The sequence below is a fragment of the Allobosea sp. 10L422 genome (assembly GCF_056395345.1).
Genome location: NZ_JBFTJI010000011.1, coordinates 1 through 57,671, shown reverse-complemented (window position 1 = coordinate 57,671; position 57,671 = coordinate 1). Strand labels below are relative to the sequence as shown.

Below are 57,671 nucleotides of genomic sequence, written 5' to 3'. Positions count from 1 at the left end.
TCATGGCGATGCCCTGCGCCGCGACGAGGTCGCCGATGGTCTTGCCGGCGAAATCGGCCTGCCCGATCTTCTCCGCGAGGCCCGCGTCGATCTGCGGGCCCTTGCCCTTCACGCCGGTCGTCACGACGGTGAAAAACTTGTCCTTGGGGCCGGCGAGATAGAGCTGCTGCTGCGAATGCTGGTCGACGGGACCGAGCGCGCCGACGGGCTGTGTGCCCTGCCCGTCCTTGCCGAGGCTCTCGGCCCAGAGCTGCATCCACCAGCGGGTGAGCAATGCGAGCTTGTCGGCATAGGGCATGAGCACGGCGATGTTCTTGCCCGAGCGCATGGCGGCCAGATGCAGCGCGGCGCCGATAGCGGCGGGGGTCTCACGGACATCCTTGCCGGCAAAGAGCGGCGCCACCGCGCGGCCGGCGCCGAGCCTCAGCGCCTCGATATCGAGGCCGAGCACGGCGGCCGGCAGCAGGCCGCAATTGGTCAGCACGGAATAGCGCCCGCCGACATCGGTGTGGTGTTCGAGGAAGGGTGTGCCGAAGGGTTCCAGCAGCGCGCGCAGCGGATGGAGCTTGCCGGGCTTGCCCGGCTCGGAAAGCCCCTGGAAATGGTCGCCGATCTGCTGATCGGTGAGATGCGCGCCGCGCAGCGCCTCAATCGCGGCGATCGACTGCAGGAGCGTCTCGCCGGTGCCGCCCGATTTCGAGATGGCCACGAATTTGGTCGTCTTGAGCGGCAGCTTGGCGAGCAGCGCCGCATAGGTCGCCGGGTCGAGATTGTCGATGAAGTGGACGCGCGGGCCGGACGTGAAGTGGGAGAGGCCGGCGATGCCGTAGCCGGTGAGCTGCGCCAGCGTCTGGCCGCCGAGGCTGGAGCCGCCGGTGCCGAGCACCAGCACGTCGGTGGTGCCGCCAGCCTTGAGCCGCTCGGCGGCAACCTTCACGGGCGCCAGATCGGCCGTGTCGCTCGGCAGCTTCAGCAGCGGCAGCGAACCGTCCTTCGCCTGCCCCTGCAGCTTCGCCAGCGCAGGCTTGAGATCGGCCAGCGCCTTCTCGAAGGCCGCGTCGGGAATGCCTCCCTTGCCGACCTTGGATTCGAGCGCGAGATCGAAGCTTTGCTGAAGCATGAAGAGGATCCGTATCGACGAGGAGACGAAGGCTATTTCAGACCAGCCCGACCGGCTTGCCAACCGCCTGAACGAGCAGGTCGGGGTTGCCGAAGAGGCGATGGGCAACGCGCTTGACGTCATCGAGCGTCACAGCCGCGAAGAGACCGTTGCGGCGGGCGAGGAAATCAGGTGTGTCGCCGCGCAGCGCGAGAGCCAGCAATTCCCCGGCGATCTTCGGCGAGGTGTCGAAGCGCAGCGGGTAGGAGCCGATGATGTAGCGCTTCGCTTCCTCGACCTCGTGCTCGCTCGGCCCATCATGGGCGAGCTTCAGCATCTCCTCGCGGATCACCTTCATCGATTCGGCGGCGCGGTCGTTGCGGGTGGCGGTGCCGCCAACGAGCATGGCGCTCTCCCGCAGCGGCATCAGGCTGGAGGATACGCCATAGGCAAGGCCGCGCTTCTCGCGCACTTCCATGAACAGGCGCGAAGTGAAGGCCGAGCCGCCGAGGATGTGGTTCAGCACACTTGCTGGGATGAAGTCCGGATCATGCCACATCAGCCCCGGCCGGACGAAGCGAAGCACGGTCTGCGGGACGTCGAGATCGATGACATGGGTCTGGCCCAGCCCCCGAATCGGCAGCGGCTGAGGCGGGCGCGGACGGGACACGCCCTGTGGCAGCGCCCCGAACAGCAGATCAAGGCGCCCGGCGAGTTCGGCCGCGGTGATGTCGCCGACCACGACAACCTTGAGCCCGCCGCGATCGAGCAATGCCGGCGTCAACGCCTTCAGCGCCGGAGCCGCCAGTTTCGAGACGCTGTCGACATCGCCCTTCTCGGGCCGGCCATAGGCATGGCCGGGGAAGGCCGCGGCGAAAAGCGCGTTGCGGCACATGACTTCGGGGTTCTTCGCCTGGCGCTGCAGCCCGGCGATGATCTGGGCCTGGACACGGCCGACCGCATCGGCATCGAAGCGCGGCTGGTTCAGCGCCAGCGCCAGCAGGTCGAAGGCGGTGTCGCGATGACTCGACAAGGTCTGGACATGTCCGTGGAAATCGTCGCGGCGGGCCTCGAAACCGAGGCTGATCGCATGATCGGCCAGCCGGCCCTGAAAGGCCTCGGCGTCGAGATCGCCGGCACCTTCATCGAGCAGGCCCGAGATCAGATAGGCGCTGCCGGCCGCGTTTTCCGGGTCGCGGCTGGCGCCGCCGTCGAAGGCGAAATCGACCGCGATCAGCGGCAGGCTGTGCTCCTCGACGAGCCAGGCCTCGATGCCGCCCGGCGAGCGGACGCTCTGGACCGCAAGGGCGGGGCCGGCCGTGTTGAGGTCGGGTGTCGGAATCGGCGCGTTCATGTCGCTTCCTGTCGGCGGAGCCTGGCGTCCGCCCGTTCGGTGAGACGGCAAGGATCAGGCGGGCAGCAGCAGGCCGGTGACGCTGCGACCAGGCTTCAGATAGCGGCGCGCCGCTTCGACCACCGCATCGCGGCTGACGGCCTCGATGCGCTGCGGCCAGGCGAGCACGTCCTCGACCGTCTCGCCGACCGCCAGCGCCGAGCCGAAGATGCGCGCCAGCGAAGCCTGGTTGTCGCGGGCGAACACCGTCTCGGCGACGAGCCGCGTGCGGGCGCGCGCCAGCTCCAGCTCGCTTGGCCCGTCGGCCAGGAAGCTGGCAAGCGCGGCATCGAGCCCCGCCTCCATCGCCGCCATCTCGACACCGGGGCGCGGGCTGGCGGAAAGCTGGAAGGCGGCGCGGTCCACCATCGAACCCATGAAATAGGCGCTGGCGCCAGCCGCGAGCTCGTCCTCGACGCAGAGCTTGCGATAGAGCCGCGAGGTCGTCCCGCCGCCGAGGATCTCGGCGACGAGTTCGAGCGCCAGAACCTCTTCGCGCTCTCCAGTCGTGTAGGTCGGGGTCAGCCACCCCCGGCGCAGCGAAGGCTGCTGCACGCGCGGGTCGTTCAGCGCAACCCGGCGCGAGGCGCGCGGCTCGGGCTCGCTCGGGCGGCTGCGGACAGGCGCCGCGCCGCGGGCCGCGATCTTGCCGTAGCTCTCATTGGCGAGACGCCGCACCTCGGCGGCATCGGTATCGCCGGCCACGACGAGGATCGCGTTCTCGGGCGTGTAGAAGCGCTGATAGTAGGCGAAGGCGTCGTCGCGATTCAGACGCTCGATCTCATGCTCCCAGCCGATGATCGGCGTGCCATAGGGATGGTGGAAGAACAGCGAAGCGGAGAATTCCTCGCCGAGCTGGGCAGCCGGATCGGAATCGACGCGCATGCGCCGCTCCTCCAGCACCACGTCGCGCTCGGGTCCGACCACGCTCTCGTCGAAGGAGAGGCCGGTCATCCGGTCGGCCTCGTAATCCATCATCGCGCGCAGATGCTCCTTCGGCACGCGCTGGAAATAGGCGGTGTAGTCGTAGGAGGTGAAGGCGTTCTCCTGTCCGCCGAAGCCTGCGACGATCTTCGAGAACTCGCCGGCGGGCCAGCGTTCGGTGCCCTTGAACATCAGATGCTCGAGGAAATGCGCGATGCCCGATTTGCCGGCCGGATCGTCGGCGGAACCATTGCGATACCAGACCATATGGGTGACGACCGGCGCCCGATGGTCCTTCACGACGACGACGTCGAGGCCATTATCGAGCCGGAAGGCTTCGACGGGCTCAGCCAGACCGGGCTGGCGCGCATGGATGTTCACCTGACGCGATCTCCTGCTGAGACACAAAGGGCGGGCACGATGCGCCCGCCCCGGAAGAGAACTTGGTCAGCTTGTCCCGCTTCGGCAAGAGGCTCGCCTCAGCCGATCTTGCAGATCAAGCCTAGTCAGGCCTGACCAGCATCACCGGTCCCTGGCCGGTCACGAATTCGCGCTGGCCGACAGCCTGCTTGTCCTCGACCGGGCCGCCGCGACCCGGGCCCATCGCGGCCGTGTCAGCCGGGCGGCGATAGCCGGTCGGCGGCTCGGTCAGCAGGCGGCGCTGCGGCTCGGTGCCATAGGCCAGAGACTCTTCGGCCGCCTGGTTGCGGCGGGAAGCGAGGTCGCGGCCGATGCGGATCGGCTGGATCTGGTTGTTGTAGTTACTGTGTTCCTCGATGATCGTCGGCGCCTGTTCCACACGGGACGTGCGGCCGCGGCGCAGCTCTTCCTGCGACAGGACAGGGTTGTTGCGCGCTCTCTCGGAGAGCGCATAGGGCGGACGATTGGCCTCGTCCTTGCGGCGCTGCACATCGGGATCATTCGGCCAGGCGGCACTGCGAGCGCTCGCCGGATCCTGCGGGCGCGGCAGCGCCGAATTCGGCGGCACGACCAGCGGCGCACGCTCGCGATAATCGATGTCGTCGCCGGCCCCCTTGCCGCCGAAGGTGCCTTCGAGCAGGTTCTTGAACAGCATGCCCTCCTGCGCGAAGGCAGGCTGGGCCGCCAGCACGAGCCCGCCGGCGAGCAGCAGATGCGACACGCGGATGCGTTGCGCCATATCAAATCTCCCTTTGGACAATCTCGCACTCGCCTCAAGCATGGACGAGCGGCGAAAGGATGGCGAGACCGTCACTCAGCTGTCTTTTCCCCAGCCGGTCGGAAGGACTCATACAGGAGCCCGGCCACACCGACAACGATCGCGACATCGGCGATGTTGAAGATGTACCAGCTGAAGCTACCCCAATGGAAGTGAACGAAGTCCACCACCGCGCCGTAGACGGCGCGATCGACGCCGTTGCCGAGCGCGCCGCCGATGATCAGCGCAAGGCTCAGCACCGTCAGCGCGCCCTCGCTGCGCCACATCCAGCGCCAGAGCCAGACCGCCGCGACGAAGGAGATGACGACGAGGAACCAGCGCCCGAGATCGGTGCCCTGCTGGAACAGGCCATAGGAAATGCCCCGGTTCCAGGCGAGCACGATCGTCAGGAAGGGCGCGAGATCGAACGGGCCGTTCTCGGCCAGCCCGACGCCGTAGAGCATCCAGCATTTCAGGAGCTGATCCGAGACGAAGACGATCAGGACCGTGACGAGGCCGAGGCGGCGGGCAGGCGTCATCAGGCGGACACCCCCAGCTCCTTCAGCGCCTTGGCATCGCGCGGCGTTACCTCCGGATAGGCGGCGTCGGCCGTCTTGGGGTCGAAATACTTCCAGGACCGCGCGCATTTGATGCCGGCAGCGCGATGCGACACCACCGCGACGCCGGGAATCTCGGCGAGGCGGAAAGCCTCGGCCGGCCCCTCCCCGTTCGTGATGCGGATATCGGAGGTAATGCTGATCTCGGCGAGATCGACGCCCGAGAGTGCTGCATAGAGATCGGCATCGGAAACGAAGACCTGCGGTGCAGCCTCGAGCGAGGAGCCGATCCGCTTGGCGGCACGCTCCAGCTCGAGCGCGCCGGTGACGACGCGGCGCACACGGCGGATCTTGCCCCAGCGCTCCGCCAGCTCGGGATCGAGCCAACTCGCAGGCGCCTCGGCGAAGCGTTCGAGATGCACCGAGCCTTCGCCCGCCTTCTCCGTGGGATAGCGTTCGAGCCAGGCCTCTTCGGCCGTGAAGACCAGGATCGGCGCGAGCCAGGTCGTCAGGCAGCGGAAGAGATGGTCGACCGCCGTCAGCGCGCTGCGGCGGACATGGCTCGACGTCGGATCGCAATACAGCGCGTCCTTGCGCACGTCGAAATAGAAGGCCGAGAGCTCGGTGTTCATGAACTGCGAGAGCAGGAACACGACCTTCTTGTAGTCGTAGGTGCGATAGGCCTCCTCGACCTGCGGCCCAAGCTCGGCGAGGCGATGAAGCATCAGCCGCTCCAGCTCCGGCATGGTCTGCGGCTCCGAGACGCGGATTTCCTCGCTGAAATGGGCGAGCGTGCCGAGCATCCAGCGCATGGTGTTGCGTAGCTTGCGGTAGGTCTCGACGAAGGTCTTCAGGATCTCCTTGCCGATGCGCAGATCGTCGGAATAATCGGCAGCCGCGACCCACAGGCGCAGGATGTCGGCGCCGGAATCCTTGATGATGTCCTGCGGGGCCGTGACGTTGCCCTTCGATTTCGACATCTTCTCGCCCTTCTCGTCCAGGCAGAAGCCATGGGTGAGGACGATGTCATAGGGCGCCCGGCCGCGGGTGCCGCAGCTTTCCAGCAGGCTCGAATGGAACCAGCCGCGATGCTGGTCGGAACCTTCGAGATACATGACGCGGTCATTGCCGCCCTCATCCTTGCGGCGTGCACGCAGATCGGCCCGCTTCTCCAGGGTGAAAGCATGGGTGGACCCTGAGTCGAACCAGACGTCGAGCACGTCGGTGACGCGCTCGTACTTCGCCGGCTCGTAGCCGAAGGGCTTGAGGAAGCGGGCACCGTCCGTGTCGGAGAACCAGGCATCGGCGCCCTCCGCCTCGAAGGCCTGGGCGATGGCGGCGTTGACCTTGGCGTCGACGAGGACCTCCTTGGTCTCCTTCTCGACGAAGACAGTGATCGGCACGCCCCAGGCGCGCTGGCGCGACACGACCCAGTCAGGCCGGTTGGCGATCATGCCGTTGATGCGGTTCTCGCCGGCGGCGGGCACCCACTCGGTTTCCTTGATCGCCCGCAAAGCGCGGTTGCGCAGCGTATCGGTATTGCCGCCAAGCGTCGGCGCGATCTCGCCGATGCCGGTCGGCGAAGGCGCCTCCCCGATCGGCTTGTCCATGGCGATGAACCATTGCGGCGTGTTGCGGAAGATCACCGGCTTCTTCGAGCGCCAGCTATGCGGGTACTGGTGCTTCAGGCGACCGCGCGCGATGATGTTGCCGGCCTCGACCAGCGCCTTGATGACGACGTCGTTGGCGTTACCCTTGTCGCCCTTGTCCGTGATGACCTGCGCGCCCTCGAAACCCGGCGCTTCCTTGGTGAAGCGGCCATCGGCATCGACGGTATAGGGGATGCGGGTCTCGATGCCGCGCCCGGTGAGCTGGCGGCCATTCGCCATCCAGATGTCGAAGTCCTCGCGGCCATGGCTCGGCGCGGTGTGGACGAAGCCGGTACCGGCATCGTCGGTGACGTGATCGCCGTCGAGGAGGGGCACATCGAAGTCGTAGCCGTGGCCGCGCAGCGGGTGGGCTGCGGTGAGCGCCGCAAGCTCATCGGCCGGAACATCGGCGACCAGCTCGAAGGCTTCGACCTTGGCGGCTTTGAAGACGCTTTCGGCGAGGTTCTTGGCGAGGATGTAGGTCGCGCCGACCTTGGCCCAGTTGTTCTCGGGCGCCGCGGTGACGCGGTAAAGGCCATAGGCGATCTTGTTATGGAAGGAGATCGCGCGGTTGCCCGGGATCGTCCAGGGCGTCGTCGTCCAGATGACGATCGCGGCGCCAGCAAGCTTGGCCGGCGCATTCAGCACCGGGAACGGCACGTAGATCGTGTCGCTCGTGTGCTCCTCGTACTCGACCTCGGCCTCGGCCAGAGCGGTCTTCTCGACCACCGACCACATCACGGGCTTGGAGCCGCGATAGAGCTGGCCGGTCTCCGCGAACTTCATGATCTCGCGGGCGATCTGCGCCTCCGCGGGATAGGCCATCGTCAGATAGGGATGGGCCCAGTCGCCCTCGACGCCGAGGCGCTTGAACTCGTTGCGCTGGACGTCGACCCAGTGCTCGGCGAAGGCGCGGCATTCCTTGCGGAACTCGACGACCGGGACATCGTCCTTGTTCAGGCCCTTGGCGCGGTACTGCTCCTCGATCTTCCATTCGATCGGCAGGCCGTGGCAGTCCCAGCCCGGCACATAGTTGGAATCGTAGCCGAGCATCTGCTGCGAGCGCGTGACGAGGTCCTTCAGCACCTTGTTCAGCGCGTGGCCGATATGGATGTTGCCGTTGGCATAGGGCGGCCCGTCGTGGAGCACGAACCTGTCCCGCCCCTGCCCCGCTTCGCGCAGCTTGCGGTAGAGGTCGATCCTGGCCCAGCGGGCGAGCAGCTCCGGCTCGCGCTGCGGCAGGCCCGCGCGCATCGGGAACTCGGTCTGGGGCAGGAACAGCGTCTGCGAATAGTCGACGCCGTCACCTGCGGTCTGGGCGGCCTTGGCGTTGTTGGTCTTGTCGGTCATCTTCCGGCTCGGACAGTCGGGACGGCGGGCCATTCGGCGGGCCCCGGGCGTCCACTCATGAAACGGGAAAAGCGGTCTTCAACCCGGACTGCGCAAGCGCCCGCGCTAAGTCTAGCGCGAGGCGGCAGCCGGGCCCGTAATTCGCCGGGAAAGATCGATCAGCATGGCGCGTTGAGCGGGCATGGAGGGCTTCTAGCAGGCACGGCTCACGGAAGGAAGGGCGGCGCGTCGAAAGCAGGGGTCCTGGCCAGAATGTCGCGGGCACGGGCGCTGTCGGCGTCCATCTGCACGATCAGGGCCTCGAGCGAACCGAATTTTTCCTCGCCGCGCAGCCAGTCGACAAAGGCCACGTCGACGCGCTTGCCGTACAGGTCACCGGAAAAGTCGAAGACGAAGGTCTCCAGCCGCGGCGCGCCGTCGTCGAAGGTCGGGCGGCGGCCGAAGCTCGCGACGCCGTCGCGCCAGACGCCGTCGATGCGCATCCGTACCGCATAGATGCCGTGGCGCAGCTTGCAGTCGCGGGCGAGCTGCATATTGGCGGTGGGATAGCCGAGGTCGCGGCCACGCTTGTCGCCATGGGCAATGAGCCCGTGCACGAACCAGGGCCGCCCAAGGAATTCGGCGGCGCGGGCGACATCGCCCTCTTCAAGCGCCGTGCGGATCAGCGTCGACGACACCGCCTCGCCATGCCAGGCGAAGGGCGGCACCACGCGAACCGGGACGCCGGCCGTCAGGCAGTGAGCCTGCAGCATCTCGGGCGAGCCGGTCCGCCCCTTGCCGAAATGGAAGTCATAGCCGCAGACGAGGCCGGTGGCGCCCAGCCGCCCGACTAGCAGATCGTCGATGAAATGCTCGGCCGTGATCGCCGCGATCTCGCGGTCGAAGGGCAGGACGAAGACCTGAGCAAGGCCGGCATCGGCCAGCAATTCGAGCTTGATCTGTGGCGGTGTCAGCCGGAAGACGGGTTCCTCGGGGCGGAAGACGCTGCGCGGATGCGGCTCGAAGGTGAAGGCGGCCGGCACCGTACCGAGATCGCGCGCCATGGCGCCCGCCACCCGGGCGAGTTCGGCATGCCCCCGGTGGACCCCGTCGAAATTGCCAAGCGCGAGCACGGCGCCGCGCAGGCCATCCGGAATGGGCTTGTCGAGGTCGAGGACCACGGCCGCCGGCTCGGAGCGCGACGGCGCATCGGCTGGGGAAGACATCGATGAGGAACGTCCCTCTGCCCGCGAAAGCCGGGCGATGGTCGTCTTTGCGGCGAAGGCCGGTGAGGCGTCAAGGCCGCCCTGCCCCAAACCTCTCAGGATTTGGGCTTCGGCGGCATCGCCACCCAGGCCTCGCCCTCCATCACCGCCTTGCCGTCGACGAGGCACTCGCAGAAGAAGCGCGCCCGGCGGCGCTCGGCGACGAGTTCGACGACCTCGACGCGCGCCATGACGACATCGCCGATCTTGACCGGGGCCAGGAAGGTCAGCGTCTGCGAGAGATAGACGGCACCGGGGCCGGGCAGCCGCGTGCCGAGCAGCGCCGAAACCAGGCTCGCCGTCAGCATGCCATGAGCGATGCGCTGACCAAACTTGGTGCCGGCCGCGAACTGGTCGCAGAGATGGATGGGGTTGGCGTCGCCCGAAAGCTCGGCAAAGAGCGCGACATCGCGCTCCATCACAGTCCGCATCAGGCTCTCGGACTGGCCGATCGCCAGATCCTCGAAGGCATGAACGGTGTAAAGCGTGCCGGGCATCGGCTGAACAGTCATTGATCTCTCGTCGCTTGCAGGCGCACCCCAGCCCCTGTGCTCGACCGGGTTAATCATCTCGCAACTGCAATATAACGGCAATTGAACTTTGGTGCGGAGCACCACCTGCCCCACGGTCACTTGGCGATCGGATTAACCGCTTCGCAACACGCCGTCGGTATCACCGGATGCGAGTGGAGACCGCCTCTAACGGGCGGCGCGGTGTCGGTATGTTCCGACGCCGCAACTGCCCTGCCTGGAGCATCGCAATGGCTCTCGATCCGTCCATGCCGATCCTCGTGGTCGACGACTACCAAACGATGATCCGCATCATCCGCAACCTGCTGAAACAGCTCGGCTTCGAGAATGTCGACGACGCCTCGGACGGCTCGGCCGCGATCGCGAAGATGCGCGACAAGAAATACGGCCTCGTGATCTCCGACTGGAACATGGAGCCGATGAGCGGCTTCGAGCTGCTGCAGAAGGTGCGGGAGGAGACGACGCTCTCCGAGACGCCCTTCATCATCGTCACAGCTGAGTCGAAGACAGAGAACGTCATCGCGGCCAAGAAGGCCGGCGTCAGCAATTACATCGTGAAGCCGTTCAACGCGCAAACGTTGAAGACCAAGATCGAGGCGGTCTGCCTCGCCGCCTGACGCATCCGGCCGAAAAGTGGCATCCACTTTTCGGAGAAATCAGATGCGACAGTAGAGAGCGAGATCGCCCTCACCAGACCAGATGCGGCATGGCATAGGCCGGCCGGTGCGCCTGCTGGCCGAACCAGCCGTGACGCTCCTCCCATGACGCCTCCATCAAATCCTGTGCATGGATGCCGGCCAGCACCATGATGCCGGCAGCGCCGAAGCCCGAGGCGCCGGCGATATCGGTGCGGATGGCGTCGCCTACGGCGCAGATCCTGTCTCGGGCAATCGCCTCGCCGCGCTTTTCCTCGGCCGCAGCCAGAGCCGCCTCATAGATCGGCCTATGCGGCTTGCCGGCATAAATCACCCGCCCGCCGATCTCCTCATAGGCAAGCGCGACCGCACCTGCGCAGGGAATGATGCGGCCACCGCGCTCGACGACGAGATCGGGATTGGCGCAGATCAGCGGCAACCCGCGTGCGGCGAAGCCGGCCAGCAGGTCGGCATAGGTCGCCGCCGTGTCGTTCTCGTCGTCGAACAGCCCGGTGCAGAGCACATAGGCGGCTTCGGCAGGGCTGGTTTCGCGGACATCAAGACCGGCGATCAGCGGCAAATCCCGGTCGGGCCCGAGCCGGAACATCGGCTCGCCGGCGCGTGCGTGGATCAGCGACCGGCACACATCGCCGGAGGTGACGATCGCGTCCCAGGCTTCGCGCGGGACGCCGAAACCGTCGAGCTGGTCGATGATGACCCCGCCCGGGCGCGGCGCATTGGTCACCAGGACGACACTGATCCCGCGTTCGCGCATGCGCATCAGAGCCACCAGGGCGTCGCGATAGGCCGCGACGCCGTTATGGACCACGCCCCAGACATCGCAGAGGCAGAGATCGAAACGGTCCGCGACCTCGGAGAAGCCCGAAAGCGGGATGGTGGATGCGATCCCCAATGGCGACACTGTCTCGATCTCCGGCGCTAGAGGAGGCATCCATGCCTCGCCGCAGCAGGTCTAGACGGGATTCGCCGGCAGCGGAACCGGATGTTGCGTCGCTTCGCGCGTCAGGCGCTGGCGCGGCGCAGCACCGAGCGGAACGGCAACCGTTCGGGGCGGCCATCCGGCGCAGCGGCGGCGGGGCTGGCAGACGCGCCGTGAGCCAGGACCGGGCGCGCGGCATCATTGGCAGCTCCGGGCGGGCGCACCTGCGCAGCCGGGACGGCGGGAGCAGCGGGCGGCGCAGGAGCCGCCTCCGGTTCCGCAAAGACTTCCGGCTTCACCGGGCGCGGCGGGGAGAACGCCTGGCCCTGCCCCATCGTGACGCCAAGCTCGATCATATCGGCTGCCAGCGGGTTGTCCTCGACATGCTCGGCGACGAGAGTGATCGACGCCCTACCCAACATCGCCGCCAGATCGCCTGCCGCGATATCGCTGACGACCTTGCCTTCGGCATGATCCCGCAGCAGCGTCGCCGGCGCCTTGATGAAGCGCATGCCCCGGTCGAACAAGGCGCGAGGGTCAAGCCGCAGATCGACGACATGATCGAGCGCGAACCGCACGCCGTTCGCCGACATCGCGCCGAGCAGGCCGAGGCTCGTCGGATCGAGGTTCCGGAAGACCGTCTGAGGCATCTCGATGACGAGGTGCCCGGTGTGCTCGCGATATTTGTCGAGAATGCGCGTCAGTGCGGCCAAGGCGCGTGACGAACCCCAGGTTGCTGCGCTGAAATTGCAGGAGACGAAGATACCGCCATCCTTCGAGGCGAGATGGCGGGCAATCGCCAGGGCGCGTGTCAGCACAAGCGCGTCGAGTGTCGGCCCGAAGCCACGGGTTTCGATGGTGTCGAGGAATTCGTGGGGGAGGAGCAGGGTGTTCTCGTCGAGCCGCAGCCGCGCCAGCGCTTCGTAGCCCTGTGTGCGGCGCTGCGGCAGCGACACGATCGGCTGAAGATGGACCTCGATGCGCCCTTCGCTGAGCGCCCGGCCGATGAGCGCGGCGCGCTCGGCCTCGGCCGCTTCCTGCGCCGCCTTGGCCGCGGCGGCACGCTCCGCTGCCTGCTGCTCGGCGCGGGCGCGGCGCACCGCTTCCGGATCGAGAACCACTTCGGGAATAGCGGGAGCGGGGAGCGCCGGCGCCGCAGACGCCGGCTCGGGCAGCCGCGCCAGAACCGTCTCGTGGTCGGCGAGCGTCGTGGCAACCTGATGGATCAAATCGCCGAGCAGTCCAACCTCGGCGGTGAGTTCATGGATTGCGGCACGAGCCGGCGCGGCATCGGCATCCCGCATGGGCATCTGCTCGACACGCTGCGAAAGCGCGTCCAAGCGGATGGCGTTGGTGGCCAGCCTGACCTTGACCTCGCCGAGCCCGGCCAGAGCCTGCTCGTGCCGAGCAAGGCCGCGGCGCTCGAACGTCCGCATCGCGACCATAACGCCGGCGCCGGAGGCAAGCAGCCCCAGCGCGGGCCCCAACCCGCCCGGCAAGATAATCGCCATGACCGCGCCAGCAGAAAGCCCGGTGACTGCGCCGGCGAGAGGAGGCAAGGCTTTCAGGCGCAAAGGAGCCACGGCAGCATTCGCGCTACGAGGGTTGATCGGAAATCGGGAACGAATCACAACGCTAAGCGGCAGATTACCCGCGCGCGCCGCGTTATGCGAGCAGCCTCGTCCGCCGGGCGTCACCATCGTCCGCGCGGGCCGCGAAGCGGGGAGCGCAGCGGTGCGCGAGGGCCTGTCAGGACTTGTCGAGGCCGAGCGGCGCCAGAACCTGGCTCGCCACTTCGTCGGCGAAACCCTTCCGGGCAAGGTATGCGTGCGGGTCCTTCTTGAAGAGCGGAGCCTTGTCCCGAAGCTGCGCAATGGCTTTCGCCTGGGCCGCCGCATCGTCCTCCGACGCCGCGCTCAGGGCCTGGGCCAGCAGGCCGAAGGGGCTCGTATCGGCTGCCAGCATGGCGGCATAGGTCTCCGAAACCTTCTTGGCGCCGATCAGATAGGCTCCGAGAAAAGCGTAGAAGTCATAGCGCGGCGGCCGCCCGACACTGAGCGCAGCCGCGCGCTCGAGTATCGGCAAACCCTCTATCGACCGGCCGCGCCGAACATAGAACGCGCCGAGATCCGCCATGATGTCCGGATCATAGGGATTGCGCGTCAGAGCGTCCCGTCCCTTCTGAAGCGCCTCCTCGGTCGATCCGCGCAGGAACAGGACCTTCATCATGGCCTGATAGGCCCGTGCACCGGACGGCGCCAGGCGGATGGCCGTCAAAGCCGCGGCGAGGGCGCGATCGAGCGGCGGCTTGTCTTTTTGCTCGCCCGCCTTGGGAACGAGGTCGTCCGGATTGAAGCCCGAACCGTATTCTCCAAGCGTCATGATGGCGAGATGGGCCCATGCCGGGTAGAAGCTCGGGTCCTGCTCGATCAGCCTTTCAAGGCAGGACCGGGCAGCGAGATGGTCTTCCGGGACCATGGTGCGACGGGCATCGAAAGCCTGCAGGATGCAACGAACCGCCGATAACGACTGGGATTGGCGTATGTCGGCCGGGATGATGCCGAAGGGCTCCGTCAGCCTGGTCGCCAGGTTGCGCGCCATCTCGGCAAGCTCGGAATCCTGCAGGAGTTCGAGCGACGGCCGGCCGGAGGACGCCGTCCAGACGATGCGCCCGTCCCGGACCGAACGCAGACGCCCCAGCCCCTCGACGCCGCTGTCGACAGCCTGAACGTTCATCTCGAAAACATAATCGACGTCCGCGGGCGCCGCAGTTCCCGGCGGCGGGGCCTTGATCGTCACGAGATCGTCGAAGCGGGCCATGGCATCGACCAGCAGATCGGAAAACCGGTGGAGGATGCCTGCCAGCTTGGGATCCGACGGCACCACCGGGATCGTTATGGCGACGCGGACGAGCTGGAGGGGGGCCGTGATCGCCGGCTGCGCACCCGCGACCTGCTCGTTCCCGTTTAGCTTGGCCGAACTCAGCCCGGCCGGCGTGTCAGCCGGCGCCAGATACCACCAGGCGAGCGTAAGAAGCCCCAGAGCAAGCGCCGCCGCCGTGACGATGGACCAACGCCGCGTGGCGACGCGATCGGCCGCCTTTGCGACCGGAAGTGCCTCCGTCACTGGGGGATCGTCGCGAAGGGCGAGGACCGAGGTCTGTTCCCACGTCATCTCCGTATCCGGATCGACGACCTCGAAGACGGGAACATACCCTCCAACGGGCATCGAGACCACAACCGGATCGCCCTGTCCCTCGCCGGCATAGTACTGCGTCAGCGCACGCCTGAGCCGCCCCGCCTCCACCCGAACGATCGGATCGATCTGCGGGTTGAAATCGGCTGGCCGCCCGAGGCCTTCCACCGCGATGGTATAACCCTTCAGCTCGGCCGCGCGCCCCTCGATCGTGCGCTCGACGATGAAGCTCAGGAAGGCCGAAAGCTGAGGTGCGGCGCGAAAGGCATCGGAAGCGAGGACGCGGGCCAACTCCGCACGAAGGATCGCCGCGGCCCGTTCGTCCAGCCGTCCAGGATCACTATCGCCGTCCGTCATCGGGGTCCGTTCGTCTGTGCCCCAAGCGGGGAGATTACGCCATCGGCGACCTAACGTCACCTGCGGCCTTCGCTCCAGCCGTCATCCGTTCGGCGCAGCCATGGCGTGCCATCATGGCAATTTACAGTCCGCTTTCGCCTGCTAGGTTCAACCAAGGTTAATCCACAGGGGCCTTCGATGACTTCCACATCCTCCGCCATCGGCACGCCGAACGACCTCGAAGCCTATTGGATGCCGTTCACGGCCAACCGGTCGTTCAAAAAGAACCCCCGCATGGTCTCCCGTGCCGAGGGCATGTTCTACTACACGCCCGAGAACAAGCCGGTGATGGACGGCACGGCGGGCCTGTGGTGCTGCAATGCCGGCCATGCCCGCGAGCCGATCATCCAGGCGATCCAGGCGCAGGCGCGCGACCTCGATTACGCCCCGTCCTTCCAGTACGGCCACCCGAAGGTCTTCGCCGCCGCCGCCCGCATCGCGGCGCTGGCACCGGGCGATCTCGACCATGTCTTCTTCGCCGGCTCGGGCTCGGAAGCGGCCGATTCGGCGCTCAAGATCGCGCTGGCCTATTGGAACGTTTCGGGCAAGGCCGCGAAGACCCGGCTGATCGGCCGCGAGCGCGGCTATCACGGCGTCGGCTTCGGCGGCATCTCGGTCGGCGGCATGTCGAACAACCGCAAATTCTTCGGCTCGCTGCTGACCGGCGTCGACCACCTCGCCCATACCTATGACCGCGAGAAGCAGGCCTTCAGCAAGGGCGAGCCGGAATACGGCGCGCATTTCGCCGATGATCTCGAGCGCATCGTCGCGCTGCACGACGCCTCGACCATCGCCGCCGTCATCGTCGAGCCGATGGCGGGCTCGACCGGCGCGCTGCCGCCGCCGAAAGGCTATCTCAAGCGCCTGCGCGAGATCTGCGACAAGCACGGCATCCTGCTGATCTTCGACGAGGTGATCACAGGCTTCGGGCGCCTCGGCTTCGCCTTCGCCGCCGAGCGCTACGGCGTGATCCCGGACATGATCACCTTCGCCAAGGGCGTGACCTCCGGCACGGTGCCGATGGGCGGCGTGATCGTGCGCAAGCACATCTACGACGCCTTCATGGGCGGCCCGGACAACGTCATCGAGCTGTTCCACGGCTACACCTATTCGGGCCACCCGCTGGCGGCAGCCGCCTGCCTGGCGACGCTCGACATCTACCGCGACGAAGGCCTGTTCGAGCGCGCACACGCGATGGAAGGCGCCTGGGCCGACGCGGTGATGAGCCTGAAGGGCGAGCCGAACGTCGTCGACATCCGTACGCTCGGCATCGTCGGCGCCGTCGACCTCGCCCCGCGCGCCGATGGCGTCGGCAAGCGTGCGTTCGAAGCCATGGACCGCCTCTTCCGCGAAGAAGGGCTGATGGTGCGGACCGCCGCCGATACCATCGCCTTCTCGCCGCCGCTGATCATCACGGAATCGCAGGTCGAGGAGTTGATCGGCAAGCTGCGCCGGACGATCCGGTCGGTTGCGAACTGAGGCGCAGACACCGGGCGTCATTCTCGGGCGGAGCGAAGCTCTGACCCGAGAATCTCGGGCAAGACAACGTGCCGGAGCCTCCGCGTCATGAGATGCTCGGGTCAAGCCCGAGCATGACGGCCCGCACCCGAACGGTGCTCTTCCTATCCCCGCCGCAGCTTGTTGTAGCGCGCGATTAGCCTGTCGCGCTTCAGCCGCGACAGGCGGTCGATCCAGAAGATCCCGTCGAGCTGGTCGATCTCGTGCTGATGGCAGACAGCGAGGAGGCCCTCCGCCTCCTCGACATGCTCCGTTCCGTCGAGGTCGCGATAGCGCACCCGGACGCGGGAATGGCGCTCGATCTCATCGGTGACACCCGGCATCGAGACGCTGCCCTCGACATGGCGGATGGTCTCGCGCGACACGCTGTCGAGGACGGGATTAACGTAGGTCCGGACCTCGCCCGGCGCCAGTTCCAGAACGACCAGCCGCGACAGAACGCCGATATGCGGCGCCGTGATGCCGATCCCTGGCGCGGCACGCATGCTGTCGAGCAGATCCGTCGCCAGTTCCCGCAGATCGGCATCGAAGCGCGTGACCGCCAGGGCGGCCACGCGCAGACGCGGATCGGGGAAACGCAAGATCGGGCGGACGGCCATGGCTGGCGGACGCTCAGGCCGCCGCCTTCTTCTCTGCCGTGCCGTAGAAGCTCTCGCCGGTCTTGGCCATGCGTTTCAGCAGGCGGTTCGGCTTGAAGCGTTCGCCATGGGCCTTGGTCAGCTTCTCGCAGAGCTTCACGAAGGCGGCAGCGCCCATATTGTCGATGTACGAGAGCGTGCCGCCGGTGAAAGGAGCAAAGCCGAAACCGATGATCGAGCCGACATCGGCCTCGCGCGGATCGGTGACGACGCCTTCCTCATAGGTCTTCGCGGCTTCCAGCGCCTGCGTCACCAGGAGGCGGTGCTTCAGCTCCTCCATGTCAACGCTTTCGGGGTCGAGCCGCTTGCCGACGAGATCGGCGAGCCCCGGCCAGAGGCGCTTCGGCCCGGCTTCCGGATAATCGTAGAAGCCCTTGCGGTTCTTGCGGCCGAGACGGCCGTGCTTCTCGACCATGTCGGCGAGCAGCTTCTCCTGCGCCGGATCGACCGCGCCCTCTCCGAGCTGAGCCTTGGTCGCCTTCAGCACCTTGTAGGCCAAGTCGACCGCGACCTCGTCATTGAGCGAGAGCGGGCCGACCGGCATGCCGGCCTGCTTGCCGGCCGCCTCGATCATCGCCGGCGGCACGCCCTCCATCAGCATCAGATGGCCTTCGCGGATGTAGTTGCCGACACAGCGATTGGCGTAGAAGCCTCTGACGTCGTTGACGACGATCGGCGTCTTCTTGATCGCGCGGACATAGTCCAGCGCCATGGCGAGCGCCTTCTTGCCGGTCTTCTTGGCCATGATGACCTCGACCAGCAGCATCTTCTCGACCGGCGAGAAGAAATGGATGCCGATGAAGTTCTTCGGGCGCTGACTGGTCTCGGCGAGGCCGGTGATCGGCAGCGTCGAGGTGTTGGAGCCGAAGATCGTGCGCGGACCGACCACGGCCTCGACCTTGGCGATGACCTCGGCCTTGACCTTCGGGTCCTCGAAGACCGCCTCGACGATCAGGTCGCAGCCCTTGAGATCGGCATAATCGGCCGAGGCCTTGATGCGGCCGAGCAGCGCGTCGCGATCGGCGGTCTTGGCGCGGCCCTTCATGATCTGGTCGGAAACCAGCTTGTGCGAATAGGCCTTGCCCTTCTCGGCCGCCTCGATGTCCTTGTCGATCAGCACGACCTCGAGGCCAGCCTGCGCCGTGACATAGGCGATACCCGCGCCCATGAAGCCGGCGCCGACAACGCCGACCTTCTTGAGCTTCGACGGCGGCACGTCGGCCGGGCGGCGGGCGCCCTTGTTCAATTCCTGCATCGAGACGAAGAGTGAGCGGATCATCGAAGCCGCCTCCTTCGTCCGCAGGATCTTGGCGAAGTAGCGGCTTTCGACCTTGAGGCCGAGATCGATCGGCAGCTGCAGCCCTTCATAGACTGCCGAGAGGATGGCGCGGGCGGCCGGATAGTTGTCGTTGGTCTCCCGGCGATAGATCGCGTTGGCTGGCGGCCAGATCTGCATGCCGGCCGGCGAATGCACCTTGTTCGAGGGCAGCTTGAAGCCCTTCTGGTCCCAGGGTTGCGTCGCCTGCGGATTGGCCTTGAGCCAGTCCTTGGCGTTCTGGACGATCTCGGCTCGCGGCAGGACGGCATGGACGAGGCCGGAATTGCGCGCCGGCAAAGCCTTCACCTGCTCGCCCTTGAACATCATCTGCAAGGCGTCGCCGGTCTGCATCAGCCGCGCCACGCGCTGGGTGCCGCCGGCGCCCGGAAACAGCCCGACCTTGATCTCGGGCAGACCGACGCGGGTCGAGGCATCATCGGAGACGACTCGATACTGGCAGGACAGCGAGAGCTCGAAGGCGCCGCCGAGGCAAACGCCGTGGATCGCGGCGGCGAAAGGTTTCCCGCAGGTCTCGAGCTTGCGATAGAGCAGCGAAAGCTTGCGGCTCTCGTCGAAGAAGCTCTGCATCGCGACCGCCTCGCCCTTCTCCTTGGCGAGCTTCCCATAGAGGTCGCGCAGCCCCTGGAGCATGGTGAGGTCGGCGCCACCCGAGAAGCTCTCCTTGCCGGAGGTGATGACGCAGCCCTTGATGGCCTCGTCAGCGGCGACTTTGTCGACGATTTGGTTGAGCTCTTCCATCACCTCGGGGGTGATGACGTTCATCGAGCGGCCCGGCATGTCCCAGGTCGCAACAGCGATGCCGTCGGCGTCGCTCTCGAAGCGGAAATTGGTGAGGTTCATGATCTCTCTCCCTGCCCTTCCGCTCAGACGCGCTCGATGATGGTGGCGACGCCCATGCCCACCGCGACGCAGAGCGTCACCAACGCGGTTTGCTTGTTCGTCCGCTCCAGCTCGTCGAGCACGGTGCCCAGCACCATCGCGCCGGTCGCCCCGAGCGGGTGACCCATGGCGATCGCGCCGCCATTGACGTTCAGGATGGCATCGTCGATGTCGAGCGCCTGCTGGTAGCGCAGCACGACCGAGGAGAAGGCCTCGTTCAGCTCGAAAAGGTCGATGTCCTTCGTGGTCATGCCGGCCTTCTTGAGGACGCGCTCGGTCACATCGATCGGCCCGGTCAGCATCAGCGCGAGGTCGGAGCCGACTGTGGCGAAGGCCTTGATGCGGGCGCGCGGCTTCAGCCCTGCGGCCTTGCCGGCCCGCTTCGAGCCGACGAGCACGGCCGCCGCGCCGTCGACGATGCCGGAGGAATTGCCGGCGTGGTGGACGTGGTTGATGAACTCGACATCCGGATGTGCGGCGGTCGCGACCGCATCGAACCCGCCCATCTCGCCCATTTGTACGAAGGAGGCCTTCAGCGCCGCAAGCGCCTGCATATTGGCGTCCGGCCGGATGGTTTCGTCGTGGTCGAGGATGGTGAGGCCGTTGACGTCGGTCACGGGGATCACCGAGTTCCTGAAGCGCCCTTCCTTCCAAGCCTGGGCGGCGCGCTGGTGCGAGCGGACGGCGAAGGCGTCGACATCGTCGCGCGAGAAGCCGTATTTCGTCGCGATCAGGTCGGCCGAGACGCCCTGCGGCATGAAATAGGTGTCGATCGCGACTGATGGGTCGACCGCGATGCCGAAGCCCGAGGCGCCCATGCCGATACGCGACATCGACTCCACGCCGCCGCCGATCGTCATCTCCTTCTGGCCGGACATGACCTGCGCGGCTGCGAGGTTCACCGCATCGAGGCCGGAGGCACAGAAGCGATTGATCTGCACGCCCGGCACTTCCTTGCCGTAGCCGGCCTTGAGCGCCACGGTGCGGGCGATGTCGGCGCCGGCCTCGCCGACCGGATCGACGCAGCCCATCACCACGTCCTCGACGAGGAGCGGATCGAGGCCATTGCGGTCCTTGATGGCGCGCAGGGTCTGGGTGCCGAGCTCGATCGCGGTCACTTCATGAAGCGAACCGTCCGCCTTGCCCTTGCCGCGCGGCGTGCGGACGTGGTCGTAGATGAATGCGTCTGCCATCGAGGGAACTCCCTGGCCTGCCGCGACCCGGCGGCTTTGTTTCCTGCCGGACGTCATGGTCGGGCTTGCCCCGACCATCTCCTCATCCAGCGAACTCATCAAGAGATGCCCGGGTCGAGCCCGAGCATGACGTGCCCTTGAGCCGCAGCCTCAGAACTGCTCGGGCGCCAGAGCCATGGTCGTGTCGGCCCCTGCGGTGATCCGCGCCAGATGCGCGGCGGTCTCCGGCAAGGTGCGCTCCATGAAGAAGCGGGCGGTGACGAGCTTGGCGCTCATCCGCTCGGTCGCGCCGTCGGCGCCGGCGTTGAGCTTCTCCAACGCCGCCTTGGCGATCTTCGCCCACATATAGCCGAGCGAGACCAGGCCGAGCAGATGCATGAAGTCATTCGCGCCGGCGCCGGCATTGTCCGGCTTGGCGAGCGCGTTGTTCATGAACCACATCGCTGCCTGTTGGAGGTGGCCGAGCGAAACCTGGAGAGGCCCGAGCAGGGGCTTCAGCGCCTCGTTCTCGGCATTCTCCTTGAGGAAGCCGCCGACCTCGTTGAAGAAGGCCATGATGCCGCGGCCGCCGTCGCGGCCGAGCTTGCGGCCGACGAGGTCCATCGCTTGCACGCCGTTGGCGCCCTCGTAGATCATGGCGATACGGGCATCGCGCACGAACTGCTCGACGCCGGTCTCGGCGATGTAGCCGTGGCCGCCGAACATCTGCTGCGCCTTCACCGCGTTGTCGAAGCCGATATCGGTGAGCACCCCCTTGAGCACCGGCGTCATCAGGCCGAGCTGGTCGTCGGCCGCCTGGCGCTCGGCGGCGTCGCCCGAGCGATGGGCGATATCGGATTGCAGCGCATTCCAGAGCACGAAGGCGCGCGCCGCCTCGTTGAAGGCCCTGATCGACATCAGCGTGCGGCGCACGTCGGGGTGGACGATGATCGGATCGGCCGGTCCCGCAATGTTCTTGGGGCCGGTCAGCGAGCGGCCCTGCAGGCGCTCCTTGGCATAGACGACAGCGTTCTGGTAGGCGACCTCGGACTGGGCAAGGCCCTGGATGGCGACGCCGAGGCGGGCCTCGTTCATCATCACGAACATGGCGTTGAGCCCGCGGTTCTCCTCGCCGACCAGCCAGCCCTGCGCGCCATCRTAGTTCATGACGCAGGTYGMRTTGCCGTGGATSCCCATCTTGTGCTCGATCGAGCCGCAGGAGACGTGGTTGTTCTCGCCGACGAAGCCGTCAGCGCTTACCTTGTTGCGCGGCACGACGAAGAGCGAGATGCCCTTCGTGCCGGCCGGTGCGCCCTCGATGCGGGCGAGCACGAGGTGGATGATGTTCTCGGTGATATCCTGCTCGCCGGCCGAGATGAAGATCTTGGTGCCGGAGATGGCATAGGAGCCATCGCCGTTCGGCACGGCTTTGGTCTTGAGCAGCCCCAGATCGGTGCCGCAATGCGGCTCGGTCAGATTCATCGTGCCCGACCATTTGCCCTCGATCATCTTGGGCAGGTAGGCGCGCTTCTGCTCGTCCGAGCCATGAACGTAGAGCGCGGCGATCGCGCCCATGGTCAGGCCCGGATACATGGCGAAGGCCATGTTCGCAGCCGAAGCGTACTCGTTCATCACGGCGCCGAGCGTGTAGGGCAGGCCCTGACCGCCATATTCCGGGTCCATGGCGAGGCCGATCCAGCCGCCGCCGGCATAGGCCTCATAGGCTTCCTTGAAGCCCTTCGGCGTGGTGACGCGACCGTCGGCGTGGCGCGTGCAGCCCTCCTGGTCGCCGGAGTAGTTGATCGGCTGGAGGACCTGCTCACAGAGCTTCGCGCCCTCGCCGAGCACGGCCTCGATCACGTCCGCGCTCGCATCGGCGAAGCCGGGCAGATTGTTGTAGCGCTCGATATTGAAAACGTCGTTGAGCAGGAAAAGCGTATCGTCGACGGGCGCCTTGTAGACCGGCATGTGGTCCTCCCTCTCGTCGCGGGCCGCTCGCCTCCGTTTGGGAGCGCCTCAATATAGTTCACATATAAACAATCTCATTCGACTTGCAACGGGTACACCGACATTTTGTCACTCTGCGGACGGAAACTGTCCATGCGGCAACAAAAAACCCCGGCACAGCCGGGGTTTCATGAAGGCTGATGCGGCAGCGATCAGGCCTTAGGCATACGGGACAGCGAGGCCTCGAGCTCGGTGATCGCGCTCTCGATCTCGGCGCGCTGGCTGCGCAGCAGATCGAGTTGCTCGACGATCTGGTCGCGGCTGAGCTGCAGCCCGCCGACATTGGCGGCCTTGTCGGCAGCACCCTTCTTGTCCTCGTTGGCGAGCATCGCGCGGATCTCGACGAGCGTGAAACCAAGCTGCTTGCCCTTGAGGATTAGCGCGAGGCGGGCGCGATCGCGAGGCGAATAGACACGCGCCATACCGGAGCGCGTCGGCGCGATCAGGCCGCGGGACTCGTAGAAGCGAAGGGTCCGGAGTGTGACGCCGAAATCGCGGGCAAGATCGCTGATGGTGTATTCGCCGGCCTCATCAGCTTGGGTAGGCATCGCGGAGCGGGCTTCGTGACTCGAAGAACCCGCCATAGCCAGATTTTGGCGTGACATGGAGGTTTCGTTCCTTTCGGTGATCGAATCGCTGTCCGTACGGCAGCGTCGATCGGGATACCTCCTCATAGGGAAGGCGCTATCGTTGCGTCAGGTAATACGTCCGTTTGCGGGGTAAGTTACCGTTACATCAGCGCCGGCAAAAGCCTCCCGCGCGCCATTCGCAAAAAATTAACGGTCTCGAAGCCGTTTCTTAACCCGCTGTTTACCATGCCGGCCAAATGTCGGGAACGCGTATCGGCGTCGTCAACGTTGTTTTCACGACTGCCAAGGTTCGCGCGGGGGTGGCGGCATCAGGGGGCCGCGCTCACCGGGAGACAGGGCCCCGTAGGCGAGCGAGAACATGGCCACCAGCTTGCCCTGGAGCGTCAAGGGCGTCGATCCCCGGACGCGCGACGCGGCAAAGGCGGCAGCTCGCCGCGCCGGCATGACGCTTGGCGAATGGCTCGACCACAAGATCCGCGACGAGAGCGAGGCCCCCGCGCCGGCTGACGCGATGCCCGAACAGCTCGACATCGCAGCCTTGTCCGAGCGGCTGGCACGTCTCTCGCTCGCGCAGACGGACACGGCGCCCCGCAAGGTCGACCCGGCGCCGTCGCGCTCGGAACTCAACGCCTTCATCGGCCAGGCCGCGAACATCGAGCGCCTGACGCGCGAAGCCAGCAGCCGGACCGCCGGTGCTCTCGATTCGATCACGCGCTGGATCGAGAAGACCGAGGATCGTCTGTCGTCGAGCGAGCGCGGCGCCGCCGAGCGGCAGGAGCGCGCGACCAACGTCATCGCAGAAGCGATCAAGACGATGGGCGAGCGCATTGCCGAGATCGAGCGCCGCAGCCAAGAGGCTCAGAACCGAGTGGAGCCGTCGCCACGCCTCGCCTTCAGCCGCGACGGACTCGAGGCGGCCGTCACCGACATCCGCACGCGCCAGCGCGTTCTCGACAACGAAGAGATCATTCCTTCGCCTTCGCGGGCGGCCAACGTCACGCCGGAACGCATTTCCGCCCTGCGCGAGGATCTGCGCGAGCTTGGCTCGCGGCTGTCTTCGGAGGGCCGGCGCGCTGGGCAGCGCCCTGCAGCGCCGCAGCCACGCCAGCCTGACACCAGCGCGATCGAGGCCAAGATCGCCGCCCTGGCCGAGCGCCTCGACCACTTCGACCGGCGCGACCAGTTCGAGCCGCTGCTCAAGCCGTTGACACGAATCGAGGCCGAGGTTTCCCGGCTATCGCAGGATCGGGCCGGCGACAGCTACCAGCGCTTCCAGCATGAGATCGCGCATCTGGCCGCCAAGGTCGACGCGCTGGCGGCGCGCGGGAGCGAGACGACCAATCTCGATCCCGTCCTGCGCGACATTGCCGAGTTGCGCAGCCTCATGCCGTCCGGCGGGCAGGATCATCGGCTCGACGATCTCTCCCAGCAGGTCGCTTCGCTGGGCTTCGAGATCGGCCGGCTGCGCGAAACCCAGCCGGACCTGCGGGAGATGCGCAATCTCTCGGCAGCGATCGAGGATGTCCGCAGCGCGGTCCTGACCAGCCGCCCGCAGGATTTCGACACCGCTCCCCTGGCTTCGCTCGCAAGCCAGATCGACCTGCTGTCGCGCAAATTCGACGACGTCACCGCGCAGCGCCATGGCGACCATCTCGACAACCGCATCGACGCGCTGCAGCACCGCATCGAGCTGCTCGCGGAGCAGGGCCCGTCTGCCGTCACCCGCCAGATCGAAGCGCTGGCCGGCCGGATCGAGAGCCTGGCCGCGTCGAGCCAGCTCTCCCGCATGGTCGGGGCCGCCGAGTCCGCTGCGCCGGTCGATCTGAGCCCGATCGAACAGATGCTGCGCCATCTCGCCGACAAGATCGACGAGGCCGGAGCCCCCGGCGCCGGTGCGGAGTCCTTCGAAGCGCTGGAACAGCAGATTTCGGGCATCGCCTCCCGGCTCGACGAGGCGGCGGCGACCCGCTCGGCCGAGAACGGCATCGAGCGCACGCTGCAGGATCTGGTCGTCCATCTGCGCTCGATGCGCGAGGAAACGGCGGCCGAACGCGCGGCCCTCGTCCAGGCGGCCAGCACCTCGGCGCCGGGCAAGAGCATTGCCGAGCTGTCGAGCCTCGTCACCGGCATGCGCGACACCCATGTCTCGTCGGAGCGCCAGACCCAGGACGCGCTGGGCGCCGTCCATCTGTCGCTCGAGGCGATCATGGCGCGGCTCGCCGGCCTCGAAACCGAGCTGCAGGGCGAGCGCCGGAACGCGCCGCCGCTCCAGGCCCCTGCCGCCCGCAGCGACACGCCTGCGGTCCGCGCGCCCGCGTTCGGGGCTCGCGACCATGCCGGCCCCGCAGTCAGCGCGGCGGCGCAGGATCGCTTCGGCGCCTCGGCCGCGCCGGCTCTGGGCGAATCCGGCCCCGCACTGCCAAGCGCGGCCTTCGACTTGCCGCTCGAGCCGGGTTCGGGTCGCCCGCGACCCGAAAGCGCCGCCAGCAGCGGACAGGACGCCCAATCGGTGCGGCAGAGCCTGATCGCTGCCGCCCGGCGCTCGGCCAAGGCCGCCAGCGAAGCCGCCGCCAGCGCTCCCGCAGCCGCCTCCGAACCCGCAGCGAAGAGCTCCGGCAAGCTCAAGGAGATCCTGGAGAAGCGCAAGCGCCCGCTGCTGCTCGGCCTCGCCGCGCTGATCCTGGCGATGGGCACGGCCCATGTCGTCACCGGCGTGATGCGTGGCGACGGCACCAAGACAGCGAGCACCGCGGCGCGTAGCCTGATCGCCCAGCCGGAAGCCTCGCCGGAGGGCGTGCAGACTCCGGCCAAGGATCCCGCTCCGGCCAAGGACCTTCCGCCTGCCAAGGACCAGTCCTCGGCGCTCTCGCCTGCACCGCTGGCAGCGCCGGCCAACCTGATTCCGGGCCAGGCCGTGCCGGATCAACCAGCCGCCGTCCCGCCGCCCCTCGTGACACCGGCGCCGGCCGCGGCACAGACGGAAGCCTCCGCGACCGTCACACCCGAATCCGTTCAGAGCGTCACCGGGGTTGGCGATCTGCCGGCCGGCTTCGGCAGCGCCGGGCTGCGCAAGGCCGCCTTCGACGGCGATGCCCGCGCCGTCTTCGAGCTGGCGAGCAAAGCTGCCGACGGCCCCGCCGCGCAGCGCGACGCAAAGCTGGCGCTGCGCCTGTTCGAGCGCGCCGCCGTCGCGGGACTCGCCCCCGCCCAGTTCCGTGTCGGCAACATGTTCGAGAAGGGCATCGGCACGCAGCGCGATCTCTCGCTCGCCCGGATCTGGTACCAGCGCGCCGCCGAGCGCGGCAACGCCAAGGCGATGCACAACCTCGCCGTGCTGCATGCCGAGGGCGTCTCCGGCAAGCCGGACTATGCCGCCGCGACGGAGTGGTTCCGCCGCGCGGCCGAACTCGGCGTGCGCGACAGCCAATACAACCTCGCGGTTCTGCTCGGCCGCGGCCTCGGGGCGCCGACCGACCTCGCCCAGTCCTTCGTCTGGTTCTCGGTCGCTGCCAATCAGGGCGACGAGGACGCCGCCCGCAAGCGCGACGAGGTTGCCCAGCGCCTGAAGCCGGACGAGCTCGCTGCCGCCAGGACGACCGCCGCGAACTGGAAGCCCAAGACGCTAGATACGATCGCCAACGAGGTGGCTCCGCCGGCCAAGGGCTGGGACGCCGGGCCTACCGCGGCGGCGGCGGCCAAGCCGGCCAAGCCGGCGCGCAGCTGAGTCCAACGCGGCAGCGTCATCCTTTCGACGTGTTGACGCGGCAAGGAAAACGATAATCTTTTACGACGGGCCGATAGCGGCCCGTCTTCCATTTCAGCAACAACTTTTAACCTGGACGGTTCAGTCTGGGACAAATCGGTGCAGGCAAAGGCCATGCACCCGCCTTGCGAGGGGTAGTAGTGCAGATTTACCTGCCGATCGCCGAGCTTCCGATCAGCGTGCTGATGGTGCTCGGCCTGAGCGGCGCGGTCGGCTTCATCTCCGGCCTGTTCGGCGTCGGCGGTGGCTTCCTGCTCACCCCTTTGCTGATCTTTCTCGACATCCCGCCGGCGGTGGCGGTCGCGACCGTGGCGGCGCAGGTCGCCGGCTCCTCGATGACCGGCGTGCTGACCTATTTCCGGCGCAGGGCGCTCGATCTCAAGCTTGGCGGCGTCCTCGTCAGCGGCGGCATCGTCGGCACGGTGCTCGGCGTCCTGTTCTTCAACACGATGCGCCGGCTCGGCCAGCTCGAGCTCGTCATCACGCTCTCCTATGTCACGCTGTTCTCGATCATCGGCGGGCTGATGCTCTACGACGCCCTGCGCGCCATGCTGCGCGTGCGCGCCGGCAAGCCCGCGCGGCTGAAGCGGCGCGGCGGCATGCATCCATGGTGGATGGGCTTGCCCTTCCGCCAGCGCTTCTATCGTTCGGGCCTCTATTGCAGCGTGCTGCCGATCGCGCTGCTCGCCATCGTCATCGGCTTCATCGGCGCCGTGCTGGGCGTCGGCGGCGGCTTCATCCTGGTGCCGGGGCTTATCTACTTCTTCCGGATTCCGCCGGCGGTGGTGGTCGGCACCTCGCTCTTCCAGATCCTGGTGACCATGACGGGCGCGACCGTGCTGCACGCGGTCACCAACCAGTCGGTCGATCTCATCCTCGCCACGCTGCTGCTGGTCGGCGGCGTCATCGGCGCGCAGTTCGGCGGCCGGGCGGCGCGCAACCTCAACGTCGAATCGTTCCGGCTGCTGCTGGCGCTGCTGATCCTCTCGGTCGGCCTGCGCTTCGCCATCGAGCTCTTCATTCCGCCGACCGAACGCTTCTCGGTGGTCGTGCCGGAGAGCGCGCGATGATGCGGTTCCTCGCCCTCCTCGCCGCGTTCTCCGCCGGCTTCGCCGCGTCGAAGGCCCAGGCCGAGACCCTGATCGCGGCGATGTCGAGCCACCAGATCCAGATCACCTCGAACTACACCGGCAGCCAGCTGACGGTCTTCGGCCTGGTCGAGCGCGACGGGCGCACGGTGGCGCGCGGCGATCCCTACGACATCATCGTCACCGTCCGCGGCCCCCGGCGCATGCTTCTGGTGCGCGAGAAGGAGCGCCTCGGCCCGATCTGGATCAACCGGTCGCAGCGCCGCTTCCCGGACAATCCGGTCTTCCTGCACGTCGCCAGCAACCGGCCGATCTCGGCCATGATGAGCCCCGAAACGGCGCGGCGGGGGCGCATCGGCCTCGCCAATGCCGAGCTGCCACAGGGGAATTGGGTCGACCTCGACCCCGGCTCGATCCGCTTCCGCGAAAGTCTGGTCAGGATCATGCAGAGCAAGGACCTGTACGGCTATGACGAGCGCGGCGTCACCTTCCTGTCGAACAGCCTGTTCAGCGCGCCGATCGACATCGCCGCCACCGCGCCGACCGGCTCCTATACCGTCGACATCGTTCTCTATTCCGGTGGCGTCCCACTGGCGCGCCAGCAGACGAATTTCGAGGTGATCAAGACCGGCATCGAGCAGCGGCTCGCTTCCGCGGCCTATGACTGGTCTTTGCTGTACGGCCTAGCGACCGTGCTGCTGGCGCTCTTCCTCGGCTGGAGCGCAAGCGTCATCTTCCGGCGCGATTAAAGCGGCCCGGCGGTTTCAGCCCAGCAAACCGACATAAGGGAGGAAGGGCACGCTGCTGCCCTCCTCCAGCTGCTCGAGTTCCTCCGCCAGCACGAGCAGCCCATCGGATTGCGCGAGCGAGGCGAGAGAGCCGGCCCCCTCTCCGGGATGCCTGCGCGCGATCACGGCGCCATCGTCGCGCCTTTCCAGCGAGGCGCGCAGGAACTCCCGGCGCCCAGGCTTTTTCCGATGCTGGAAGCCGGCCGTGACGGGAAAGACGATCGGCGCTTCGTCCACCGTGCCGGCAAGGCGCGCCAGCAGCGGCCGAGCGACGAACACAAACCCGACGAAAACCGCGACCGGATTGCCCGGCAGGCCGATGAAGGGCGTGCCGGCCGCCTCGCCGATCGCGATCGGCTTGCCCGGCTTGATCGCGACGCGCCAGAGGTCGAGCGAACCGCAGGCCGACAGCGCAGCCTTGACATGATCGGTCTCCCCGACGGAGACGCCGCCCGAAGTGACGACCAGATCGCAGGCGCCGGCGGCCGCGCGCAGGTGCCGCTCCAGCTCAGCGGGCTCATCACGCAGAATGCCGAGATCGACGACATCGGCGCCCGCCCGCGCCAACAGGGCACGCAGCATCGCCCGGTTGGCGTCGTAGATCGCCGCCGGTCTCAAGCGCTGCCCGGGCTCGGTCAGCTCGTCGCCCGTCGAGAACAGCGCGACGCGCGGGCGATGCCTGACCCGCACCCGTTCCAAACCCAAAGCGGCGAGCAGCCCGAGATCCCGCGGCCGCAGGCGCCGGCCCGCCGGAAGAACCTCCTGCCCCCGGGCGACATCCTCCCCAGCCCTGCGCAGATTGGCGCCGCGCTTCGCCGGGGACGGCAGGATGACCTCGTCGCCACTCAGCGAGACATCCTCCTGCATCACGACCAGGTCGGCACCATCAGGCACGGGAGCGCCGGTGAAGACGCGCCAAGCGCCGTGTCCGAGCGTGCCGGCCGGATCGCCAGCCGCCGTTCGGCCGAGGAGCGGCAGGCGGGTCTCGGCACCCGGCAGGAGATCGGCATGGCGGACGGCATAGCCGTCGACCGCGGAATTCGCGAAGGGCGGCAAATCGATCGGCGCGACCACGGCTTCCGCCAGCACACGCCCATCCGCCTCGACGAGCGGCAGCTCGAGCACGCCCGGCACCGGCTCGGCGCAGGCAGCCGAGCGGCCTCCCGCCTCATCGAGGGAGATCAATCCGATATCCCCTCCTGGTCCGCCCCGCCTACCCGTCACGGCACTCGTCCTTTCCGGAGCTGCGCCCGTATCGCCACCCCGGCGCGCTTGGGTCCGTTGCACCTTCATCCTCGCCCAAACGAGGCCGGTCAAGCATGCGGCATGGCGCGTGGTTGCTCCCACCCGAACAGCCGTCCTATGAAGCGGCGACAACAACGGCCCAGTGGGCGCGAGACCATGGACACCATTCCGCTCGATCTGCGTGGCCTGAAATGCCCGCTTCCGGTGTTGCGGGTGCGCAAGGCCCTGAGCACGGCGCAGGCCGGCGCCCTGCTCGTCGTGCATTGCACCGACCCGATGGCGGCGATCGACCTGCCCAACCTCGCGCGCGAAACCGGCGATGTCATCGAGCGGCAGGGGGATGCGGACGGCGCCATCGTCTTCCATATCCGCAAGGCGGCCTAGCGCCGCGCCAGCGAACGGAGTTCAACGACGTGACCGTCTCCCAAGCCGATGTCCTGCGGGCGCTCGAACTGGTGAAGCTGCCGGCGAGCGGACAATCGCTCGCCGCATCCGGCCGCATCGGCGATATCCTCGTCGACGGCGGCAAGGTGATCTTCGCGATCGGCATCGACCCGACCGAGGCCAGCGCGATGGAGCCGGTCCGCAAGGCTGCGGAAAGCGCCGTCAGCGGTCTGCCGGGCGTCACCCAGGTGCTCGTCGGGCTGACCGCCGACAAGGCGCCTCCATCGGCCGGAATGCAGGCGCGCCAGCAGGCGCAGCGGCCCGGCCCCGGCGGCGCGCCGAAGCCGGCCGGCGTGCCGGGGGTGAAACAGATCATCGCGGTTGCCAGCGGCAAGGGCGGCGTCGGCAAATCGACCACCGCGGCCAATCTCGCCGTGGCGCTCTCGACGCTCGGCCTCAAGGTCGGCGTGCTCGATTCCGATATCTACGGCCCGTCCATGCCGAAGATCTTCGGCATCACCGGCAAGCCGCAGATCGTCTCGGGCCGAACGCTGGCGCCGATGGAGGCCTATGGGCTGAAGGTGATGTCGATCGGCTTCCTCGTCGACGAGGAGACGCCGATGATCTGGCGCGGGCCGATGGTGATCTCGGCGATCACCCAGATGCTGCGCGAGGTCGCCTGGGGCGAGCTCGACGTGCTCGTCGTCGACATGCCGCCCGGCACCGGCGATGCCCAGCTCACCATGGCGCAGCAGGTGCCGCTGGCCGGCGCCGTCATCGTCTCGACGCCGCAGGACCTCGCCTTGCTCGATGCGCGCCGCGGCGTCGCCATGTTCAGGAAGGTCGCGGTGCCGATCCTCGGCCTCGTCGAGAACATGAGCTATTTCATCTGCCCGGAATGCGGACACCAGTCCGACATCTTCGCCCATGGCGGCGCGCGGCACGAAGCCGAGCGGCTGCACATCCCCTTCCTCGGCGAGATTCCGCTCGCCATGCCGATCCGCGAGACATCGGACGGAGGCCGCCCGATCGTCGCCAGCGATCCGCAGAGCCCCCATGCCAAAGCCTATGTCGCGCTGGCACGGCAGGTCCAAGCCGGCCTCGGCGGGGCCATGAGAGCAGCGCCGCGCATCGTCATCGAGTGACACCGTTTCAAGCAAGGCGCTTCCCGCCCGCCGCTTGACAGTTCGCTCATTTTGTTCTTCTTTTGTTCTAGATAAAGGAGTAACGGGGATGGCGATCCAGCGCGCCCGGCATATCGGCATCGGCATCGATCGCCCGGTTGAGGAGGTCTATGCCTTCCTGGCCGAGCCGGAGAATTTCCCACAATGGGCGGAGGGTCTCGGCCACAGCTTCGTGCATGTCGAGGGCATGACCTGGCGCGCCGAAACCCCGATGGGACCGATGCGCATCCTGTTCAGCGAGCCGAACCGCCACGGCGTGCTCGACCATGCAGTGGTCCCCGAGCACGGCCCGGCCATGCACAATCCGATGCGGGTGGTAGCGAATGGCGACGGTGCCGAGATCGTCTTCACGCTGTTCCAGCGTGACGGCATGTCCGACGACGAAATGGCCGCCGATGCGGGCATGATCGCGCGGGATCTCGCGGCGCTGAAGGCCCTGCTGGAACGCTGACCGCCGCCGCGATGGCTAGCTCAGCAATCGTGCGAGCCGCCCCGCCTCGCGCAGGTCGCCCGGCGTGTTGACGTTGAAGAACGGATCGAGGGGTCCCGCAGCCCATTCCGCGACGGCAACGCCGTGCCCCTGCGTCCAGCGGCTGATTTTCCGCTCACCGGCCGCGAGCGCCTGCCGCAAATCCTCCCGCAGCCGGACCGGCCAGAGGCCGATGGCGTGATGCGCCTGCCCGGCCGAGGCGGCGCAGGCCAGCGGGACTTGGGCCGCGATCCGGGCTTCATGCAGGCGCCGGGCGAGATCGTTCGGGATGAAAGGCGTATCGGCCGCGACGCTCAGCAGCCATTCCATTTCCGGCCGATGCTCGGCCAGCCAGTCGAGGCCGGCGAGGATACCCGCAAGGGGACCGGCGAAGCCCGGCACGGTATCAGCGACCACCGGCATGCCGAAGGCCGCGAAGCGCGCCGGGTCGCCATTGGCGTTGAGGACGAGGCCATCGCATTGCCCGCGAAGCCGTTCGATCACATGGGCAAGGATCGGCCTGCCGGCGAGCAGTTCGAGCGGTTTGTCACCTCCGCCCATCCGACGTGCGAGACCGCCTGCGAGAACGAGGCCGAACGTGGAAAGCAGCATCGGGGTCGTCATGCCGACACGCCTCGGATCTGTGTCAGGGCAGCGTCAGGCCGCAAGCCGGATCGCATCGCCGACCCATCGTTCGACCGCCGCCATATCCGCAGCCAGTTCGACCCAGTCGTCTCCGGCGAAATCGCGCCATGCCGGCAGGAAGTCGCGGCGCACCGCGAGCAACACGGGCAGGCCCGCCATCACGGCATTGGCGATCTCATGGCGCAACCCTTCGCCGAGCGCTTCCTGCTTGCCGAACTTGTTGACCATGACGAGATCGACGCGCTCTGCCAATGCGCCGGCGAAAACCGCTGCGGCTGCGGCGAGCCCGGCGGCATCGAGATGGCAGCCGGCGGCACCCGCGCCGAGATCCTGGCTGATCGGAAAGCGATAGCCGCTGCCGAGATCCTCCAGCGACATCGCCATGCAGCGATCGTCGCAGGCTGCGTCATTGTGCTGAACCACCCCGCCAAGCCGCAGGCCGCGCCGCTTCAACTGCGTCGCCACGTCCTGCATGAAGGCGTCGATCGGGAAACCGCTCGTATAGGGGATGGCAGCCAGCATGGTCATGCCGGATTCCTCTCACGAACGCTCCCCAGGCGCCAGAGGCACCGGCGCCGCGGGTTCATTCCCCGCGTGAGAGATGCCGGCGCAGTGTTGCGCCGCACCTACAGTCGCGCGCCCGCACTCTCGCTAGGGTGGCATCGGTTCGTTTCGGGCAACCGGGCGAGCTGCCGCCTATCACCCCGCCGGAACGCATGATCCGTAACAACGCTCAAGCTCCGCTCGACCCGGCCACCGATGCCGCGCTGCTGCTGCGGCGCATCGGCTTCGGCACGCTCGCGCTCGTCCTGCCTCTGGCCGCGCTGGTCTCGCGCCGCGCCGCCGTCGTCCTCGTGCCGATCGGCATCGCATTGCTGATCATCGCGATGCTGATCGAGGAGCCCGCCAAATTCGTCGGCTCCCTCAAGGGAGCCGTTTTCAGCCGACCCGGACTGATCCTGCTCGGCCTCGTGGCCTGGGCGCTGCTCTCGCTGGTATGGAGCCCCTTCCCCACCTCGGCCGCCGAAAAAGCCGGCAATCTGATGCTCGCCGTCGTGCTCGGCTTCACCGGGTTGTCGGCGCTTCCGGAACGGATGCGCTCCTCGAATCTCAACCTTTCGCCGCTCGGCACCGGCAGCGCCGGCATGTTCGCGCTCGGGCTGATCATCATCGCGGCCCTGCGGCATGCGGAGACGCCGCCAGGCGCCGTCGAGCGCGGCGTCTCGATCATCCTGATCACCGCCTGGCCGGCTCTCGCCTGGCTGCTGTCGCGCGAACGCGGGATGAGCGCGCTCGGCCTCGCCCTCGTCGTGGCGCTGCTGGCGCTGACGCGGTTCGATGACGGCGAAACGGTCGCGATGCTCTTCGGCGCGGTAGCCTTCGGCGCCGTCACCGCCAGCCGCGAGCGGGCCGCGCAGGTGATCGCAACCATCATCGCCGGGCTGATGCTGTTCGCCCCCCTGCTGCCGTTCCTGCTCGCGCCACTGGTTTCCGTACTGCCGGACAGCGCCGACGATTTCGCGCAGATGCTGTCGATCTGGGCGGATGTCATCCGGCAGTCGCCGATCGAGCTCATCACCGGCCACGGGCTCGATACCGTGGTCCGCGACCAGCTCAGGGGCATGTTGCCGCAGCCCGCGCCGGCCACCCTGCTGTTCGAGACCTGGTACGAGCTCGGCCTCGTTGGCGCTGCGGCCGCTGCCGCTTGCCTGTATTTCGCCATCCGCGCCGCCGGCCGCATGCCGGGCGCGCTGGCGGCCGGCGGCGTTGCTGCATTCACCACCGCTTTCGCGCTCGCCGTCTTCGGCTTCGCGCCACTCCTGCCCTGGTGGCTGATGACGCTGACCGCCGTGGTGCTGCTGTTCGGCGCCATCGCCCGCGGCCAATACCGCACCGACAGGCCCGCGGTGCCGCTGCCGATGCGCTCGACCGGCCGCTCGCGCCCCAAGGCGGGCGAGCCGCCGGCGGACTGACTTAATCCCCCTGTCGGTTATCGGCGAGGCGCAGCGCGCCTCTCGTGCTTGACGGCCCTGCGCCCGACGCGCTCTCGTGCAGCATGGAAGGCTACCGCGTAGCCGGGAGAGGACAGAAGCGCCCATGCCGTTCGATGTTACCCTCGCCGATATCCAGGCCGCAGCCGGGCGCATCGCCGGCAAGGTCCGCCGCACGCCGACCTATTACAGCGCCGGCTTGTCCGAGCGGCTCGGGGTCGAGACTTGGGTGAAGGTCGAGAGCCTGCAGCTCGGCGGCTCGTTCAAAGTCCGTGGCTGCTACAACAAGCTGATGGGGCTGAGCGAAGCCGAATTGAAGCGCGGCGTCGTCACCGTCTCGGGCGGGAATCATGCCATCGCAGTGTCGCTCGTCGCCCGCTCCATGGGGGCCCGCGCCCTCGTCCTGATGCCCAAGGCGACGCCCGCGCTCAACATCCAGCTGACGCAACAGGCGGGTGGCGAGGTCGAGCTCTGCGAGGATTCCGTCGCCGCCTTCGCCAAGGCCGAGGACTACGCCCGGCAAGGCATGGTCCATGTTCATTCCTATGACGATCCGGCGATCATCGCCGGCCATGGAACGCTCGGCCTCGAACTCGCCGCCGATGCCGGGGGGCGGCTCGACCATGTTTTCGTCTCGATCGGCGGTGGTGGCCTCTCGGCCGGCGTCGGCGCGGCGCTCAAGGGCTTGGATCCGGCCGTAAGGCTGCACGGCGTCGAAACCGAGGGCGCGACCACGATGACCCAGGCGCTCGCCGCCGGCCAGCCGGTCGCGATCCGCCCGACCTCGATCGCGCGCACGCTCGGCGCTCCCTTCGCGACGGAACGCACCATGGCCGCGGCCCGCCAGTTCCTTGAGGAAATCGTCCTGGTGTCGGACGCGGAAGCTGTTCGCGAACTCGTCTGGGTGCTCCAGAATGGCCGCGTGCTGTTGGAGCCCGCTGCGTCCTGCGTGGTCGCGGCCGCGCTGGCGCGGAAGGAAACGTTCCGCCCCGGAGAGCGCGTCTGCCTCGTGCTCTGCGGATCGAACGTCGCGCTGGACGATATCGCGCGCTGGCGCACCGAATTCGCCGTCTAGCGTGGTCGGCAGCGCGGCTCTAGAAGCCTCGCATGAGCCACCATCCCGTTCCAACGCTGCAGACGCAGCGCCTGACGCTGAGGCCGATGGCCGAAGCGGATTTTCCCGCCTATGCCGCGTTTCTGGCGTCGTCTCGCTCCACGGGAATGGGCGGCCCCTACGCGACGCGGCAGGCCTGGGGCATGTTCTGCCACGACATCGCCTGTTGGTCGCTGTTCGGGCACGGCGCGGTGATGATCGAGCTCAGACTGACCGGTGCCTGCATCGGGCAGGTCGGCATCAATGACGGCCCGCTCTTCCCGGAGAAGGAACTCGGCTGGCTGGCTGCTCTATGCCGGCCATGAAGGGCATGGCTATGCCACCGAAGCTGCCCGTGCCTTGCGGGATTGGGCGACACGGAAGCTGAAGCTTTCCAGCTTGGTGAGCTATGTCGCGCTTGGCAACGCCACATCGATCGCGGTGGCGGAACGGCTTGGAGCGGTGCGCGATACGCTCGCCGACAGACCCGATCCAAACGATCTGGTCTATCGGCATGCGCTCGACGTCACCGCCCGCTGAGGACGCCGGAAAGCGCCATCAGTTGCTGTTGCGCGCGACCCTGGCATAGCGGCTGCGCTTGCTGGCGTAAGCGTAGCGGCTGCGCTTGTGGCCGTGCCAGGAGATCTCGAGCGCGCCGACATCGGCGTGGACGAGGCCGTTCGAATAAGTGCCGACGCCGCCGACATTGGCGAGCGAGCGTGCCGCTGCCGCAGCCTTGCGCGCCGAGGCCGCCAGCGGCCGGAAGTCGACCGCCCTGCCGCTGTAGTGCTGCGAGTTCCGCGCATGACGGCCACCACAGGTCGAGGTGATCTGGATGGGACCGATCTTCGCGACGAGTTCGGCGATCATCGCCTTCGTCTCGGGCTTCAGACAGCCCAGACCCTTGACCTGCGGCTGAAAGGAGATTTTCTCGGGAGCAATGTCAGCCAGAGCGACCGAAGGCAAGAAACCAAAAACAAACGCAAGCAACGACAAGCGACGCATCATCTACCAGACATGTAAGGGGAAATTTGGAAGGATCAGGCCAGATATTCTCGATGGCCAGAGCGAAGGATGCCTGAGCTATTCGTCAAGGAAGGCCAAATCATGGCTTGGGCCTTTCCGGAGTATTTCGCGGCCGTAACCAAGATCGCTCCCGCCCGTTTGCCGGCGGACGATTATCTTCCAGAAGGCATCTCGCCATTCCGCCAAAGCCCGCCCCCTGCGCGCTGCCGGCTTGGACAGGGAGGCCTGGGCTGGGCTAGCGTGCCGGACGGCACCCGCTTTCTGCGCGGTCGCCCCATGCATCTCAGAGGATACGATGCCCAAGACCGACCTCATTGCGGCGCTGACCCCCGAAATCGCCGCGATCCGCCGCGACATCCATCGCCACCCCGAGTTGATGTACGACGTTCACCGGACCGCGGGTCTCGTGGCCGAAAAACTGAAGGAATGGGGCGTCGACGAGGTGGTGACGGGCATCGGCCAGACCGGCGTCGTCGGCGTCATCAAGGGCAAGAACCAGGATTCCGGCAAGGTGATCGCCATGCGCGCCGACATGGACGCGCTGCCGATCCATGAGGAGACCAATCTCGAGCATCGCTCGACCATCCCCGGCAAGATGCATGCCTGCGGCCATGACGGGCACACCGCCATGCTGCTCGGCGCCGCGAAGTACCTGACCCAGACCCGCGACTTCGACGGCACTGCCGTGCTGATCTTCCAGCCCGCCGAAGAGGGCGGCGCCGGCGCCAAGGCGATGATCGATGACGGGCTCATCACCCGCTTCGGCATCCAGGAAGTCTACGGCATGCACAACAAGCCGGGCATCCCGGTCGGCCGCTTCGAAATCGCAAAGGGGCCGGCCATGGCCGCCGCCGACCGCATCCACATCAAGATCGAAGGCAAGGGCGGACATGCGGCGGCGCCGCACAACGTCAACGACCCGATCGTCGCCTCCTGCGCGCTGGTCAGCGCCCTGCAGACGGTCGCCTCGCGCAATGCCGACCCGCTCGAGTCGATCGTCGTCTCCGTGACCGCGCTCAATGCCGGCGAGGCTTTCAACGTCATTCCGCAGACGGCCGAGATCAAGGGCTCGGTCCGCACGCTGACGCCGAAGATCCGCGAGCTCGCGCAGAAGCGCATCACCGAGATCGTCGACGGCGTGATGAAGGCTTTCGGCATGAAGTACGAGCTGGAATACCATCTCGGCTATCCCGTCACCTTCAACCATGCCGGCCAGACCGACTTCGTCACCAGCGTGACCAAGGAGATCTTCGGCACCGACGCGATCAAGACCGACATCCCGCCAACCATGGGCTCGGAGGACTTCTCCTATATGCTGGAGGAACGCCCGGGTGCCTTCATCAATATCGGCAACGGCGACTCGGCGGGCCTGCATCACCCGGCCTATGAGTTCAACGACGCGGCGATCCCGGTCGGCGTGAACTACTGGACGAGCCTGATCGAGATCGCCATGCCGCAGCGCGCGGCCTGACGACCGAAGATGAGCGACATCGATTGCCTTGTGATCGGGGCCGGCGTCGTCGGCCTCGCGGTTGCCCGCGAGCTGGCGCTGGCCGGGCGCGAGGTCGTCATCGCCGAGGCTGCCGAGGGCATCGGCACCCAGACCTCGGCACGCAATTCCGAGGTCATCCATGCTGGAATCTATTATCCCCCCGGCTCGCTGAAGGCCCGCGTCTGCGTCGCGGGCCGCAGCAAACTCTACCGCTACCTGCAAGAGCGTGGCCTGCCGCACAAAGCCTGCGGCAAGCTGATCGTCGCCACTTCCGAGGCCCAGAAGCCGGCCCTGGAGACGATCATGGCCCGCGCGCAGGCGTCCGGCGTCAATTCGCTGCGCTGGCTCTCCGGCACTGATGCGAAAGCGATGGAGCCGGAGGTGCGCTGCGAGATCGCCCTGCTCTCACCCGAGACCGGTGTGGTCGACAGCCATGCGCTGATGCTCTCGCTGCTTGGCGAGTGCGAGGCGGCCGGCGGTTCGCTCGCGCTCAACACGCCGATCACCGGCTGGCGGCGCGAGGCGGAAGGCTTCAGCGTCGATTTCGGCGGCGCCGATCCGGCGACCTATACCGCGCGCACCGTCATCAATTCAGCGGGACATGGTGCACCGAAGCTGCTGGGCCTGCTCGAAGGCTTTCCGGCCGAGCATGTGCCGGTCCAACACTATGCCAAGGGCAACTACTTCGCCCTGACCGGCAAGCAACCCTTCAAGCATCTTGTCTACCCGGTGCCGGAAGCTGCCGGCCTCGGCATCCACGCCACCATCGACATGGGCGGGCGGGTCAAGTTCGGTCCCGATGTCGAGTGGGTAGAAAACGACCAGGATCTCGTCGTCGATCCCAAGCGGGCGGAGAAGTTCTACGCTGCGATCCGGACCTATTGGCCTGCACTGCCGGACGGTGCGCTCGTCGCCGACTATGCCGGCATCCGGCCGAAGCTGCATGGGCCGACCGAACCGATGCCGGATTTCCGCATCGACGGTCCCGAGTTTCATGGCGTACCGGACCTCGTCAATCTGCTCGGCATCGAAAGCCCGGGGCTGACGAGCTCGCTGGCGATCGCGGAGATGGTGCGGGAGAAGCTGGCGTAGGTCGCGTCATGCTCGGGCTTGGCCCGAGCATCTCGTGCCGAAAGAGACTCCAGCGCCGCATCCTGCCGGAACTTCTCGGGTTTGCGCTTCGCTCCGCCCGAGAATGACGCACGGCCTACGCGTGTGCGGCCGGGTCAGGCCCGTGCCTTCAGGAAGGCTTCCTTCGCCTCGCGCGCCAAGGTGGTGATGCGGTTCCAGTCGCCGGCTGCGATCGCATCGGCCGGCACGAGCCAGGAGCCGCCGACGCAGATTACCTGCGGCAGAGCGAGATAGTCGCCAAGGTTCTTGAGGCCGACGCCGCCGGTCGGGCAGAAGCTCATCTGCGGAAACGGGCCGGAAAGCGCCTTCAGGGCCGGTGGGCCGCCGGCCTGCTCTGCCGGGAAGAACTTGGCGGTGGTGCGGCCTGCCGCAACGGCGCGCATGCAATCGGAAGCAGTGGCGACACCCGGCAGCCACGGCAGGTCCACCTTGCGCAGGGCTTCATCGACGCTCTCGCTGAAGCCGGGGCTGACCACGGCCTGCGCGCCGGCATCCTTGACCTGCGCGGCCTGCGCGGGCGTGACGACCGTGCCGGCGACGGGCAGCGCTTTCGGGACCGACTTCGCGATGGCAGCGAGCGCCTCCATCGCGGCCGGGCGGCGCAGCGTGACCTCGACCACATCGATGCCGCCGGCGACCAGCGCATGGGCGAGATCGACGGCCCGCGAGGCATCCTCGATCACGACGACGGGGATCACGCCGCAGCTCTTCAACCGGGCAATGGCGGCAGTCTCGTCCATGGCTTCATCTTTCAATCGATTTGAACGGATGACCGGGCTCTACTCCTTCGCCCAGTAGACGTCGAGCCCCTGCTCCCGGCCAAGCAGCATATCGACCGGCAGCGGCGCCTTGCGGGCGGCCTCCTCCTTCAGCACCGCTTCCTTGGCGCCCCCGGAAACGAGCAGGCTCGCCCAACCTGCACCGCGGAGGCGCACTGGCGAAAGCGACAGCCGGGGCGGCAAACCCGGCGGGCGGGCCACGACGATGCCGCTGTCCGGCACGGCATCGAAGGTGGCTTCGGCGCCGGGGAAGAGTGAAGCGATATGCCCATCCGCTCCCATCCCGCTGACCAGCAGATCGAGCGGCGGAAGTGCTGCCAGCTCCGCGCATAGCAGGGCCGCGGCCGCCTCGATGTCGCTGCCACGTCCATGGAAAGAGAGGAACTCGGCGCGTCCGTCCGCAAGCGGTGCGAATTGCGCACGGATCATGCGCTCGTTCGATGCCTCGTCATCGGCCGCGACGAAGCGCTCGTCGGTCGGCAGCAACGTGACATCATTCCATGGGAGATCGTGCTGTCCGAGCGCCGCGAGAAAGCGTGCCGGCGTCGTGCCGCCGGGCACGGCGAGCAGCGCCCGGCCCTTCTCGGCGAGCACTTGCGCCAGCCGCACCGCGACGGTCTCGGCCAAGGCCTCCGAGGCATCGGCCAGCGTCGCGAATCGGTGCCAAGCGAGCGGGCCGGCCGCCATCAGACGAAATCCGGATCGGCCCAGGAGCGGCCGTCGCGCTCGATCAGGCCGATCGCCTGCGACGGCCCCCAGGAGCCCGCGGCGTAGCGATGCGGATGCGGATAGTAGTCCTGCCAGCCGGCAATGATCGGATCGACCCAGGCCCAGGCCTGCTCGACCTCGTCGCGGTGCATGAACAGAGTCTGGTCGCCGCGGATCACATCGGTCAGCAGGCGCTCATAGGCATCCGGCGTGCGCTCGTCGAAGGCGGTGGAATAACGCAGGTCGAGCTGGCGCGGCACGATCTTGAGACGCCCTGAGCCCGGCACCTTCATCATCAGCTGGAGCTGGACGCCGTCGTTCGGCTGCAGGCGGATGAAGAGGCGGTTGGCATCGAGCCTGTCGCAGCTGCCGTTGCCGAAGATCGAATGCGGCACCGGCTTGAAGGTGACGGCGATCTCGGAATAGCGCTGCGCCATGCGCTTGCCTGTGCGCAGATAGATCGGCACGCCGGCCCAGCGCCAATTATCGACTTCGCAGCGAATGGCGACGAAGGTCTCGGTGTTCGAGCCGTGGCCGAGTTCTTCGGCATAGCCGCGGACGCGCTGGCCGTCGATCTGGCCCGGCCCGTACTGGCCGCGCACGGTGTAGCGCTGGACGTCCGGGCCTACGATGGGGCGCAGCGCCTTCAGCACCTTGATCTTCTCCTCGCGAACCGCCCCGGACTCCAGCATGTTCGGTGGCTCGATGGCGAAGAGGGTCAGCAATTGCATGAGATGGTTCTGCACCATGTCGCGCATATGCCCGGCCTTGTCGTAATAGCCGGCGCGCTGCTCCAGCCCCACGGTCTCGGCTACGGTGATCTGGACATGGTCGATGTCCCGGCTCGACCAAGAGCGTTCGAACAGCGTGTTGGCGAAGCGCAGGACGAGCAGGTTCTGCACCGTCTCCTTGCCGAGATAATGGTCGATCCGGTAGGTGCGGCTTTCCGGCAGGATGCGCGCGACGGCATCGTTGATCTGCCGCGCCGAGGCGAGATCGCGGCCGAGCGGCTTCTCCAGGATGACACGCGAGGTCGGCGTCAGAATGTCCGCCTTGGCGAGGTTCTCGCAGATCGGGATAAAGAGGTCAGGCGGGGTCGAGAGATAGAAGGAGCGCACGCGCTCGCTCTCGCCCAGCGCCTGCTTCAAGGCCTTGTAGGTCTCGGGCTGGACCGCATCGAGCATGACCATCGTCAACCGGCGCAGGAATGGTTCGACCTGCTCTTTCGGAATTCCCTCCTCATGGAGCCGCTTTGCGATTTGCTTGGGCAGCCCTTCGACATCCTCCTCCTTGCGGACGACGGCGAAGATGCGGCTTTCGCCGGGTAGTACGCCCTCGCGATTGCGCTGGGCGAGAGCCGGGAAAAGCTTGCGCAAAGCGAGATCGCCGCCGGCGCCGAAGATCACGAGATCGAAGGGCGGGACCGGTGTCCGCTCGGGAATGCTCTCGGGCCGAAGCGGGTTGTCGACGATGGCGTCCATAAGTCCTGTAACTCCGTCAGGCGGTGCCGGTTCGCTGGACCGGCGCGAAGCCTTGCAGTCCGGCCAAGCTTCGATCCGGACGCGAAGCAGCTAACGCAAGGCTGCGACTAGAGTGAGACGGTTTTGCCGTGCTGCAAAGAGGGAACGGCGCAGGGCCGATCCCCTCGCTGCTCAGCCCGCGCGGCGGAAGCCCGCGCTCGCCGCCAGCAATTGCTTGGCGTAGGCCGTCTGCGGCTGACGCGCGGCAAGCGTCCCGACGGTCATTTCCTCGACGGCGCGGCCGAACTGCATGACGAGCAGCCGCTCGCACATATGTCCGACGACGGCGAGATCGTGGCTGACGAGGATGTAGGTCAGCTTGCGCTCCTGCCTGAGCGCAGCGAGCAGATTGAGCACCTCGGCCTGAATGGAGACGTCGAGCGCCGAGGTCGGCTCGTCCAACAACAGGATCGAGGGTTCGAGCACCAGAGCGCGGGCGATGGCGACGCGCTGGCGCTGGCCGCCCGAAAGCTGATGCGGATAACGGAAGCGGAAGGAGGCCGGCAGGCCGACATCGGAGAGGGCCTTGCCGATGCGCGCTTCGGCATCACGGGCACCGTGGATCGCCAACGGCTCGGCCAGCGTGTCGTCCACGGTCTTTTTCGGGTGAAGCGAGCCGTAGGGGTCCTGGAAGACCATCTGGACATGGCGGTAGAAGGCCTTGTCCCGGACCTTGGGCTGCACGGCGCCTTCGATCGTGGCCGAACCGCTCCAGTCGCGATTGAGGCCCGAGAGCACGCGCAGCACGGTCGATTTACCGGAACCGGACTCGCCGACGAGGCCGTAGCTCTCGCCCTTGCGCACCTCGAATGAAAGGTCCTTCACGACATGGGAGTCGCCGAAGGACACGTTGAGCTTGTCGACGGAGATCGCAGCGTTTGTCATGCCAGCCAGGCCGGGTCGCGGTTGAGGGTGGAGAGCTTCGCCCGGGGATGGTCGAGGTCCGGCAGGCATTCGAGCAGGCCGAGCGTATAGGGATGGCGGCGGCTGCGCGTGGAGGCGTCGGCAAGCTCGGCCGCCGGCAGCGTCTCCATGACCTTGCCGCCATACATAACGATGACCCGGTCGCAGAAGGACTGCACGAGATGCAGGTCATGGCTGATGAAAATCAGCCCCATGCCGCGCTCGGTCACGAGATCGTCGAGGATCTTCAGGATCTGGAGTTGCACGGTGACGTCGAGTGCCGAGGTCGGCTCATCGGCGATCAGGATCTCGGGCTCGGCGATCAGCATCATCGCGATCATCACGCGCTGGCCCATGCCGCCCGAAACCTCGTGCGGATAGAGGTCGTAGACGCGAGCGGGATCGCGGATCTGCACGGATTCCAGCATGGCGAGGCTGCGCTCCCGCGCCTCGCGAGAACCGGCCTTGCGGTGGATGCGATAGGCCTCGGCGATCTGGCTGCCGACGGTCTGGACCGGGTTCAGCGAGAATTTCGGGTCCTGCATCACCATGGAGATGTGGCGGCCGCGCAGCTTGCGCCTGATGCCCTTGTCCATCGCCGTCAGGTCCTGGCCGCGGAAGCGCATGCCATCGGCACTGACGACGCCGGGGTGTGGAATGAGATCGAGGATCGCCCGGCCGGTCATCGACTTGCCGGAGCCGGACTCGCCCACGATGCCGAGGCGCTCGCGCCCCAGCTTGAAGGAAAGGCCACGCACGGCCCGGACGATGCCGGTCGGCGTGTGGAAGTCGACCTTGAGATTGTCGACCTCGAGAAGAGGCTGCTCGCTCGTCATGACGTTACCTCGCATCCATGACGTCGCGGAGCCCGTCGCCGAGCAGATTGAAGCCGAGCGCGACAACACAGATCGCGAGGCCCGGGAAGGTCGCGACCCACCATTGGTCGAAGATCTGCTCGCGGCCAGCGGAGATCATCGCGCCCCATTCCGGSATCGGCGGCTGCGCGCCGAGRCCSAGGAAGCCGAGCCCSGCMGCSGTCAGGATGATGCCGGCCATGTCGARRGTGGWSCGCACGATCAGSGAMGGCATGCACATCGGCACGACATGCTTCCAGATGATGCGGGCGCGCGAGGCGCCCTGCAGGCGCATCGCCTCGATGTAATCCTGGTTGCGGATCACCATGGTCTCGGCGCGGGCGACGCGCGCATAGGGCGGCCAGGTTGTGATCGCGATGGCGATGATCGCGTTGACGATGCCGGGGCCGAGCGCCGCGACGAAGGCCAGCGCCAGCACAAGGCGCGGGAAGGCGAGGAAAACGTCGGTGATGCGCATCAGCAACCGGTCGACCCAGCCGCCGAAATAGCCGGAGACTGCGCCGATCAGCAGGCCGAAGGGACCGACCGTCACCACGACCAGCAGCACGATGACCAGCGTGATGCGCGTGCCGTAGACGATGCGGCTGAAGATGTCGCGCCCGAGCGCGTCGGTGCCGAACCAGTTGGTCGCGGACGGCGGCAGCAGCCGCTTGTCGAGTGCCTGCGCAAGCGGGTCGAACGGTGCGATCAGCGGCGCGAAGGCGGCCAGCAGCAGCAGCAGGACGATGATGGCGAGGCCCGCCACTGCCATCGGATTGCGCCTGAAGGCGAGCCATTGCCGGTAGAGCTGGCCGAGGCGGGCCTGGCGGCGCGATGCCGGCGAATCGCTGATCAGCCAAGCATGCAGGCCGGCGGAGGAAGTGTCGCTCATATCCGCCTCCTCAGCGCACACGCGGATCGGCCAACCGGCCGATGATGTCGGTCAGCAGGTTGACCGCGATGAAGACGACGCCGACCACCAGCGTGCCGCCAAGCACAGCGTTCATGTCGGCGTTGAGCAGCGCGTTGGTGAGATAGCGGCCGAGCCCCGGCCAGGCGAAGATCGTCTCGGTCAGCACCGAGCCTTCGAGCAGGTGCATGTAGGAGAGCGCGATCACGGTGAAGAGCGGCACCGCGGCGTTGCGCAGGGCGTGGCGCCAGATCACGGCGGTTTCCGAGACACCCTTCACGCGGGCCGCGATGACGTATTGCTGCTGCAGCTCGCTGATCATGAAGCTGCGGGTCATGCGGCTGATATAGGCGACCGACAGCAGGCCGAGGACGAGCGCCGGCAGGATCAGGTGCGAGAATGCGTCCCAGAAGGCTTCCCATTCGCCTTCGAGCGCCGCGTCGATCATGATGACGCCTGTGCGGGTGGTGACGATATCCTGCCAGACCACGGAGATGCGGCCCGGCCCGGAAACCCAGCCGAGCTTGGCGTAGAACAGCAGCAGCGCCATCAGGCCGATCCAGAAGACCGGCACGGAATAGCCGACGAGACCGACGACGCGGGCAACCTGATCCTGCCAGCGGCCCTGGTTGACGGCGGCGAGGATGCCGAGCGGAACGCCGATGAGGACGCCGATCAACGTGCCGAGCGTGGCAAGTTCCAGCGTCGCCGGGAAAACGCGCTTGATATCCTCGGTAACGGGGTTGGAGGTCAGCACGGAGGTGCCGAGATTTCCGGTGAAGACCTTGCCGATATAGATCGCGAATTGCTGCCAGAGCGGCTTGTCGAGGCCGAGCTCGATGCGCGCCGCCTCATAGGTCTCGGGACGGGCATTGTCGCCGACGACGGCGAGCACCGGATCGATCGGGATGACCCGGGCGATGAAGAAGGTGACGAGCAGCAGGCCGAACATGGTGATGACCACGGTCGTCAGCTCGCGCGAGAGCGCGCGGCCCCAACGGCCCAGCCTTCCCGGCGAGGCGCTCTTGCGGGCTGGCGCCTGCGTCACGGCCGTCATGCCTCGCCTCCGTTCCTGATCGTCATGAGCAACGGTCTCTCCTGGCCGGGCGGGTCACGCCGGCAGCGTATTCTACGGGAACGCAAAGACCCGCCGAGGCCGAGGGCCAGGGCGGGTCTCCTGCGTCACGGAACTTAGTTCTTGACGATGGTCGCGTAGAAATTGGTGTCCGAGCTCGGGCCGATGACCCAGCCGTTCACGTTCTTGCGCTCGGCCGAGACCTCGATCTGCTGGAACATGATGACGAAGGGCGAGACCTTCTGATGCTCGCGCTGCAGCGTTTCATAGGTCGCCTTGCGCTTGGCCGCGTCAGCTTCCAGCACCGCGCCCTGCGTGATCTTGGTCATGTCCGGGATATCCCAGGCATTGCGCCAGGCCAGCGTCTTCGACTTCGCCTCCTCGCCATTGTCCTCGTTGATGGCGAAGGTCTCGGCATTGGTGTGCGGGTCGAGATAGTCCGGGCCCCACTGGCCGATATAGATGTCGTGGGTGCGGGCGCGGTACTTGGTCAGGGTCTGCTTGCCGTCGCCCGGGATGATCTCGAGCTTGACGCCGGCCTGGGCCCAAGTCGCCTGGATCGCCTGGGCGATATCGGTGATCGGCGCAACCGAACGGGTGTCCATGGTGACGGTGAAGCCGTTGGCCAGACCGGCCTTGGCGAGCAGTTCCTTCGCCTTGGCGAGGTTCAGCTGGTAGGGCTTGTCCGAGATCGCGCCCAGGAACCCCTGCGGCAGGAAGGATTCGTGGCCCCTGTAGGTGCCTTCGAGGATGTTTTTCTCGATCGAGGCGTAATCGACCAGCAGCTTCAGCGCTTCGCGCACCTCGGGCTTGGCTAGGTTCGGGTTCTTCTGGTTCAGGCCGAGATAGAGGATGTATCCCTTGTCGCCCTGGACGATCTTGATCGCGTCGTTGCTCTTGACCGCAGCGAGCTGATCCTTGGAGAGGTTGCGGGCGATATCGGCGTCGCCCTTCTCGACGAGCAGACGCTGCGAAGCCGGCTCGGCGACATGGCGCACGACAATGCGCTTGCTCTTCGGCGCGCCCTTGTACCAGCTCTCGTTGGCGTCGAGCGTGTACTGCTCATTCGGGCGGTAGGCGCGGACCTTGTAGGCGCCGGATCCGGCGGAATTGAGTTTCAGCCAGGCGTTGCCCCAGTCGCCGTCCTTCTCATTGGCCTTGACCAGCTTGGAATCGACGATCGAAGCCACGCCGGAGGTCAGGCAGTTGTAGAAGAAGGTCGGCGCGAAGGGCTTGGAGACGGTGATCTGGACGGTGTTCTCGTCGAGAGCCTTGACCTTATCGAGCACGTTCTCGGCGACGAAGCCGAACTGGCGCAGGATGAAGCCCGGCGACTTGTTCAGCGTGACCGCGCGCTGGACGGAGTAGACCACGTCAGCCGCGGTCAGCGGGTTGCCGGAGTGGAACTTGACGCCTTTGCGCAGCTTGAAGGTGTAGGTCAGGCTGTCGGGGCTGACGGTCCAGCTCTCGGCGAGATCCGGCACCAGCGCATTGTTGTTGGCGATATCGACGTTGATCAGCTTGTCATAGACATTCGCGACGACCTCCACGCCGGAGAATTCGAAAGCCTCGGCCGGATCGAGCGTGATGATGTCGTCGATCTGCTTGGCCATGACGACCGTATCCTTCGGCGTCTGCGCGAAGGCGACCGTCGTCGACATCAAGGCCGCAAAGGCCGAAGCCGCCATCAACTTGGCTACGTGACGCATCGATTTCCCCGTTGTTCGTGTCTCTGGAGCCATCGATGGCTCCTTGCCGGCTATCTGCAACCAGTCGGGCTCGGCTGTCCAGCCGAGCGCAGTCCATCCGCTCGCCATTATGCACATCTCTTGGGCAGAGGTTCTCCGGCCTGCCGCCACCCTGTCCACCGGGCGCCTTGCGCATGCGATCCGGCTCGCTAACCTGTCTCGGTGGGCGGTCTGCCGCCTTTGCCAGCGTCCCGGGGGAGCCGAACCTTGGCCATCATCGCCGCGCTGAACCACGTCACCCATTATTCCTATGATCGCCCGGTCACGCTCGGGCCGCAGATCATCCGCCTGCGGCCGGCGCCGCATTGCCGGGCGGCGATCAACAGCTATTCGCTGAAGGTGACGCCGGCCCAGCATTTCGTGAACTGGCAGCAGGACCCGGCCGGCAACTGGCTGGCGCGCTTCGTCTTCCCGGAGCCCGTCACGGAATTCCGCATCGAGGTCGACGTCGTCACCGAGCTGTCGGTGATCAATCCCTTCGACTTCTTCGTCGAGGCGGAGGCAGAGACCTTTCCCTTCGCCTACACGCCGGAGCAGCGCGCGGAGCTTGCGCCCTATCTGGTGACGGAGCCGGCCGGGCCGCTACTCGAAGCCTTCCTCGCCGAATTGCCGAAGGAGCCGGTCAACACCGTCACCTTCATCGTCGACGTCAACGCACGGCTGCAGCGGATGATTGCCTATGGCATCCGCATGGAGCCGGGCGTGCAGGAACCGGAGCACACGCTCCAGATCCGTTCCGGCTCCTGCCGCGACACGAGCTGGCTGCTGGTCCAGGCGTTCAGGCATCTCGGCCTCGCGACCCGCTTCGTCTCCGGCTATCTGATCCAGATGAAGGCCGACGTCGACCCGCTGGAGGGCCCCCGCGGCACCGACAAGGACTTCACCGACCTTCACGCCTGGGCCGAGGTCTATATTCCCGGCGCGGGCTGGGTTGGCCTTGACCCGACCTCCGGGCTTCTCACCGGAGAGGGCCACCTGCCGCTGGCGGCGACGGCGCATTACCGCTCGGCCGCGCCGGTCTCGGGCGTGGCGAGCTATGCCGAGACGACCTTCGACTTCCGGATGAGCGTGGCGCGGGTGCACGAGGTGCCACGCATCACCCTGCCCTTCTCCGACGAATCCTGGCAGGCGCTGGACGCGCTCGGCGAGAAGGTCGAGGCCGATCTGCAGGCGCAGGACGTTCGGCTCACCATGGGCGGCGAGCCGACCTTCGTCTCGATCGACGATCAGACCGGAGCCGAGTGGAACATCGCCGCGGTCGGACCAACCAAGCGCGAGCGCGCCGACGCATTGATCCGGCGCCTGCGCGAGCGCTTCGCGCCCGGAGGGATGCTGCATTACGGCCAGGGCAAATGGTATCCGGGCGAGAGCCTGCCGCGCTGGGCCTTCGCGCTCTACTGGCGCCGGGACGGGCAGCCGATCTGGCGCAACCCCGACCTCATCGCCCGCGAGCCCGGTGCCAGGACCGGCGGCGACCGGGAGCTCGAAGCCGGCGCCGCCGTCCAGGATGCCGAGGCGTTGGCGAGGGAGCTTTCGGAAAATCTCGGCCTCGGCGCCGACTATGTCATCCCGGCCTATGAGGATACCGGCCACTGGCTGCTGAAGGAGGCGCAGCTTCCCGACAATGTCGACCCGCTCGATTCACGCCTCGCCGATCCCGAGGAGCGGGCGCGGATGGCGCAGGTCTTCCAGCTCGGTCTCGGCCATCCCCGCGGCTTCGTCATCCCGGTTCAGCGCTGGCAGGCGGCCGCGAACGACCGGCGCTGGCGCTCGGAGAAATGGCGGCTGCGGCGCGGCAAGCTCTTCCTCGTGCCGGGCGACTCGCCGGTCGGTTATCGACTGCCGCTCGGCTCCCTCCCCGAAGTCCCGAAAGCCGAATACCCGCATATCCATCCGCAAGACCCGACGGAGCCGCGTGGTCCGCTGCCGCCGGCCGGCGTCTCGCAGGCCGCGCCGGCGCCGGGCGCCGGAAGCCCACCGGCGCCGGTGGCCCCGACCAGCTTCGCAGCGCCGCCACAAATGTCCGTCCAGGCCGATCCCGGCGTGGCAGGTACAGCCCAGCAGCGCACCGAGCAGGAGATCGGCGGCGAGCATGTGCGCACCGCGCTCAGCCTCGAGATCCGCGACAATGTGCTTTGCGTGTTCCTGCCGCCAGTCGAGCGGCTGGAGGATTATCTCGACCTCGTCGCCTCGATCGAGACGGCGGCCGAGGAGACAGGCCTGCCCGTGCATATCGAGGGCTATGCGCCGCCCTTCGACCCGCGCCTCGATGTCATCAAGGTCACGCCCGACCCCGGCGTGATCGAGGTCAACATCCACCCGGCCACCGATTGGCGCGAGGCAGTGGCGATCACGCGGGGCGTCTACGAGGAGGCGCGGCAGGCGCGGCTTTGCGCCGAGAAATTCATGGTCGACGGACGCCACACCGGCACGGGCGGCGGCAACCATGTCGTGCTCGGCGGCGTGACGCCAGCTGATTCACCCTTCCTGCGCCGGCCGGACCTATTGAAGAGCATCGTGCTCTACTGGAATCGGCACCCGGCCCTGTCCTACCTGTTCTCCGGGCTGTTCATCGGCCCGACCAGCCAGGCGCCGCGCATCGACGAAGCCCGGCAGGACCAGCTCTACGAGCTTGAGATCGCACTGGCGCAGGTGCCGAAACCGGGTGAGGCACCGATCCCGCTCTGGCTGGTCGACCGGCTGTTCCGCAACCTGCTGGTCGATGTCTCCGGCAACACGCATCGCACCGAAATCTGCATCGACAAGCTCTATTCGCCGGACGGGCCGACCGGACGGCTCGGGCTGCTGGAGTTCCGCGGCTTCGAGATGCCGCCGGATTCGCGAATGTCTCTGGCGCAGCAATTGCTGCTGAGGGCGCTGATCGCCTGGTTCTGGCGCGAGCCGCTGGATGGCAAGCTGGTGCGCTGGGGCACCGCGCTGCACGACCGCTTCATGCTGCCGGAGCTGGTCTGGCAGGATTTCCGCGAGGTGCTCGCGGACCTGAAGCGCGCCGGCTATGCCTTCGACCCGGTCTGGTTCGAGGCGCAGGCCGAGTTCCGCTTCCCCTTCTTCGGCAAAGTCGCGCATGGCGGCGTCGAGATCGAGATCCGGCAAGCGTTGGAGCCCTGGCATGTGCTGGGCGAGGAAGGCGCGATCGGCGGCACGGTGCGCTATGTCGATTCCTCGGTGGAACGTCTGCAGGTGAAGGCGAGGGGATTCGTTCCGGGGCGTCATCTGATCACCTGCAATGGCAGGCGGCTACCGATGACCGAGACAGGCGCCTCCGGCGAGGCGATCGCGGCCGTGCGCTTCAAGGCCTGGCAGCCGGCCTCGGGCCTTCACCCGACGATCCCGGTGCATGCGCCGCTCACCTTCGACATCGTCGATAGCTGGGCCGGACGCTCGCTTGGCGGCTGCGTCTACCATGTCGCGCATCCGGGCGGTCGCAATTACGAGACACCCCCGGTCAATTCCTATGAAGCCGAAGCAAGACGGCTCGCGCGCTTCGAAGCGATCGGTCATAGTCCCGGCGCTCTGGCGATTCCGCCGGAAGAGCGCAGCGCCGAATTTCCGCTCACGCTGGATCTGAGGCGGTAGTCATATTGGCGCGAATCATCTCCGTTCGACTGGGATCAGTCGAACGGAAGCGCGTGGGGGTCTGACAGAGCGAATGGCAGTGCAGGGCCGCACCCGGACGGGACGCAGCAGGGCAGACCGACGCGCTGCCCTTCTCGCCGGCTATCGGCCGCTGTCCGGCGCCTTCGACGAATTCATCGACGAGACCGGTGAGGTCAGACCGCATTGGGAGCCGTTCCTGTCGGAATGGTGCGCGCTGACGCCGGCCGAGCTGTCGCAGCGCTTCGGGCTGGCCGACCGGCATGTCCGCGACACCGGCGTGTCCTATCGCGTCCATGGCGACGTCGATGCGAATGATCCGGGCTTCGGCGAGCGCGCGTGGCCGCTGTCGCATGTGCCGCTCGTCATTCCCGAGGCGGAGTGGCAGGTCATCGCGGCAGGCATCACGCAGCGCGCCGAGATCCTGTCGACATTGCTCGACGACCTCTACGGGCCGGGCGAGCTGATCGCGAAAGGGCTTCTCCCGGCTGCGATCGTCACCGGCAGCCCGGACTATCTGAGGCCCCTCCATGGCGCGCCCGGCGGCGGCGCGCTCCAGCTCTACGCCGCCGATCTCGGCCGCGGGCCGGACGGGCGGTGGTGGGTGCTGCAGGATCGGGCGCAGGCGCCGTCCGGCACCGGCTATGCGCTGGAGAACCGGCTGGCGCTCGCCCGCGCCTTCCCGGACATGTTCCGCAGCATGAACATCGAGCGGCTCGCGCCCTTCTTCCAGAGCTTCCGCGCCGGGCTCGTTGCGCGCTCCAGGCGTGTCGAGCCGCGCATCTGCCTGCTCACCCCCGGCCCGCTCAACGAGAGCTATTTCGAGCAGGCCTATCTCGCGCGCTATCTCGGCTTCCTGCTGGTCGAGGGCGGCGACCTTCTGATGCGGGAGGGCCGCGTCCATGTGCGCACCATCGCCGGGCTGAAGCGCGCCGACGTGATCTGGCGGCGTATCGACGGCGACTTCGCCGACCCGCTCGAACTCAATGCCGGCTCGGCGCTGGGTGTGGCCGGGCTGGTCGAGGCCGTCCGCCAAGGCCATGTTCATGTCGCGAATGGGCTGGGCTCCGGCGTGGTCGAGTCACGCGCTCTCATGGGCTTCATGCCGGCTTTAGCCGAGCAACTCACGGGCGGGGAGCTGATCCTGCCGAATGTCGCGACCTGGTGGTGCGGCCAGCAGCCGGAGCGCCAGGCGGTGCTCGATCGGTTCGACGAGATGAGCGTGGCGCCCGCCTTCCGCAGCGCCGGCGGCGGGCTCGATACGGCGCCCATCGTGGCCGCCGAATTGCCCGAGGCCGAGCGGAAGGCGCTGCGCCGGCGTATCCAGGCACGCGGCATGGACTATGTCGGGCAGGAGGTGGTGCGGCTCTCGACCATGCCGGTCTTCCAGAACGGGCGCCTCGAACCCCATCCGATGACGCTGCGTGTTTTCGCCGCGGCGACACCCGATGGCTGGAAGGTGATGCCCGGCGGCTTCTGCCGCATCTCCGACGAGCCCGATGCGCGCGCAGTCAGCCTGCGCAACGGCGTGCGCTCCAGCGATGTCTGGATCACCTCGGAGGAGCCGGTGGCGCAGATCAGCCTGCTGCCGACACCCGACCGCACCAGCATCCGGCGGGTGACCGGCACGCTGCCGAGCCGCGCCGCCGACAATCTGTTCTGGCTCGGCCGCTATCTGGAGCGTGGCGAGGCCACGTTGCGGCTGGTGCGGGCCCTGCTCGGCCGGCTGATCGATCCCGATCCGGCGCCGGGCCACGGCGAGACCGTCCGCCAACTGGCGGGCATGCTCGTCGCCTGGGGAGCCGCCCCGAGCGGTGCGGGACACAAGGACCCGGCTGCACAAGCACGCGCTGCGCTCTTCAGCCTCGACGACTATGGTTCGGCCGCCGCTTCGGTCCGGGAGGCCCGGCGAACCGCCTCGGTGATCCGCGAGCGCCTTTCGGTCGATGCCTGGAGGCTGTTCGGCGATCTGCAGCGCCAGCTTCTCCCCGAGGAAGGCCGCAAGCACAGCGAAGGCGAGACCTATGAGAGCGCCGACCGGGCGCTGAAGACGCTCGCCGCCTTCTCCGGCCTCAGCCAGGAGAACATGGTGCGCGGCGCGGGCTGGCGCTTCCTCGATATCGGCCGGCGCCTAGAGCGTGGCATCGTGACCTGCCGCTTCGCCCGGCAATTCGCCGACAGCAATGCCTCCGGTGACAGCCTCGACACCCTGCTCGACCTGACGGATTCGCAGATCACCTATCGCTCGCGCTACCTGCTCGGCGCGAGCCTGCAGCCGGTGCTCGATCTGGTGATGCTCGACCCCTACAATCCCCGCTCCGTCGCCTTCCAGATCGAACGGCTCGATGCCGAGATCGCCGCCCTGCCCGCGCTCTCCGACGACGGCATGCTGGAAGCGCCGCGCCGGCTGGTGCTGCGGCTCGCCGCCGATTGCCGCACGACCGAAGCGAGCCGGCTCGACCGCACCAGCATCCTGCTGTTCGAGCAATTGCTGATGGGCGTCTCCAGCGCGATCGCCGACCGCTATTTCCTCCAGAACAGCGGCCCCGAAGGCTCGCGGATGACGGGCATCGCGTGATCTACGAGCTGCGCCACGTCACCACCTACGGCTACAGCCGCCAGGTCCCGTTTTCCCGCTGCATCCTGCGACTCCTGCCGCATGACGGCCCCGGTCAGATCGTGCGGAAGGCCGAGCTCTCGATCTCGCCGCGGCCGGCCGAGCGCAGCGACGGCATATGCTTCTTCGGCAACCGGATGACCACGGTCACGATCACCAAGCCGCATCGCGAGCTGAAGGTGGAGATGCGCGCCCGGATCGAAGTGCATCGGCAGGCCCCGCCCCATGCCGGGCTGACCCGCAACTGGGAGGAGGTCGCGCAGCTCGCGCTGGCATCGAACAGCCTGGCCCCGGATTCGCCGGCGCATCACCTCTATCCGAGCCGGCTCGTTCCCCCCGTTGCGGCGGTGATCGCCTATGCGGCCGAGAGCTTTGGCGCGCGGCGACCGGTGCTCGAAGCCGCCAGCGAGCTGATGGCACGCATCCGGCGCGACTTCTCCTATGATCCGGAGGCGACGGAGGTCAGCACGCCCATCGCCGAGGCCTTCGCCCAGCGCCACGGCGTCTGCCAGGACTTCGCCCATATCATGATCGGTGGTTTGCGGGGCCTCGGCCTACCGGCCGCCTATGTCAGCGGCTACATCCGAACCATCCCGCCGCCCGGCGAAAAACGCCTCGAAGGGTCCGACGCCAGCCATGCCTGGGTGTTGCTCTGGTGCGGCCCGGAGACAGGCTGGGTCGGCCTCGACCCGACCAATGATCTGATCGTCGCCGACGACCATATCGTCACCGCCATCGGCCGGGACTATGCCGATGTGGCCCCTCTCGACGGCGTGGTGATCGGCCCCGGCTCGCAGAAGATCGGCGTTGCCGTGGACGTCATCCCGGTCGGCTGAACGCTCACGCCGCGGCCACCGCCGTTCGAGGCTGCGAGGAGCAGGCATGCGCCTCGCCCCACGCCTTCAGTGCCACGATCACCGGCTCCAGCGTGCGCCCCTTGGCCGAGAGGCTATATTCGACGCGTGGCGGCACCTCGGGATAGACGACGCGGACGATCAGCCCATCCACCTCCAGCTCCCGGAGCTGGGTCGTGAGCATGCGCTGCGTCACGCCGGGAACCCGCCTGCGGATCTCGCTGAAGCGCAGCGTTCCGCCCATCAGGTGATAGAGGGCGATCCCTTTCCACTTGCCACCGATCAGCCCCAGCGTGGCCTCGACCGGACAAGCGGCAGAGGAATACGGCTCCTTGAAACGCGGCGGCATCACGGTACCCTTTTCGACACTATGAGCTAAAATTGTGCGTTCTTGTGCCATGCGACAGTTATGCGCATTTCACCTCCATCGCAATGCAGGAGAGACGCCATGCGCGCCGTCGGATACCGCCAGTCACAACCCATCGCCGCCGAGACCAGCCTGATCGATCTGGAATTGCCCGAACCTGTGGCCGCCGGGCGCGATCTGCTGGTCGAGGTCAAAGCCGTCTCGGTCAACCCGGTCGACACGAAGGTCCGCGTCCGCAGCCAGCCGACGGATGGACAGGCGAATGTGCTCGGTTGGGACGCCGCGGGCATCGTCAAAGCGGTCGGGCCGGAGGTGAAGGGCTTCAGGCCGGGCGATGCCGTATTCTATGCCGGCGCAATCGATCGGCCCGGTTCGAATGCCGAACTCCATCTCGTCGATGAGCGCATCGTCGGCCCCAAGCCGGCGACGCTGAGCTTTGCGGAGGCAGCGGCCCTGCCGCTCACCTCGATCACAGCCTGGGAAATGCTGTTCGACCGGCTCGACATCCGCAAGCCAGTGCCGGGCGCGGCATTTGCGTTGCTCGTCATCGGCGGCGCAGGCGGAGTGGGCTCCATCGCGATCCAGCTTGCGCGCCGCCTGACCGACATCACCGTGATCGCGACGGCCTCGCGGCCCGAGACGCAGGCCTGGGCTAAGCAGCTCGGCGCCCACCATGTCGTCGATCACACGAAGCCCTTGCCGGAACAGATCGCCGCGCTCGGCATCGGCGCGCCCGCCTTCGTCTTCTCGACGACGCATACCGACACGCATCTTGCGGGCATCGTCGAGCTTCTGGCGCCGCAGGGCCGGCTGGGCCTGATCGACGACCCCAAGACGCTCGACGCCAACCCGCTGAAGCGCAAGAGCCTGTCGCTGCACTGGGAGATGATGTTCACCCGCCCGGTCTTCCAGACCGCCGACATCGCCGAGCAGGGCAAGCTCCTGACGGAAGTGTCGCGCCTCGTCGATGCCGGCACGATCCGCACGACGTTCGCGGAGCATTTCGGCACGATCAACGCGGCAAACCTCAAGCGCGCACAGGCCCTGATCGAGAGCAACCGCGCCAAGGGCAAGATCGTGCTGGAAGGCTTCTGACGAAAAGGGCCGCGCCATGCGGCGCGGCCCTCTCTTTTCCGCCTGAAAAACCGATCAAGCCAGCGTATAGGCCGTCTTGACCGTGGTGTAGAACTCCTTGGCGTAGGCGCCCTGCTCGCGCGGGCCGTAGCTGGAGCCCTTCCGGCCGCCGAACGGCACGTGATAGTCGACGCCCGCCGTCGGCAGGTTGACCATCACCATACCGGCCTCGCTGTTGCGCTTGAAATGCGTCGCATGCTTCAGCGAGGTCGTGCAGATGCCGGAGGAGAGGCCGAACTCGGTGTCGTTGGCCACCGCAAGCGCCTCGTCATAATCCTTGACGCGGACGATGTTGGCGACCGGGCCGAAGACCTCCTCGCGCGAAATGCGCATGGCGTTGGTCGTCTCGGTGAAGAGCGCCGGCTGCAGATAGAAGCCGGGGGTCTCGCGCTTCAGCAATTCACCGCCGAAGACCAGCTTGCCGCCCTCGTCCTTGGCGATCTGGATGTATTTCAGGTCCTGGTCGAGCTGGCCCTGGTCGACCACCGGGCCGATATGGGTGCCGCTCTTCAGGGCGTCGTCGACGACCACGCCCTTCAGCCGCTCGATGCAGGCCTCGACAAACTTGTCGTGGATGCCGGCCTGGACGATGAGGCGCGAGGAGGCCGTGCAGCGCTGGCCGGTGGAGAAGAAGGCACCGTTGACCGCGACTTCCACCGCCGTCTTGAGGTCGGCATCGTCCAGCACGACGAGCGGGTTCTTGCCACCCATCTCGAGCTGGACCTTCTTCATCGGATTGGAGGCGATGCAGGCAGCCGCGACCTTGCGGCCGGTCGCGACCGAGCCGGTGAAGGAAATGGCGGTGACGTCCTTGTGCTCCAGCAGCGCCTGGCCGACGACCGAGCCGCGGCCCATGACGAGGTTGAGCGCGCCCTTCGGCAGGCCGGCGCGCTGGAGGATGTCGACGAGCGCCCAGGCCGAGCCGGGCACAAGATCGGCCGGCTTCAGGACCACGCAATTGCCCCAGGCGAGCGCCGGCGCGATCTTCCAGGCGGGGATCGCGATCGGGAAGTTCCACGGCGTGATCATGCCGATGATGCCGAGCGGCTCGCGCGT

The 57,671-nt window shown here is 67.2% G+C and carries 46 protein-coding genes and 1 pseudogene (1 of these 47 running past the window's edge); 17 read left to right on the top strand and 30 right to left on the bottom strand.

Annotation, left to right across the window (positions count from 1 at the left end):
• The 8 genes from AC1DEZ_RS20080 to AC1DEZ_RS20045 all read right to left on the bottom strand — a co-directional run.
• On the bottom strand, positions 1–1,120 hold the 5' portion of the coding sequence (locus tag AC1DEZ_RS20080; RefSeq protein WP_441510855.1) for a glucose-6-phosphate isomerase. It extends 206 nt beyond the left edge of the window; the window shows 1,120 of its 1,326 coding nt (coding positions 1–1,120); its start codon is at positions 1,118–1,120; the stop codon falls past the left edge of the window.
• Positions 1,121–1,157: 37 nt separating this feature from the next.
• Positions 1,158–2,453 carry a M16 family metallopeptidase gene (locus AC1DEZ_RS20075; RefSeq protein WP_476780557.1) on the bottom strand — a complete coding sequence of 432 codons (1,296 nt, stop codon included), beginning with the start codon at positions 2,451–2,453 and terminating at the stop codon, positions 1,158–1,160.
• 54 nt (positions 2,454–2,507) lie between these two features.
• On the bottom strand, positions 2,508–3,797 hold the full coding sequence (locus AC1DEZ_RS20070; protein WP_441510853.1) for a M16 family metallopeptidase: 1,290 nt from the start codon (positions 3,795–3,797) through the stop codon (positions 2,508–2,510).
• Positions 3,798–3,918: 121 nt separating this feature from the next.
• Positions 3,919–4,575: a hypothetical protein gene (locus tag AC1DEZ_RS20065; protein WP_441510852.1), complete on the bottom strand. Its 657-nt coding sequence runs from the start codon at positions 4,573–4,575 to the stop codon at positions 3,919–3,921.
• Between the two features lie 71 nt (positions 4,576–4,646).
• Positions 4,647–5,132, bottom strand: a complete 486-nt coding sequence (gene lspA / locus AC1DEZ_RS20060) for a signal peptidase II (RefSeq protein ID WP_441510851.1) — start codon at positions 5,130–5,132, stop codon at positions 4,647–4,649.
• Entirely contained in the window at positions 5,132–8,149 is a 3,018-nt protein-coding gene (gene ileS, locus AC1DEZ_RS20055; protein WP_441510850.1) for an isoleucine--tRNA ligase, read from the bottom strand. Before ileS ends, lspA begins: the two co-directional genes overlap by 1 nt.
• Positions 8,150–8,355: 206 nt before the next feature.
• The gene (locus tag AC1DEZ_RS20050) at positions 8,356–9,354 is read right to left on the bottom strand and encodes a bifunctional riboflavin kinase/FAD synthetase (RefSeq protein ID WP_441510849.1); all 999 of its coding nucleotides are present in this window, start codon (positions 9,352–9,354) and stop codon (positions 8,356–8,358) included.
• 95 nt (positions 9,355–9,449) lie between these two features.
• Positions 9,450–9,905: a MaoC family dehydratase gene (locus tag AC1DEZ_RS20045; RefSeq protein ID WP_441510848.1), complete on the bottom strand. Its 456-nt coding sequence runs from the start codon at positions 9,903–9,905 to the stop codon at positions 9,450–9,452.
• Between the two features lie 248 nt (positions 9,906–10,153).
• Here AC1DEZ_RS20045 and AC1DEZ_RS20040 point away from each other — a divergent pair, with 248 nt between their 5' ends.
• Entirely contained in the window at positions 10,154–10,540 is a 387-nt protein-coding gene (locus AC1DEZ_RS20040; RefSeq protein WP_441510847.1) for a response regulator, read from the top strand.
• Between the two features lie 70 nt (positions 10,541–10,610).
• On the opposite strand, the gene AC1DEZ_RS20035 is transcribed toward AC1DEZ_RS20040, so the two are convergent.
• From AC1DEZ_RS20035 to AC1DEZ_RS20025, 3 genes are all read right to left on the bottom strand, one after another.
• Positions 10,611–11,510 carry a TIGR01459 family HAD-type hydrolase gene (locus AC1DEZ_RS20035; RefSeq protein WP_441510846.1) on the bottom strand — a complete coding sequence of 300 codons (900 nt, stop codon included), beginning with the start codon at positions 11,508–11,510 and terminating at the stop codon, positions 10,611–10,613.
• A gap of 71 nt (positions 11,511–11,581) precedes the next feature.
• Positions 11,582–13,009 carry an EAL domain-containing protein gene (locus AC1DEZ_RS20030; RefSeq protein ID WP_441510845.1) on the bottom strand — a complete coding sequence of 476 codons (1,428 nt, stop codon included), beginning with the start codon at positions 13,007–13,009 and terminating at the stop codon, positions 11,582–11,584.
• A gap of 238 nt (positions 13,010–13,247) precedes the next feature.
• Positions 13,248–15,050 carry a tetratricopeptide repeat protein gene (locus AC1DEZ_RS20025; protein ID WP_441510844.1) on the bottom strand — a complete coding sequence of 601 codons (1,803 nt, stop codon included), beginning with the start codon at positions 15,048–15,050 and terminating at the stop codon, positions 13,248–13,250.
• Positions 15,051–15,227: 177 nt separating this feature from the next.
• On the opposite strand from AC1DEZ_RS20025, the gene aptA reads away from it, so the two are divergent.
• Positions 15,228–16,568, top strand: a complete 1,341-nt coding sequence (gene aptA / locus AC1DEZ_RS20020; RefSeq protein WP_476780556.1) for an omega-aminotransferase AptA — start codon at positions 15,228–15,230, stop codon at positions 16,566–16,568.
• A 143-nt stretch (positions 16,569–16,711) separates the two neighbouring features.
• Here aptA and AC1DEZ_RS20015 read toward each other — a convergent pair whose 3' ends face one another.
• The 5 genes from AC1DEZ_RS20015 to AC1DEZ_RS19995 form a co-directional block, all read right to left on the bottom strand.
• The gene (locus AC1DEZ_RS20015; protein ID WP_441510842.1) at positions 16,712–17,206 is read right to left on the bottom strand and encodes a peptide deformylase; all 495 of its coding nucleotides are present in this window, start codon (positions 17,204–17,206) and stop codon (positions 16,712–16,714) included.
• Between the two features lie 13 nt (positions 17,207–17,219).
• On the bottom strand, positions 17,220–19,424 hold the full coding sequence (locus AC1DEZ_RS20010) for a 3-hydroxyacyl-CoA dehydrogenase NAD-binding domain-containing protein (protein ID WP_441510841.1): 2,205 nt from the start codon (positions 19,422–19,424) through the stop codon (positions 17,220–17,222).
• A gap of 23 nt (positions 19,425–19,447) precedes the next feature.
• Positions 19,448–20,656 (bottom strand): acetyl-CoA C-acetyltransferase, encoded by a 1,209-nt coding sequence (locus tag AC1DEZ_RS20005; protein ID WP_441510840.1) that lies wholly within the window; start codon positions 20,654–20,656, stop codon positions 19,448–19,450.
• 150 nt (positions 20,657–20,806) lie between these two features.
• Entirely contained in the window at positions 20,807–22,603 is a 1,797-nt protein-coding gene (locus AC1DEZ_RS20000; RefSeq protein WP_476780555.1) for an acyl-CoA dehydrogenase C-terminal domain-containing protein, read from the bottom strand.
• Positions 22,604–22,794: 191 nt separating this feature from the next.
• Entirely contained in the window at positions 22,795–23,190 is a 396-nt protein-coding gene (locus tag AC1DEZ_RS19995) for a MerR family transcriptional regulator (protein ID WP_441510838.1), read from the bottom strand.
• A gap of 400 nt (positions 23,191–23,590) precedes the next feature.
• On the opposite strand from AC1DEZ_RS19995, the gene AC1DEZ_RS19990 reads away from it, so the two are divergent.
• The 3 genes from AC1DEZ_RS19990 (at position 23,591) to AC1DEZ_RS19980 (ending at position 28,832) form a co-directional block, all read left to right on the top strand.
• Entirely contained in the window at positions 23,591–26,956 is a 3,366-nt protein-coding gene (locus AC1DEZ_RS19990; RefSeq protein WP_441510837.1) for an SEL1-like repeat protein, read from the top strand.
• A 179-nt stretch (positions 26,957–27,135) separates the two neighbouring features.
• The gene (locus tag AC1DEZ_RS19985) at positions 27,136–28,065 is read left to right on the top strand and encodes a sulfite exporter TauE/SafE family protein (protein WP_441510836.1); all 930 of its coding nucleotides are present in this window, start codon (positions 27,136–27,138) and stop codon (positions 28,063–28,065) included.
• Entirely contained in the window at positions 28,062–28,832 is a 771-nt protein-coding gene (locus AC1DEZ_RS19980; protein ID WP_441510835.1) for a TIGR02186 family protein, read from the top strand. Before AC1DEZ_RS19985 ends, AC1DEZ_RS19980 begins: the two co-directional genes overlap by 4 nt.
• 15 nt (positions 28,833–28,847) lie before the next feature.
• On the opposite strand, the gene AC1DEZ_RS19975 is transcribed toward AC1DEZ_RS19980, so the two are convergent.
• Complete coding sequence (locus AC1DEZ_RS19975; protein ID WP_441511187.1) at positions 28,848–30,062, bottom strand: molybdopterin molybdotransferase MoeA; 1,215 nt, start codon at positions 30,060–30,062, stop codon at positions 28,848–28,850.
• 210 nt (positions 30,063–30,272) lie between these two features.
• On the opposite strand from AC1DEZ_RS19975, the gene AC1DEZ_RS19970 reads away from it, so the two are divergent.
• The 3 genes from AC1DEZ_RS19970 (at position 30,273) to AC1DEZ_RS19960 (ending at position 32,135) form a co-directional block, all read left to right on the top strand.
• Entirely contained in the window at positions 30,273–30,500 is a 228-nt protein-coding gene (locus tag AC1DEZ_RS19970) for a sulfurtransferase TusA family protein (RefSeq protein WP_441510834.1), read from the top strand.
• A gap of 29 nt (positions 30,501–30,529) precedes the next feature.
• The gene (locus AC1DEZ_RS19965) at positions 30,530–31,645 is read left to right on the top strand and encodes an Mrp/NBP35 family ATP-binding protein (protein ID WP_441510833.1); all 1,116 of its coding nucleotides are present in this window, start codon (positions 30,530–30,532) and stop codon (positions 31,643–31,645) included.
• Positions 31,646–31,733: 88 nt separating this feature from the next.
• Positions 31,734–32,135, top strand: coding sequence for an SRPBCC family protein (locus AC1DEZ_RS19960; RefSeq protein ID WP_441510832.1), 402 nt, complete (start codon positions 31,734–31,736; stop codon positions 32,133–32,135).
• Positions 32,136–32,150: 15 nt separating this feature from the next.
• On the opposite strand, the gene mobA is transcribed toward AC1DEZ_RS19960, so the two are convergent.
• Positions 32,151–32,777, bottom strand: a complete 627-nt coding sequence (gene mobA, locus AC1DEZ_RS19955; protein WP_441510831.1) for a molybdenum cofactor guanylyltransferase MobA — start codon at positions 32,775–32,777, stop codon at positions 32,151–32,153.
• Between the two features lie 33 nt (positions 32,778–32,810).
• Positions 32,811–33,326: a DUF2478 domain-containing protein gene (locus tag AC1DEZ_RS19950; RefSeq protein ID WP_441510830.1), complete on the bottom strand. Its 516-nt coding sequence runs from the start codon at positions 33,324–33,326 to the stop codon at positions 32,811–32,813.
• Positions 33,327–33,514: 188 nt separating this feature from the next.
• On the opposite strand from AC1DEZ_RS19950, the gene AC1DEZ_RS19945 reads away from it, so the two are divergent.
• The 3 genes and pseudogenes from AC1DEZ_RS19945 (at position 33,515) to AC1DEZ_RS19935 (ending at position 36,422) form a co-directional block, all read left to right on the top strand.
• The gene (locus AC1DEZ_RS19945) at positions 33,515–34,771 is read left to right on the top strand and encodes a peptide ABC transporter permease (protein WP_441510829.1); all 1,257 of its coding nucleotides are present in this window, start codon (positions 33,515–33,517) and stop codon (positions 34,769–34,771) included.
• Positions 34,772–34,895: 124 nt separating this feature from the next.
• Positions 34,896–35,864: a threonine ammonia-lyase gene (locus AC1DEZ_RS19940; protein WP_441510828.1), complete on the top strand. Its 969-nt coding sequence runs from the start codon at positions 34,896–34,898 to the stop codon at positions 35,862–35,864.
• A 32-nt stretch (positions 35,865–35,896) separates the two neighbouring features.
• Positions 35,897–36,422: pseudogene (locus AC1DEZ_RS19935) on the top strand (GNAT family N-acetyltransferase).
• 18 nt (positions 36,423–36,440) lie between these two features.
• Here AC1DEZ_RS19935 and AC1DEZ_RS19930 read toward each other — a convergent pair.
• Positions 36,441–36,752, bottom strand: coding sequence for a peptidoglycan L,D-endopeptidase MepK (locus AC1DEZ_RS19930; RefSeq protein WP_441510827.1), 312 nt, complete (start codon positions 36,750–36,752; stop codon positions 36,441–36,443).
• A gap of 451 nt (positions 36,753–37,203) precedes the next feature.
• Here AC1DEZ_RS19930 and AC1DEZ_RS19925 point away from each other — a divergent pair, with 451 nt between their 5' ends.
• On the top strand, positions 37,204–38,379 hold the full coding sequence (locus tag AC1DEZ_RS19925) for a M20 aminoacylase family protein (RefSeq protein ID WP_441510826.1): 1,176 nt from the start codon (positions 37,204–37,206) through the stop codon (positions 38,377–38,379).
• Positions 38,380–38,388: 9 nt separating this feature from the next.
• Complete coding sequence (locus AC1DEZ_RS19920; protein ID WP_441510825.1) at positions 38,389–39,492, top strand: NAD(P)/FAD-dependent oxidoreductase; 1,104 nt, start codon at positions 38,389–38,391, stop codon at positions 39,490–39,492.
• A gap of 134 nt (positions 39,493–39,626) precedes the next feature.
• Here the strand turns inward: AC1DEZ_RS19920 and eda are convergent, their stop codons facing one another.
• The 8 genes from eda to AC1DEZ_RS19880 all read right to left on the bottom strand — a co-directional run bounded on the left by eda (position 39,627) and on the right by AC1DEZ_RS19880 (position 47,989).
• Positions 39,627–40,271 carry a bifunctional 4-hydroxy-2-oxoglutarate aldolase/2-dehydro-3-deoxy-phosphogluconate aldolase gene (gene eda, locus AC1DEZ_RS19915; RefSeq protein WP_476780554.1) on the bottom strand — a complete coding sequence of 215 codons (645 nt, stop codon included), beginning with the start codon at positions 40,269–40,271 and terminating at the stop codon, positions 39,627–39,629.
• A gap of 39 nt (positions 40,272–40,310) precedes the next feature.
• A complete protein-coding gene (locus AC1DEZ_RS19910) occupies positions 40,311–40,997 on the bottom strand; it encodes a 6-phosphogluconolactonase (protein WP_441510823.1) in 687 nt (228 codons plus the stop codon).
• On the bottom strand, positions 40,997–42,499 hold the full coding sequence (gene zwf / locus AC1DEZ_RS19905; protein WP_441510822.1) for a glucose-6-phosphate dehydrogenase: 1,503 nt from the start codon (positions 42,497–42,499) through the stop codon (positions 40,997–40,999). The genes AC1DEZ_RS19910 and zwf overlap by 1 nt, the downstream gene beginning before the upstream one ends.
• Before the next feature lie 171 nt (positions 42,500–42,670).
• The gene (locus AC1DEZ_RS19900; protein WP_441510821.1) at positions 42,671–43,423 is read right to left on the bottom strand and encodes an ABC transporter ATP-binding protein; all 753 of its coding nucleotides are present in this window, start codon (positions 43,421–43,423) and stop codon (positions 42,671–42,673) included.
• On the bottom strand, positions 43,420–44,277 hold the full coding sequence (locus AC1DEZ_RS19895; protein WP_441510820.1) for an ABC transporter ATP-binding protein: 858 nt from the start codon (positions 44,275–44,277) through the stop codon (positions 43,420–43,422). The genes AC1DEZ_RS19900 and AC1DEZ_RS19895 overlap by 4 nt, the downstream gene beginning before the upstream one ends.
• A 4-nt stretch (positions 44,278–44,281) precedes the next feature.
• Positions 44,282–45,187 carry a nickel transporter permease gene (gene nikC / locus AC1DEZ_RS19890; protein WP_476780553.1) on the bottom strand — a complete coding sequence of 302 codons (906 nt, stop codon included), beginning with the start codon at positions 45,185–45,187 and terminating at the stop codon, positions 44,282–44,284.
• Positions 45,188–45,197: 10 nt separating this feature from the next.
• Positions 45,198–46,262 (bottom strand): ABC transporter permease, encoded by a 1,065-nt coding sequence (locus AC1DEZ_RS19885; protein ID WP_441510818.1) that lies wholly within the window; start codon positions 46,260–46,262, stop codon positions 45,198–45,200.
• A 134-nt stretch (positions 46,263–46,396) separates the two neighbouring features.
• Positions 46,397–47,989: an ABC transporter substrate-binding protein gene (locus AC1DEZ_RS19880; protein ID WP_441510817.1), complete on the bottom strand. Its 1,593-nt coding sequence runs from the start codon at positions 47,987–47,989 to the stop codon at positions 46,397–46,399.
• A gap of 246 nt (positions 47,990–48,235) precedes the next feature.
• Here AC1DEZ_RS19880 and AC1DEZ_RS19875 point away from each other — a divergent pair, with 246 nt between their 5' ends.
• The 3 genes from AC1DEZ_RS19875 to AC1DEZ_RS19865 all read left to right on the top strand — a co-directional run bounded on the left by AC1DEZ_RS19875 (position 48,236) and on the right by AC1DEZ_RS19865 (position 55,096).
• Positions 48,236–51,625: a transglutaminase family protein gene (locus AC1DEZ_RS19875; RefSeq protein WP_441510816.1), complete on the top strand. Its 3,390-nt coding sequence runs from the start codon at positions 48,236–48,238 to the stop codon at positions 51,623–51,625.
• A gap of 73 nt (positions 51,626–51,698) precedes the next feature.
• Positions 51,699–54,221 (top strand): circularly permuted type 2 ATP-grasp protein, encoded by a 2,523-nt coding sequence (locus AC1DEZ_RS19870; RefSeq protein ID WP_476780552.1) that lies wholly within the window; start codon positions 51,699–51,701, stop codon positions 54,219–54,221.
• On the top strand, positions 54,218–55,096 hold the full coding sequence (locus tag AC1DEZ_RS19865) for a transglutaminase family protein (RefSeq protein ID WP_441510814.1): 879 nt from the start codon (positions 54,218–54,220) through the stop codon (positions 55,094–55,096). Before AC1DEZ_RS19870 ends, AC1DEZ_RS19865 begins: the two co-directional genes overlap by 4 nt.
• Before the next feature lie 4 nt (positions 55,097–55,100).
• Here AC1DEZ_RS19865 and AC1DEZ_RS19860 read toward each other — a convergent pair whose 3' ends face one another.
• A complete protein-coding gene (locus AC1DEZ_RS19860) occupies positions 55,101–55,463 on the bottom strand; it encodes a winged helix-turn-helix transcriptional regulator (RefSeq protein ID WP_441510813.1) in 363 nt (120 codons plus the stop codon).
• Between the two features lie 99 nt (positions 55,464–55,562).
• On the opposite strand from AC1DEZ_RS19860, the gene AC1DEZ_RS19855 reads away from it, so the two are divergent.
• Entirely contained in the window at positions 55,563–56,576 is a 1,014-nt protein-coding gene (locus tag AC1DEZ_RS19855) for a zinc-binding alcohol dehydrogenase family protein (protein WP_441510812.1), read from the top strand.
• A 54-nt stretch (positions 56,577–56,630) separates the two neighbouring features.
• Here AC1DEZ_RS19855 and AC1DEZ_RS19850 read toward each other — a convergent pair.
• On the bottom strand, positions 56,631–57,671 hold a 1,041-nt coding region (locus AC1DEZ_RS19850; RefSeq protein WP_476780551.1), incomplete at its 5' end, for an aldehyde dehydrogenase family protein.

Bases quoted from the DNA above. Each gene is read 5' to 3' on its own strand.
- AC1DEZ_RS19870 (WP_476780552.1), top strand. From the start codon at position 51,699: ATGGCAGTGCAGGGCCGCACCCGGACGGGACGCAGCAGGGCAGACCGA.
- AC1DEZ_RS19930 (WP_441510827.1), bottom strand. From the start codon at position 36,752: ATGATCGCCGAACTCGTCGCGAAGATCGGTCCCATCCAGATCACCTCG.
- eda (WP_476780554.1), bottom strand. From the start codon at position 40,271: ATGGACGAGACTGCCGCCATTGCCCGGTTGAAGAGCTGCGGCGTGATC.
- AC1DEZ_RS19885 (WP_441510818.1), bottom strand. From the start codon at position 46,262: ATGACGGCCGTGACGCAGGCGCCAGCCCGCAAGAGCGCCTCGCCGGGA.
- zwf (WP_441510822.1), bottom strand. From the start codon at position 42,499: ATGGACGCCATCGTCGACAACCCGCTTCGGCCCGAGAGCATTCCCGAG.
- AC1DEZ_RS19910 (WP_441510823.1), bottom strand. From the start codon at position 40,997: ATGGCGGCCGGCCCGCTCGCTTGGCACCGATTCGCGACGCTGGCCGAT.
- mobA (WP_441510831.1), bottom strand. From the start codon at position 32,777: ATGACGACCCCGATGCTGCTTTCCACGTTCGGCCTCGTTCTCGCAGGC.
- AC1DEZ_RS19960 (WP_441510832.1), top strand. From the start codon at position 31,734: ATGGCGATCCAGCGCGCCCGGCATATCGGCATCGGCATCGATCGCCCG.
- AC1DEZ_RS19895 (WP_441510820.1), bottom strand. From the start codon at position 44,277: ATGACGAGCGAGCAGCCTCTTCTCGAGGTCGACAATCTCAAGGTCGAC.
- AC1DEZ_RS19920 (WP_441510825.1), top strand. From the start codon at position 38,389: ATGAGCGACATCGATTGCCTTGTGATCGGGGCCGGCGTCGTCGGCCTC.
- AC1DEZ_RS19950 (WP_441510830.1), bottom strand. From the start codon at position 33,326: ATGACCATGCTGGCTGCCATCCCCTATACGAGCGGTTTCCCGATCGAC.
- AC1DEZ_RS19995 (WP_441510838.1), bottom strand. From the start codon at position 23,190: ATGCCTACCCAAGCTGATGAGGCCGGCGAATACACCATCAGCGATCTT.
- AC1DEZ_RS19900 (WP_441510821.1), bottom strand. From the start codon at position 43,423: ATGACAAACGCTGCGATCTCCGTCGACAAGCTCAACGTGTCCTTCGGC.
- AC1DEZ_RS19940 (WP_441510828.1), top strand. From the start codon at position 34,896: ATGCCGTTCGATGTTACCCTCGCCGATATCCAGGCCGCAGCCGGGCGC.
- AC1DEZ_RS19925 (WP_441510826.1), top strand. From the start codon at position 37,204: ATGCCCAAGACCGACCTCATTGCGGCGCTGACCCCCGAAATCGCCGCG.
- AC1DEZ_RS20030 (WP_441510845.1), bottom strand. From the start codon at position 13,009: ATGGCGATTATCTTGCCGGGCGGGTTGGGGCCCGCGCTGGGGCTGCTT.
- AC1DEZ_RS19970 (WP_441510834.1), top strand. From the start codon at position 30,273: ATGGACACCATTCCGCTCGATCTGCGTGGCCTGAAATGCCCGCTTCCG.
- AC1DEZ_RS19990 (WP_441510837.1), top strand. From the start codon at position 23,591: ATGGCCACCAGCTTGCCCTGGAGCGTCAAGGGCGTCGATCCCCGGACG.
- AC1DEZ_RS20050 (WP_441510849.1), bottom strand. From the start codon at position 9,354: ATGTCTTCCCCAGCCGATGCGCCGTCGCGCTCCGAGCCGGCGGCCGTG.
- ileS (WP_441510850.1), bottom strand. From the start codon at position 8,149: ATGACCGACAAGACCAACAACGCCAAGGCCGCCCAGACCGCAGGTGAC.
- aptA (WP_476780556.1), top strand. From the start codon at position 15,228: ATGACTTCCACATCCTCCGCCATCGGCACGCCGAACGACCTCGAAGCC.
- AC1DEZ_RS20065 (WP_441510852.1), bottom strand. From the start codon at position 4,575: ATGGCGCAACGCATCCGCGTGTCGCATCTGCTGCTCGCCGGCGGGCTC.
- AC1DEZ_RS20015 (WP_441510842.1), bottom strand. From the start codon at position 17,206: ATGGCCGTCCGCCCGATCTTGCGTTTCCCCGATCCGCGTCTGCGCGTG.
- AC1DEZ_RS20040 (WP_441510847.1), top strand. From the start codon at position 10,154: ATGGCTCTCGATCCGTCCATGCCGATCCTCGTGGTCGACGACTACCAA.
- AC1DEZ_RS20010 (WP_441510841.1), bottom strand. From the start codon at position 19,424: ATGAACCTCACCAATTTCCGCTTCGAGAGCGACGCCGACGGCATCGCT.
- AC1DEZ_RS20005 (WP_441510840.1), bottom strand. From the start codon at position 20,656: ATGGCAGACGCATTCATCTACGACCACGTCCGCACGCCGCGCGGCAAG.
- AC1DEZ_RS19980 (WP_441510835.1), top strand. From the start codon at position 28,062: ATGATGCGGTTCCTCGCCCTCCTCGCCGCGTTCTCCGCCGGCTTCGCC.
- AC1DEZ_RS20075 (WP_476780557.1), bottom strand. From the start codon at position 2,453: ATGAACGCGCCGATTCCGACACCCGACCTCAACACGGCCGGCCCCGCC.
- AC1DEZ_RS19945 (WP_441510829.1), top strand. From the start codon at position 33,515: ATGATCCGTAACAACGCTCAAGCTCCGCTCGACCCGGCCACCGATGCC.
- AC1DEZ_RS20025 (WP_441510844.1), bottom strand. From the start codon at position 15,050: ATGACGGACGGCGATAGTGATCCTGGACGGCTGGACGAACGGGCCGCG.
- AC1DEZ_RS19860 (WP_441510813.1), bottom strand. From the start codon at position 55,463: ATGCCGCCGCGTTTCAAGGAGCCGTATTCCTCTGCCGCTTGTCCGGTC.
- AC1DEZ_RS19880 (WP_441510817.1), bottom strand. From the start codon at position 47,989: ATGCGTCACGTAGCCAAGTTGATGGCGGCTTCGGCCTTTGCGGCCTTG.
- lspA (WP_441510851.1), bottom strand. From the start codon at position 5,132: ATGACGCCTGCCCGCCGCCTCGGCCTCGTCACGGTCCTGATCGTCTTC.
- AC1DEZ_RS20045 (WP_441510848.1), bottom strand. From the start codon at position 9,905: ATGACTGTTCAGCCGATGCCCGGCACGCTTTACACCGTTCATGCCTTC.
- AC1DEZ_RS20035 (WP_441510846.1), bottom strand. From the start codon at position 11,510: ATGCCTCCTCTAGCGCCGGAGATCGAGACAGTGTCGCCATTGGGGATC.
- AC1DEZ_RS19855 (WP_441510812.1), top strand. From the start codon at position 55,563: ATGCGCGCCGTCGGATACCGCCAGTCACAACCCATCGCCGCCGAGACC.